The organism is Azospirillum humicireducens, assembly GCF_001639105.2.
Lineage (GTDB): Bacteria > Pseudomonadota > Alphaproteobacteria > Azospirillales > Azospirillaceae > Azospirillum > Azospirillum humicireducens.
This window is the reverse complement of the sequence record NZ_CP028906.1, coordinates 168,954-225,127: the sequence shown is the minus strand read 5'-3', so window position 1 is coordinate 225,127 and position 56,174 is coordinate 168,954. Positions and strand designations below refer to the sequence as shown.

The 56,174-nt window shown below is 68.5% G+C and carries 49 protein-coding genes and 3 pseudogenes (1 of these 52 only partly in view); 35 read left to right on the top strand and 17 right to left on the bottom strand.

Translation table 11 applies throughout. From position 1 onward, the window contains the following. Positions 1 to 543: 543 nt before the first annotated feature. The gene (locus A6A40_RS25460; protein ID WP_174718548.1) at positions 544 to 1,788 is read left to right on the top strand and encodes an MFS transporter; all 1,245 of its coding nucleotides are present in this window, start codon (positions 544 to 546) and stop codon (positions 1,786 to 1,788) included. An 18-nt stretch (positions 1,789 to 1,806) separates the two neighbouring features. Here the strand turns inward: A6A40_RS25460 and A6A40_RS25455 are convergent, their stop codons facing one another. Then, on the bottom strand, positions 1,807 to 3,672 hold the full coding sequence (locus A6A40_RS25455; protein WP_108548657.1) for an FHA domain-containing protein: 1,866 nt from the start codon (positions 3,670 to 3,672) through the stop codon (positions 1,807 to 1,809). A gap of 124 nt (positions 3,673 to 3,796) precedes the next feature. Between A6A40_RS25455 and A6A40_RS25450 the strand changes: the two genes are divergently transcribed. From A6A40_RS25450 to A6A40_RS25435, 4 genes are all read left to right on the top strand, one after another. Further along, positions 3,797 to 5,251, top strand: a complete 1,455-nt coding sequence (locus tag A6A40_RS25450; RefSeq protein WP_108548656.1) for a D-alanyl-D-alanine carboxypeptidase/D-alanyl-D-alanine-endopeptidase — start codon at positions 3,797 to 3,799, stop codon at positions 5,249 to 5,251. Between the two features lie 145 nt (positions 5,252 to 5,396). Next, entirely contained in the window at positions 5,397 to 6,047 is a 651-nt protein-coding gene (locus A6A40_RS25445; RefSeq protein ID WP_108548655.1) for a chemotaxis protein, read from the top strand. A 52-nt stretch (positions 6,048 to 6,099) separates the two neighbouring features. Next, entirely contained in the window at positions 6,100 to 7,071 is a 972-nt protein-coding gene (locus A6A40_RS25440) for an endonuclease/exonuclease/phosphatase family protein (protein WP_108548654.1), read from the top strand. Between the two features lie 99 nt (positions 7,072 to 7,170). After that, complete coding sequence (locus tag A6A40_RS25435; RefSeq protein WP_108548653.1) at positions 7,171 to 7,539, top strand: hypothetical protein; 369 nt, start codon at positions 7,171 to 7,173, stop codon at positions 7,537 to 7,539. A gap of 58 nt (positions 7,540 to 7,597) precedes the next feature. On the opposite strand, the gene ahpF is transcribed toward A6A40_RS25435, so the two are convergent. Together ahpF and ahpC are read right to left on the bottom strand one after the other, a co-directional pair. Next, entirely contained in the window at positions 7,598 to 9,193 is a 1,596-nt protein-coding gene (gene ahpF, locus A6A40_RS25430; protein ID WP_108548652.1) for an alkyl hydroperoxide reductase subunit F, read from the bottom strand. Between the two features lie 412 nt (positions 9,194 to 9,605). Further along, positions 9,606 to 10,169, bottom strand: coding sequence for an alkyl hydroperoxide reductase subunit C (ahpC, locus tag A6A40_RS25425; protein ID WP_108548651.1), 564 nt, complete (start codon positions 10,167 to 10,169; stop codon positions 9,606 to 9,608). Positions 10,170 to 10,418: 249 nt separating this feature from the next. Here ahpC and A6A40_RS25420 point away from each other — a divergent pair, with 249 nt between their 5' ends. Beyond that, the gene (locus A6A40_RS25420) at positions 10,419 to 11,330 is read left to right on the top strand and encodes a hydrogen peroxide-inducible genes activator (protein ID WP_108548650.1); all 912 of its coding nucleotides are present in this window, start codon (positions 10,419 to 10,421) and stop codon (positions 11,328 to 11,330) included. Positions 11,331 to 11,442: 112 nt separating this feature from the next. Next, a pseudogene (locus A6A40_RS25415) lies at positions 11,443 to 12,332 on the top strand (prephenate/arogenate dehydrogenase family protein); the annotation flags it as partial. A gap of 397 nt (positions 12,333 to 12,729) precedes the next feature. On the opposite strand, the gene A6A40_RS25410 reads toward A6A40_RS25415, so the two are convergent. From A6A40_RS25410 to aceA, 3 genes are all read right to left on the bottom strand, one after another. Beyond that, a partial coding sequence (locus A6A40_RS25410) for an MCP four helix bundle domain-containing protein (RefSeq protein WP_236784086.1) occupies positions 12,730 to 13,913 on the bottom strand: 1,184 nt, incomplete at its 3' end. Between the two features lie 324 nt (positions 13,914 to 14,237). Beyond that, positions 14,238 to 14,801 (bottom strand): DJ-1/PfpI family protein, encoded by a 564-nt coding sequence (locus A6A40_RS25405; protein WP_042697580.1) that lies wholly within the window; start codon positions 14,799 to 14,801, stop codon positions 14,238 to 14,240. A gap of 572 nt (positions 14,802 to 15,373) precedes the next feature. After that, positions 15,374 to 16,651: an isocitrate lyase gene (gene aceA, locus A6A40_RS25400; RefSeq protein ID WP_108548649.1), complete on the bottom strand. Its 1,278-nt coding sequence runs from the start codon at positions 16,649 to 16,651 to the stop codon at positions 15,374 to 15,376. Positions 16,652 to 16,952: 301 nt separating this feature from the next. On the opposite strand from aceA, the gene A6A40_RS25395 reads away from it, so the two are divergent. The 5 genes and pseudogenes from A6A40_RS25395 to A6A40_RS25375 all read left to right on the top strand — a co-directional run. Further along, positions 16,953 to 18,395: a helix-turn-helix domain-containing protein gene (locus A6A40_RS25395; protein WP_108548648.1), complete on the top strand. Its 1,443-nt coding sequence runs from the start codon at positions 16,953 to 16,955 to the stop codon at positions 18,393 to 18,395. 236 nt (positions 18,396 to 18,631) lie between these two features. Beyond that, positions 18,632 to 19,401: pseudogene (locus A6A40_RS25390) on the top strand (ferredoxin--NADP reductase); the annotation flags it as partial. 260 nt (positions 19,402 to 19,661) lie between these two features. Then, positions 19,662 to 21,443: a glycoside hydrolase family 17 protein gene (locus tag A6A40_RS25385; RefSeq protein WP_108548647.1), complete on the top strand. Its 1,782-nt coding sequence runs from the start codon at positions 19,662 to 19,664 to the stop codon at positions 21,441 to 21,443. Between the two features lie 78 nt (positions 21,444 to 21,521). Further along, positions 21,522 to 22,148 carry a LysE family translocator gene (locus A6A40_RS25380; protein ID WP_108548646.1) on the top strand — a complete coding sequence of 209 codons (627 nt, stop codon included), beginning with the start codon at positions 21,522 to 21,524 and terminating at the stop codon, positions 22,146 to 22,148. A 452-nt stretch (positions 22,149 to 22,600) separates the two neighbouring features. Further along, positions 22,601 to 23,755 (top strand): HD-GYP domain-containing protein (locus A6A40_RS25375; protein WP_236784030.1); only part of this gene is annotated, 1,155 nt, incomplete at its 5' end. A gap of 113 nt (positions 23,756 to 23,868) precedes the next feature. Here the strand turns inward: A6A40_RS25375 and dapB are convergent. Further along, positions 23,869 to 24,666: a 4-hydroxy-tetrahydrodipicolinate reductase gene (gene dapB / locus A6A40_RS25370; RefSeq protein ID WP_108548969.1), complete on the bottom strand. Its 798-nt coding sequence runs from the start codon at positions 24,664 to 24,666 to the stop codon at positions 23,869 to 23,871. 76 nt (positions 24,667 to 24,742) lie between these two features. Then, positions 24,743 to 25,717 (bottom strand): zinc ABC transporter substrate-binding protein ZnuA, encoded by a 975-nt coding sequence (gene znuA / locus A6A40_RS25365; protein WP_108548645.1) that lies wholly within the window; start codon positions 25,715 to 25,717, stop codon positions 24,743 to 24,745. An 89-nt stretch (positions 25,718 to 25,806) separates the two neighbouring features. On the opposite strand from znuA, the gene znuC reads away from it, so the two are divergent. Together znuC and znuB are read left to right on the top strand one after the other, a co-directional pair. Then, positions 25,807 to 26,607: a zinc ABC transporter ATP-binding protein ZnuC gene (gene znuC / locus A6A40_RS25360; protein ID WP_236784029.1), complete on the top strand. Its 801-nt coding sequence runs from the start codon at positions 25,807 to 25,809 to the stop codon at positions 26,605 to 26,607. After that, on the top strand, positions 26,600 to 27,385 hold the full coding sequence (gene znuB / locus A6A40_RS25355; RefSeq protein ID WP_108548644.1) for a zinc ABC transporter permease subunit ZnuB: 786 nt from the start codon (positions 26,600 to 26,602) through the stop codon (positions 27,383 to 27,385). The genes znuC and znuB overlap by 8 nt, the downstream gene beginning before the upstream one ends. A 329-nt stretch (positions 27,386 to 27,714) precedes the next feature. Here the strand turns inward: znuB and A6A40_RS25350 are convergent, their stop codons facing one another. The 3 genes from A6A40_RS25350 to A6A40_RS25340 form a co-directional block, all read right to left on the bottom strand. Beyond that, positions 27,715 to 28,080 (bottom strand): DNA translocase FtsK, encoded by a 366-nt coding sequence (locus A6A40_RS25350; RefSeq protein ID WP_418208635.1) that lies wholly within the window; start codon positions 28,078 to 28,080, stop codon positions 27,715 to 27,717. Between the two features lie 99 nt (positions 28,081 to 28,179). Next, a partial coding sequence (locus A6A40_RS25345) for a DNA translocase FtsK (RefSeq protein ID WP_174718556.1) occupies positions 28,180 to 29,715 on the bottom strand: 1,536 nt, incomplete at its 3' end. Positions 29,716 to 29,784: 69 nt separating this feature from the next. After that, entirely contained in the window at positions 29,785 to 31,041 is a 1,257-nt protein-coding gene (locus tag A6A40_RS25340; RefSeq protein WP_108548643.1) for an aminotransferase class I/II-fold pyridoxal phosphate-dependent enzyme, read from the bottom strand. Positions 31,042 to 31,287: 246 nt separating this feature from the next. Here A6A40_RS25340 and A6A40_RS25335 point away from each other — a divergent pair, with 246 nt between their 5' ends. Further along, positions 31,288 to 31,851 carry a DUF2239 family protein gene (locus A6A40_RS25335; RefSeq protein ID WP_108548642.1) on the top strand — a complete coding sequence of 188 codons (564 nt, stop codon included), beginning with the start codon at positions 31,288 to 31,290 and terminating at the stop codon, positions 31,849 to 31,851. A 61-nt stretch (positions 31,852 to 31,912) separates the two neighbouring features. Here the strand turns inward: A6A40_RS25335 and glnK are convergent, their stop codons facing one another. Continuing rightward, a complete protein-coding gene (gene glnK, locus A6A40_RS25330; protein WP_014189833.1) occupies positions 31,913 to 32,251 on the bottom strand; it encodes a P-II family nitrogen regulator in 339 nt (112 codons plus the stop codon). A 398-nt stretch (positions 32,252 to 32,649) separates the two neighbouring features. On the opposite strand from glnK, the gene A6A40_RS25325 reads away from it, so the two are divergent. From A6A40_RS25325 to A6A40_RS25315, 3 genes are all read left to right on the top strand, one after another. Then, entirely contained in the window at positions 32,650 to 33,924 is a 1,275-nt protein-coding gene (locus tag A6A40_RS25325) for a UbiH/UbiF/VisC/COQ6 family ubiquinone biosynthesis hydroxylase (RefSeq protein ID WP_108548641.1), read from the top strand. Positions 33,925 to 34,040: 116 nt separating this feature from the next. Next, complete coding sequence (locus A6A40_RS25320) at positions 34,041 to 34,730, top strand: LolA family protein (RefSeq protein ID WP_108548640.1); 690 nt, start codon at positions 34,041 to 34,043, stop codon at positions 34,728 to 34,730. A gap of 152 nt (positions 34,731 to 34,882) precedes the next feature. Then, positions 34,883 to 35,539, top strand: a complete 657-nt coding sequence (locus A6A40_RS25315; RefSeq protein WP_108548639.1) for a DedA family protein — start codon at positions 34,883 to 34,885, stop codon at positions 35,537 to 35,539. A gap of 19 nt (positions 35,540 to 35,558) precedes the next feature. Here A6A40_RS25315 and A6A40_RS25310 read toward each other — a convergent pair whose 3' ends face one another. Next, complete coding sequence (locus A6A40_RS25310) at positions 35,559 to 36,206, bottom strand: LysE family translocator (protein ID WP_108548638.1); 648 nt, start codon at positions 36,204 to 36,206, stop codon at positions 35,559 to 35,561. Between the two features lie 249 nt (positions 36,207 to 36,455). Here A6A40_RS25310 and A6A40_RS25305 point away from each other — a divergent pair, with 249 nt between their 5' ends. Beyond that, positions 36,456 to 37,442, top strand: a complete 987-nt coding sequence (locus A6A40_RS25305) for a BMP family lipoprotein (protein WP_108548637.1) — start codon at positions 36,456 to 36,458, stop codon at positions 37,440 to 37,442. 26 nt (positions 37,443 to 37,468) lie between these two features. Further along, positions 37,469 to 39,016 carry an ABC transporter ATP-binding protein gene (locus tag A6A40_RS25300; protein WP_108548636.1) on the top strand — a complete coding sequence of 516 codons (1,548 nt, stop codon included), beginning with the start codon at positions 37,469 to 37,471 and terminating at the stop codon, positions 39,014 to 39,016. A 24-nt stretch (positions 39,017 to 39,040) separates the two neighbouring features. On the opposite strand, the gene A6A40_RS25295 is transcribed toward A6A40_RS25300, so the two are convergent. After that, a complete protein-coding gene (locus A6A40_RS25295; protein ID WP_012973951.1) occupies positions 39,041 to 39,289 on the bottom strand; it encodes a DUF2312 domain-containing protein in 249 nt (82 codons plus the stop codon). Between the two features lie 385 nt (positions 39,290 to 39,674). Here A6A40_RS25295 and A6A40_RS25290 point away from each other — a divergent pair, with 385 nt between their 5' ends. From A6A40_RS25290 to A6A40_RS31775, 11 genes and pseudogenes are all read left to right on the top strand, one after another. After that, positions 39,675 to 40,838 carry a Re/Si-specific NAD(P)(+) transhydrogenase subunit alpha gene (locus tag A6A40_RS25290; RefSeq protein WP_108548635.1) on the top strand — a complete coding sequence of 388 codons (1,164 nt, stop codon included), beginning with the start codon at positions 39,675 to 39,677 and terminating at the stop codon, positions 40,836 to 40,838. Between the two features lie 26 nt (positions 40,839 to 40,864). Next, a complete protein-coding gene (locus A6A40_RS25285; protein ID WP_108548634.1) occupies positions 40,865 to 41,284 on the top strand; it encodes an NAD(P) transhydrogenase subunit alpha part 2 in 420 nt (139 codons plus the stop codon). Between the two features lie 4 nt (positions 41,285 to 41,288). Next, complete coding sequence (locus A6A40_RS25280) at positions 41,289 to 42,683, top strand: NAD(P)(+) transhydrogenase (Re/Si-specific) subunit beta (protein WP_108548633.1); 1,395 nt, start codon at positions 41,289 to 41,291, stop codon at positions 42,681 to 42,683. 98 nt (positions 42,684 to 42,781) lie between these two features. Continuing rightward, positions 42,782 to 43,069 (top strand): DUF1330 domain-containing protein, encoded by a 288-nt coding sequence (locus tag A6A40_RS25275; RefSeq protein ID WP_108548632.1) that lies wholly within the window; start codon positions 42,782 to 42,784, stop codon positions 43,067 to 43,069. A 144-nt stretch (positions 43,070 to 43,213) separates the two neighbouring features. Further along, positions 43,214 to 43,342 carry a hypothetical protein gene (locus A6A40_RS32160; RefSeq protein WP_257792308.1) on the top strand — a complete coding sequence of 43 codons (129 nt, stop codon included), beginning with the start codon at positions 43,214 to 43,216 and terminating at the stop codon, positions 43,340 to 43,342. A 182-nt stretch (positions 43,343 to 43,524) separates the two neighbouring features. After that, positions 43,525 to 44,565, top strand: coding sequence for an ABC transporter substrate-binding protein (locus A6A40_RS25265; protein WP_108548630.1), 1,041 nt, complete (start codon positions 43,525 to 43,527; stop codon positions 44,563 to 44,565). 30 nt (positions 44,566 to 44,595) lie between these two features. After that, positions 44,596 to 45,348, top strand: a complete 753-nt coding sequence (locus A6A40_RS25260) for an ABC transporter permease (RefSeq protein WP_108548629.1) — start codon at positions 44,596 to 44,598, stop codon at positions 45,346 to 45,348. Continuing rightward, positions 45,336 to 46,103, top strand: a complete 768-nt coding sequence (locus A6A40_RS25255) for an ABC transporter ATP-binding protein (protein WP_108548628.1) — start codon at positions 45,336 to 45,338, stop codon at positions 46,101 to 46,103. Before A6A40_RS25260 ends, A6A40_RS25255 begins: the two co-directional genes overlap by 13 nt. 461 nt (positions 46,104 to 46,564) lie before the next feature. Next, positions 46,565 to 47,560, top strand: coding sequence for an AraC-like transcriptional regulator QhpR (gene qhpR, locus A6A40_RS25250; protein WP_108548627.1), 996 nt, complete (start codon positions 46,565 to 46,567; stop codon positions 47,558 to 47,560). 316 nt (positions 47,561 to 47,876) lie between these two features. Then, positions 47,877 to 49,045, top strand: a pseudogene (locus A6A40_RS25245) (cache domain-containing protein); the annotation flags it as partial. 15 nt (positions 49,046 to 49,060) lie between these two features. Further along, the gene (locus tag A6A40_RS31775) at positions 49,061 to 49,459 is read left to right on the top strand and encodes a methyl-accepting chemotaxis protein (protein WP_269467691.1); all 399 of its coding nucleotides are present in this window, start codon (positions 49,061 to 49,063) and stop codon (positions 49,457 to 49,459) included. Positions 49,460 to 49,497: 38 nt separating this feature from the next. On the opposite strand, the gene A6A40_RS25240 is transcribed toward A6A40_RS31775, so the two are convergent. Beyond that, positions 49,498 to 49,854 (bottom strand): Lin0512 family protein, encoded by a 357-nt coding sequence (locus tag A6A40_RS25240; RefSeq protein WP_108548626.1) that lies wholly within the window; start codon positions 49,852 to 49,854, stop codon positions 49,498 to 49,500. A gap of 124 nt (positions 49,855 to 49,978) precedes the next feature. Next, positions 49,979 to 51,178 (bottom strand): 4-hydroxybenzoate 3-monooxygenase, encoded by a 1,200-nt coding sequence (pobA, locus tag A6A40_RS25235; RefSeq protein ID WP_108548625.1) that lies wholly within the window; start codon positions 51,176 to 51,178, stop codon positions 49,979 to 49,981. Positions 51,179 to 51,339: 161 nt separating this feature from the next. Between pobA and A6A40_RS25230 the strand changes: the two genes are divergently transcribed. From A6A40_RS25230 to A6A40_RS25220, 3 genes are all read left to right on the top strand, one after another. Continuing rightward, positions 51,340 to 52,335, top strand: a complete 996-nt coding sequence (locus A6A40_RS25230) for a helix-turn-helix domain-containing protein (protein WP_108548624.1) — start codon at positions 51,340 to 51,342, stop codon at positions 52,333 to 52,335. A gap of 55 nt (positions 52,336 to 52,390) precedes the next feature. Continuing rightward, complete coding sequence (cysE, locus tag A6A40_RS25225) at positions 52,391 to 53,233, top strand: serine O-acetyltransferase (RefSeq protein WP_014189812.1); 843 nt, start codon at positions 52,391 to 52,393, stop codon at positions 53,231 to 53,233. A 125-nt stretch (positions 53,234 to 53,358) separates the two neighbouring features. Continuing rightward, positions 53,359 to 54,123: a DUF3750 domain-containing protein gene (locus tag A6A40_RS25220; RefSeq protein ID WP_335645203.1), complete on the top strand. Its 765-nt coding sequence runs from the start codon at positions 53,359 to 53,361 to the stop codon at positions 54,121 to 54,123. Positions 54,124 to 54,685: 562 nt separating this feature from the next. Here the strand turns inward: A6A40_RS25220 and nikR are convergent. After that, complete coding sequence (gene nikR / locus A6A40_RS25210) at positions 54,686 to 55,126, bottom strand: nickel-responsive transcriptional regulator NikR (RefSeq protein WP_108548622.1); 441 nt, start codon at positions 55,124 to 55,126, stop codon at positions 54,686 to 54,688. A 216-nt stretch (positions 55,127 to 55,342) separates the two neighbouring features. Between nikR and nikA the strand changes: the two genes are divergently transcribed. After that, positions 55,343 to 56,174: the 5' portion of a nickel ABC transporter substrate-binding protein gene (gene nikA, locus A6A40_RS25205; protein WP_162363847.1), read on the top strand. The gene runs 749 nt beyond the window's last position; only the first 832 of its 1,581 coding nucleotides appear in the window; the start codon lies at positions 55,343 to 55,345; the stop codon falls past the right edge of the window.

Below are 56,174 nucleotides of genomic sequence, written 5' to 3'. Positions count from 1 at the left end.
TGGCGGAGGCGGCGCCGGAGATTGCCGCCGTGCCGGAGCCGGCGGCCGAGCTGCCCATGCCGATGCCGGCACCGGACCTGCCGGTGGAGCAGGCCGCCAAGGCCGAGGACACGCCGAAGCGGAAGTCCGCCCCGCGCAAGCAGGGCAAGGCCCCGAAAGCGCCGGAAATGCCGCTGTTCAAGGACCTGCTGTAGGCAACTGTTTCGGTAGCCGACGCTTGATCTCTGCGACCGTCATCCCCGCGAAGGCGGGGATCCAGAAACCTCCGCATTTAAGTCACTGAACCGGCTGGATTCCCGCCTTCGCGGGACTGACGGCCGTGATTGAAAAGGCCGGCTCCGGCGGATCATGGGCCTCAATCCGCGCGCTCCATCGGCCGAGCCATGCCCGTCGCTCATCTCGCATCTGCGGAATTGGCGGCCTGCGGCGGATTGCCTCAGTGGGGGTGCGGCAAATATCCTGACCGTGTCCCGGTCGTTTTCCGTCCCCTGACCGCCGGGGTCCCGAATTCCTTCCTCAAGCGGCGACAGCGGAGAAACGACCATGGCTTCAGCCGGCCATCACGGCGACATGCGTGCGGAGGCACAGGTGGCCTCCGCCCATCCCGGACTGGTGCTTCTGGCGCTCGCCATGGGCGGTTTCGCCATCGGAACGACCGAGTTCGCGACGATGAGCCTGCTGCCCTATTTCGCCCAGGGACTCGGCATCGACGAACCGACCGCCGGGCACGTCATCAGCGCCTATGCGCTGGGCGTGGTGGTGGGTGCGCCGGTGATCGCGGTGCTGGCGGCGCGGCTGTCGCGGCGGACGCTGCTGATCGGGTTGATGGCGGTCTTCGCCGCCGCCAACGTGGCCAGCGCCTTCTCCCCCTCCTATGGCTGGATGCTGGTCTTCCGTTTCCTGAGCGGCCTGCCGCATGGCGCCTATTTCGGCGTGGCCGCCCTGGTCGCGGCCTCGCTGGTGCCGCCGCAGCGCCGGGCGCAGGCGGTGGCGCGCACCATGCTGGGGCTGACGGTGGCGACCATCGTCGGCGTGCCGATGGCAAACTGGATCGGCCAGGCGATGGGCTGGCGCTGGGGCTTCGGCGTCGTCGGGCTGCTGGCCCTGCTGACCGTGCTGCTGGTCTGGATCTACGCACCCAAGGACCGGCCGCATCCGAATGCCAGCCCGCTGCGCGAGTTGGGCGCGCTGAAGCGGCGGCAGGTCTGGCTGACGCTGGGCATCGGCGCCATCGGCTTCGGCGGCATGTTCGCCGTCTACACCTATGTCGCCTCGACGCTGATGGAGGTGACGCAGGTCTCGCCTTCGGCGGTGCCGGTGGTGCTGGCGGTGTTCGGTGCCGGCATGACCGTCGGCACGCTGGTCAGCGCCTGGGCGGCCGACCGCGCCCTGATGCCGACCGTCGCCTTCATCCTGCTGTGGAGCGCCGGCTCGCTGGCGCTCTATCCCTTCGCCGCCGGCAATGTCTGGCTGGTGTCGGTCGTGGTGTTCATGATCGGTTGCGGCGGTGGGCTCGGCACCCCCTTGCAGGCCCGGCTGATGGATGTGGCGGAGGATGCGCAGACGCTGGCCGCGGCGCTGAACCACAGCGCCTTCAATGCCGCCAACGCGCTCGGTCCCTGGCTGGGCGGCATGGCGATCGCCGCCGGCTGGGGCTGGACCTCGACCGGCTGGGTCGGTTCGGCGTTGGCGCTGGGCGGTCTGGCGGTCTGGGCGGTGGCGATGCTGGAAGACCGCGCCAGCCGCGCCGCCGACGCCCGGCTGGCCGAGGCCTGCGCCGGCGACTGAGCCGTCAACGCCCCGACCCTAGCGTCCCGATACATCCCAGGCGATCCGCGCCGGATGTTCGCCGAGGTCGAGGGAGCCGATGACGATCTCCCCCCGGCCGGACAGCGGCACCACGTCGCCCATCTTCAGCAGGCGCTGTTCGCCGGTCTGCCGCACCAGCCGGGTGCCGTTGCGGCTGAGATCCTCCAGCGTGAAGGTGCCGTCGCGCAACCGCACCACCGCATGGCGGCGCGAGGCGGAGGCATGGTCGAGCACGATGCCGCATTCGGCGGCGCGGCCGATCACGACATCGCCGCCGAAATCGGGCAGGGCGACCTTGCGGCCCTGGAAGCTCAGCGTCAGGCGCGGCGCCGGCGGCGCCTGCATGTCGACCGTCATCGTCTCCGCTGCCGGAGACGCGATGCGCATTCCGGCAAGGACGCCGCTGCCGGTCACCGACAGCCGCTGGTCGTCGGGGATGGCGGCGATCTTGGCGATCAGTCCGTCGGCCAGGACGCGGGGAATGCCGGCGGCCCGCAGCCGGCGGCCCAGCCCCTCGCGCACCTCCTGGAGGGAGGCGCCGGGGGCGGCAAGCTCGGCGGCCGATTTCACCCGGTTGAACTCGTCGGCGACACGCTGGATGACGGTGCTGATCTTGCGGTGGCCATAGGCGCTGGTGCCGAGATCCAGCAGATAGCCCAGCCGCCCGGCCGCCGTGCCGAAGCGCCCGACCAGCCGTGTCATCGTCTCCTCGAAGGGCAGGTCGCTGCCGCCGGCCGCCCACACCGTCTTCCCGCGGCGGGTCAGCGATTCCGCCATGGCAGGACCGCCCATGAAGCCGTCGAAGGCGATCATCCCGTCGACGATGGCACCGAAGGCGCGGGCGTCGCTGGCGGCTCCGGTGCGGGTCAGCGGCGTCAGCCCGTCCAGTCCGCCGCGGATGCGGTTGAGCAGGGCCTCCCGCGTCCGGGGAAAGCCGGTTGCCGGTCCCTCGGACCCCAGCACGTTCGACAGCGCCAGCAGCGGTTCGGTGTGGGGCAGGCGGTCGTCCAGGTCGCCGCGCAGGGTGGCCAGCAGCGCCAGGATGGCCGATCCCAGGTCGGGCGCGTAGCCGATCAGCGCGCGGATCGGTTCCCGCCCGTCGACGATCTCCGCCGTGAACTCGTCCACCAGCCGGCTGTTCTCGCCGTCGCCCTCCCGGTGCAGGCGCAGCACCGCGGACAGCTTGGCCCCCCATTCGCGGTGCGGTTCCAGCAGCGTGCCGAAGGCGTGGGTGACGATGCGGTCGCGCTCCTCCACCGGGCGGTCGACGGCGGCCAGCAGCAGCCCGGATATGCCGCCGCGCATCAGCGCCTGATCGTAGGAGGCCAGCGTGCCGGACGCCTGGGCGAGTTCCTTCAGCCCGGCGAACAGGCGGATGATCTGGTCGTAGCGCTCATGCGGCTTCAGCCCGAGCATCGGCGCCTGGATGGCGGCAAGCCGGCTGACCGCCGGATTGAACAGCAGCGCCTCCCGTTCGAAATAGCGCAGCGGATAGTAGCGGTGAAGCTGTTCCGCCGGAATGACGCCCTGGTCGTCCCAATAACCGCGCAGCAGCCGCAGCAGGGTCATCCGGCTGTCGAAGGAGAAGACCTGCTGCACGCTCGTGCAGAGGCTGGCCTCCTCGATCGGGGAAATGGTGGTCAGCTTGGTTCCGCCGGAGGAGGATTTCTGGAAGATCGTCTCTTCCCGCCCGGTGCCGGTGACCTTCACCACCCGCACCACCGGGAACTTGGCAAGGCGCAGCAGGAAGTTGGCGCGTTCCGTCGCCGACTTCTCGTCATCGAAGACGCCGTCGATGTTCGGTTTGCCGCCCTGTTCGACCACCACCTCGAAGCGCGCCTCGCGCCGCTTGGACATCGCCATACCGTCCCCCTTCGGCCTGCCCCTGTCGGACTGCTGCCCGGCTACGTCCCTGTTCGCGATTTCCAGCGATTTTTCCCTAAAATACTTTATGAAAGCCTGTATCAGAAGCGGAAAGACCCGACCCGTGACCGTCCTTCCCGATTTGAGGCGCCGCCGGCCCGCGATGCCGCTCGGCCGCCGTCCGTTCCTCGGCCTGCTCGGTTCCCTCGCTCTGTCTGCAGTGGCGCGGCCTTCATATTCTGCAACCAGGAATTTTGAAGGGGAGGGGCCGGAAGGCACCGCGGTCGGCTATATCCTGTTCGATCCCGACGGCGGCCCGGCTCTGGAGTCGTGGTTGGCCGACAGCCCCTTCATCCCGGCATCGGTGGCGAAACTGCCGACCGCTTCGGCGGCGCTGGCCCTGCTGGGACCGGACCACCGGTTCACCACCCGGCTGCTGGGAGGCGGCGTTTCCGGCGATCCGTCTGCCGACGGGGTGCTGCGCGGCGATCTGATCCTGCAGGGCGGCGGCGATCCGGCCCTGGCGACGGAGGGATTGCAGCAATTGCTCGACCGGGCGCGCGCCGCCGGACTTCGCCGGGTGGAGGGGCGCTTCCTCTACGACGCCTCGCTGCTGCCCGAACTGGCGGAGATCGATTCGGGCCAGCCCTGGGCCGCTCCCTACAACACGGGCGTCGGGGCGCTGTCGCTGAACTACAACCGCGCGCTGCTGAGTTGGGGCCGGGGCGGGCCGGAGGCGCTGACCGTCGCCGACGCCGGACGGCTGCCGTTGGAGAGCGTCTCCGTCCTGCCGATGGCGGCGGGCGGCCGCTTTCCGCTGCTGCCGGACGGGGCGGACCGCTGGCGCATGATGCCGCCCGCGGCGGGGGCGGCGGGGGCGGCCTGGGTGCCGGTGGCCCGGCCGGCATTGGCCGCCGCCACGCTGTTCCGCCGGCTGGCCGCCGAGGCCGGCATCGCCCTGCCGCCGCCCCTGCCGGGACGGGCGCCGGCGGCTGCGACGGCGATCGCGACCCTGGACAGCCTGCCGCTGGCGGAACTGGTCCGCGGGCTTCTGCGCCATTCCAACAACCTGTCGGCCGAGATGATCGGGCTGGCCGCCGCGCGGCGGCTGGATCCGGCCGTCGCGACGCTCGGGCGTTCCGCCGCGCTGCTGCAGGGCCGGCTGGCGCGGCAGCCGCTGGACGGGGCCGGCTGGAACGGGTTGCTGCTGGCCAACCATTCGGGGCTGGGCACCGGGTCGCGCGCCACGCCGCGGCAGATGGCGGCGCTGCTGCGGGCCGGCGGGCCGGCGCTGTGGGACCTGCTGCCGGGGGAGGAGGACGGCAAGGCGCTGCCCTCCGGCGTCCGGGCCAAGTCCGGAACCCTGGCCTATGTCAAGGGGTTGGCCGGGCTGCTGACGGCAACCAGCGGCCGGCGTCTGGGCTTCGTCCTGTTCATCGCCGATCCCGCGCGCCGGGCGGCGATGGACGCCGCGCTGGACCGCCGGGTGACCGCCATCCCGGCCGACGCGCGCAGCTGGGCCGGCGAGGCCCGCAGGCTGCAGGCCGGAATTCCGGATCGTTGGGCCCTTGCCTATTGACTGACATAGGTCATAGGGCCGACGGTGCGGCGTCCGTTAAAATGCAAGCCAAAGTCGAACTGATACAAAACCGTCGCAGTTGCATTGACCGCCTGTCCAGCCGAACCATATCGGTCCGCATTCCGCAGCGAGGGCTCCTGATCCGATGATGACAGATCGTTCCGGCACTTCTACCGCGTGCAGCGTCCTTCGCCGCCGGCTGGAACGTCAGGATACCGCCGCCAACCGCTATCACGACCGGCGGCTGGGGGCGGAGGTCGTCAACATCGTCGTCGGCGGCTGCGTCGTCACCGACGATCCCAATGTCGTGATCACCACCACGCTGGGCTCCTGCGTCGCCGCCTGCCTGTATGACCCCATCGAGGAGATCGGCGGCATGAACCATTTCCTGCTGCCCGACGCCGGAACGGACGAGCTGTCGCTGTCGTCGCGCTACGGCGCCACGGCAATGGAGCATCTGATCAACCGGCTGCTGACCGTCACCGGCCGGCGCGACCGTCTGCGGGCCAAGGTGTTCGGCGGTGCCAACGTCAATCTGACCACGCTGCGGACCGCCAACATCGGGCAGCGCAACGTCGAATTCGTGATGAAGTATCTGGCGACCGAAGGCATCCCCACCGTCAGCTGGGACGTCGGCGGCGCCAGCCCGCGCGCCGTGCGCTTCTTCCCCACCAGCGGGCGCAGCCAGCGCCGGCTGATCGGCGACGAGACGCTGCACGACATCACACGAAACGAGTCGTCCTACATGGAGCATCTGGGCCGGACGCGGATCGAAGGCGAGGTCGAGCTGTTCTGATAAGCCCGACCGGCGCATTGCCGATACCCGCCGTTCCTCCGCGGAGCCCGTCATGGCCGACACGCTGTTCCGGATCGCCACCTTCAACCTGGAAAACCTGGACGACGATGCCGACGAGCCGCCCTTCGAGGCGCGGATCGCCACCCTGCGCCCGCAGCTGGAACGGCTGGAGGCCGATATCCTCTGTCTGCAGGAGGTCGATGCCCAGCACCCGGTCAAGAGCGAGCCGCGGATCCTGCGCGCGCTCACCCGGCTGCTGGCGGGCACGCGCTATGCGGAGTATCACGTCACCGCAGGCGACGCCCCGTCGCCGGCCGACCGCCACAACCCGGTGATCGTCAGCCGCTGGCCGATCAGGGCGGCGCGGCTGCTGCGCCACCATCTGGTGCCGCCGGCCCGCGTGCGGCTCGCCACCGCAGATCCGGCCTCCGATACCGAGACCGAGGTCGGCTGGGACCGGCCGGTGCTGCATGCCGAGGTGGAGCTGCCGGGCGGCAGCATCCTGCATGTCTTCGACCTGCATCTGCGCGCGCCCATCGCCGCCCCGGTGCCGGGGCAGAAGGCGGGCGCCCAGACCTGGAAGACGGCGGCCGGCTGGGCGGAAGGCTTCTATCTCGCCTCGATCAAGCGGACGGGGCAGGCGCTGGAGACGCGCATGGCGGTCGACCGGCTGTTCGACGCCGATCCCGACGCGCTGATCGTGGTTGCCGGCGACTGCAACGCCGACCTGGAGCAGACCGCCGTCCGCATCATCCGCGCCGCCCCGGACTTCACCGGCAACCCGGAGCTGGCGAACCGCGTGCTGGAGCCGCTTGAGCAGGCGATCCCGGACGAGCGGCGCTACACCGTCCTGCATGCCGGCACCCCGGTGCTGCTGGACCATTTGATGACCTCGCCCCGGCTGACCGGGCGGCTGCGGGAGGTCGCCATCCACAACGAGGGCTTGACCGACGAGGTCGATCACGCCGACGAGCCCTCGCCCGTCAGCTACCACGCGCCGGTGGTGGCGAGTTTCGCGCTGTAGGGCTGGATTTGCCGGGGCAACTGGTGGAAAACATCGCCGTCGGAATTTTTGCGGCGCTCCGGTCCGGTTGAGAGGGCCAGCGCCAATTGGGGAGACAGCATGTTCACTGCCGCCAGCTTCCGCGTCGGCGACCGCGTGACGATCCGCAGCGGCCAGTCCATTCCGCAATCCACCGCCACGGTGGAACGCTACACCGAAGGGGGGCGCTGCATGGTTCTGTCCGACGGCAGCGAATGGCGCGCCGACGGGCGCCGCCAGTGGGGCTTCCGCGGCAGCTACTACAAGGGGCCGGTTGTCGAGCCGTTCGAGCCGGGCGACGACGAGTTCATCGCGCGGCGCCGCGCCATCGGCGCGTTGCGCAAGTTCGGCGACGGGCTGACGATGGACTCTCCGCTGAGCACCGAGGCGCTGCAGCGGATTCTCGATGTCGTCGACAAGGAAAAGGCGGCGGCGAAGAAAGAGGGATAATCGTGAAGGAAGCCGGCGGCCCCTCGTGGGGCCGCCGGCTTCCTTCATCTCAGCGCGCTCACTCCGCCGCGATGGTGGCCGGGGCGGCTTCCTCGGCCGGCACCGTGCGGATCAGGTGGTCGAAGGCGGCCAGCGCGGCCTTGGCGCCTTCGCCCATGGCGATGATGATCTGCTTGAACGGCACCGTCGTCGCATCACCGGCGGCGAAGACGCCGGGCAGCGAGGTCTGGCCGCGGTTGTCCACCTCGATCTCGCCGCGCGGGGTCAGCGCCAGCGTGCCCTTCAGCCATTCGGTGTTCGGCACCAGGCCGATCTGCACGAAGATGCCTTCCAGATCGATCCGCTTCAGCTCGCCACCGTTGCGGTCCTTGTAGGACAGCCCGACGACCTTGCTGCCGTCGCCATGAACCTCGGTGGTCTGGGCCGAGACGATGACGGTGACATTCGGCAGGCTGTGCAGCTTGCGCTGCAGCACCGCGTCGGCGCGCAGCTGGCTGTCGAACTCGATCAGCGTGACGTGCGAGACGATGCCGGCGAGGTCGATGGCCGCTTCCACACCGGAGTTGCCGCCGCCGATCACCGCCACGCGCTTGCCCTTGAACAGCGGGCCGTCGCAGTGCGGGCAGTAGGCCACACCCTTGTTGCGGTATTCCGCCTCGCCCGGAACATTCATCGAGCGCCAGCGGGCGCCGGTCGACAGCACCACCGTGCGGGACTTCAGCGAGGCGCCGCTGGCCAGCTTCACCTCGATCAGCCCGCCTTCCTGCGACGCCGGCACCAGGGCGGTGGCGGTCTGCAGGTTCATCACGTCGACCTCATAGTCCTTGACGTGCTGTTCCAGCGCCGCGGCCAGCTTCGGCCCTTCGGTGTGCGAGACCGAGATGAAGTTCTCGATCGCCATGGTGTCGAGCACCTGACCGCCGAACCGCTCGGCCGCCACGCCGGTGCGGATGCCCTTGCGGGCGGCGTAGATGGCGGCCGCGGCGCCGGCGGGGCCGCCGCCGATCACCAGCACCTCGAACGGGGCCTTGGTCTTGATCTTCTCGGCGGCGCGGGCGACGGCGCCGGTGTCCAGCTTCGCGACGATCTGCGCCACGTCCATCCGGCCCTGGGCGAAGGGCTCGCCATTGAGGAAGACGGTGGGCACGGCCATCACCTGCCGCTGCTCGACCTCCTGCTGGAACAGCGCGCCGTCGATGGCGACATGCTTGATCCGCGGGTTCAGCGCGCTCATCAGGTTCAGGGCCTGGACGACGTCCGGGCAGTTCTGGCAGGTCAGAGAGAAATAGGTCTCGAAGCGGAAGTCGCCGTCGAGGTTGCGGATCTGCTCCAGCAGCTCCTCGGATTCCTTCGACGGGTGGCCGCCGACCTGGAGCAGCGCCAGCACCAGCGAATTGAACTCATGCCCCATCGGCAGACCGGCGAAGGTGACGCCGTAATCGCTGCCGACCCGGTTGATCGCGAAGGACGGCTTGCGGCTGTCATGTCCGTTCAGGTCCAGCGAAATCCTGTCGGACAGCGAGGCGATGTCCTCCAGCAGACCCCGCATCTCCTGCGACTTGGCGCCGTCGTCCAGCGAGGCGACCAGGACGATGGGGTGGGTGATGCGCTCCAGATAGGCCTTCAACTGCGTCTTCAGATTGGCGTCCAGCATGGCTTTCGTTCCCAACGTCTCGTGTCCGGGGCGGATCGCCTGCGTGGCTTCGCGGCGGTCCGGGCGGAAAATGGTGGCCCGAGCAGAAAGAGCCGGTCGGGCGGGCGGTCTGGTTTTGAAACAGCGATGAGATCGGAGCGTCATCGTCCTCCCCGCGCAGGCGGGGATCCAGGCTTGGAGAAGGCTGCGACAAAAAGCGCCTGGGTGCCCGCCTTCGCGGGGATGGGGAAACCGATGACGGGTCCTGATACTGCGGAACCTGACAGCGGGGAGGCTTTGAAAGCCGGCCCGCAGGAAGCTGCCTTGCGGCACGGTCGGCCTGTGCAAGGGCACTGCAACAGCTGCCCGCCGGAGCGGGGTGGGGGCCGGCCGGAACCGGCCCCCGATCCGAGAGTTTCCTGGAGGGGAAACCTTAGATCTTGCCGACGAGGTCGAGCGACGGGGCGAGGGTCTTCTCGCCTTCCTGCCACTTGGCCGGGCAGACCTCGCCCGGGTGGGCGGCGACATACTGGGCGGCCTTGACCTTGCGCAGCAGCTCCTTGGCGTCGCGGCCGACGCCGCCGGCGGTGATCTCGACGATCTGGATCTTGCCGTCCGGATCGACGACGAAGGTGCCGCGGTCGGCCAGGCCGGCTTCCTCGATCAGGACCTCGAAGTTGCGGCTGATCGCCAGCGTCGGATCGGCCAGCATGGTGTAGTTGATCTTGCCGATGGCCGGCGAGGTGTCGTGCCAGGCCTTGTGGCAGAAGTGGGTGTCGGTCGAGACGCTGTAGATCTCGACGCCCAGCTTCTGGAACTCGGCGTAGTTGTCGGCCAGGTCTTCCAGCTCCGTCGGGCAGACGAAGGTGAAGTCGGCCGGGTAGAAGAACACGACCGACCACTTGCCCTTCAGGTCGGCGTCGGTCACGTCGATGAACTTGCCATTCTTGTAGGCCTTGGCGGCGAAGGGCTTAATCTCGCTGTTGATCAAAGACATTTGTGCTCTCCGATGGAGTCCGATGGTTGGTTGGCGCCCCAATCCCTGGACGCTGGCCCCGGCTGCTGGCCGTGACATGCCCGACTTAGTGCGGCGCACCGGGTCGAACAAGGGGCCTTTCCTGTGGCTGGGGGGCGGGGCGTTGTTCCGTTGTCCCGTTGACGAATGGAGGAATACGGGAATTCTGTGATCAAGAGAAGTAGAAAATACCAATTGATCTGATCGATAAAAGCGATTAGCTATCGCGGCATGAAGCCGCTCCCCACCCTGCGCCAGCTCCGCTATCTCGTCGCCGTCGTCGACCGCTGCCATTTCGGGCAGGCGGCGGAGGCCTGCCTCGTCAGCCAATCCACGCTCAGCGCCGGCCTGCAGGAACTGGAAGACCTGCTGGGCGCCACGCTGGTGGAGCGCACGCGCCGTTCTGTGCTGCCGACCCCGCTCGGCCGCGAAATCGCGGAACGGGCGCGCCAGCTGCTGAAGGGGGCGGAGGAGCTGGTGGAGATCACCCGCTCCGCCGCCGACCCGATGTCCGGGGCGCTCCATCTGGGGGTGATCCCCACCATCGGCCCCTTCCTGATCCCCCGCGTGATGCCGGCCCTGCGCGAGGCCTTCCCGCGCCTGCGCCTCTACCTGCGCGAGGACCAGACGGCACGCCTGCTCGGCCAGCTGAATGCCGGCAAGCTCGATGCGGCCTTGCTGGCCTTGCCCTATCCGATGGGCGACCTGGAGACGGAGGACATCGCGGAGGACCGCTTCTCCTTCGTCTGCCCCGCCGGCCACCGGCTGGACGGCAGCGACCCGACACAGGCCGTGACGGTGCCGTCCGAGGATCTGCTGCTGCTTGAGGACGGGCATTGCCTGCGCGACCACGCCATGGCCGCCTGCGCGCTGGACGCCACGCCGCACAACACCGCCTTCCAGGGCACCAGTCTGCACACGCTGGTTCAGATGGTCGCGAACGGGCTGGGGGTGACGCTGCTGCCGCAGATGGCGGTCGATTCGGGCATCCTGCGCGGGCTCGATCTGGCGGTGCATCCGCTGGCCGGCGACCGCCCCGGCCGCCGAATCGCTCTGGCCTGGCGCCGCACCTCCGGCCGGAAGGAGACCTTCCAGCGGCTGGCCGAAGCGCTGCGGGCGGAGATGACGCGCAACGACGGCTGAGCGGCGATGCCGCAAAGAAACGCTTGGTCCGGCGGGTGCGAGGTGGTTTAAACGGGGCGGTTTCTCGCTCGTCCGATCCGCCTTCCAACCCGCTTCCGGGACACCCCGCGTCATGGCCACCACCGACACCGCCCCTCTGTTCGACCGCGTCGCCATCGTCGGCATCGGTCTGATCGGTTCCTCCCTGGCGCGGGCGCTCACGGAATATGCGATCGCGCGGCAGGTCGTCTGCGCCGACCGCGATCCGGCGGCCTGCGCCAAGGCGCTGGAACTGGGCATCGTGGCGGAGGCCACCACCGATCTGGCGGCGGCGCTGGCCGGGGCCGATCTGGTGGTGCTGGCGACCCCGGTCGGCAGCTTCGCGACGGTGGGCGAGGCCATCGGGCCGCTCTTGCAGCGCGGGGCCATCGTCACCGATGTCGGCTCGGTCAAGCAGGCGACTCTGCGCGACATCGGGCCGCATCTGCCGGACGGCGTCCATCTGATCCCCGGCCATCCGGTGGCGGGCACCGAGCATTCCGGCCCCGAGGCCGGCTTCGCCACCCTGTTCCAGGGCCGCTGGTGCATTCTGACCCCGGCGACCGGCGCCGACCGCCATGCGCTGGCGCGGGTGACGGAGATGTGGCGCCGCGTCGGCTCGACCGTGGAGATCATGGAGGCCAGCCACCACGACCGCGTGCTGGCCATCACCTCGCACCTGCCGCACCTGATCGCCTACACCATCGTCGGCACCGCGTCCGACCTGGAGGAGGACACCAAGTCCGAGGTCATCAAGTTCTCGGCCGGCGGTTTCCGCGACTTCACCCGCATCGCCGCCAGCGATCCGGTGATGTGGCGCGACATCTTCCTCAACAACCGCGAAGCGGTGCTGGAGATTCTGCAGCGCTTCACCGAGGATCTGACGGCGCTGCAGCGCTCCATCCGCTGGGGCGAGGGCGAACAGTTGCAGGACCACTTCACGAAGACGCGTGCGGTGCGCCGGGGGATCATCGACGCCAAGCANGGGGGAGGGATGGGGAGGGGGCCAACAACACCCGCTACGACGCCCGCAACGCCCCCAGGAACCCGTCCACCTCCTGCCGCATCCGTCCGGCATCGTCCTGCACCGTATCGACCGAGCGCACCATCACCCCGCTCGCCTGTTCGGCCGACGCGGCGGCGGCAGTGACGGCGGCGATGTTGTCGGAGACGCTGCGGGTGCCGTCGGCGGCGTCCTGGATGTTGGCGGCGATCTCACCCACGGCGGCGGACTGCTGTTCCACCGCGGCGGCGACCTCGCTGGAGATCTCGTTCAGCCGGGCGATGGTGCGCGTCACCGCGCCGATGGTGTCGACCGCGGTGCCGGACGCGCTCTGGATCTCGGCGATGCGCGCCTGGATCTCGGCGGTCGCCTTCGCCNAGCGCCAGCAGGTTGGTCTGGCCGGCGATGCCGGAAATCATGTCCACCACTTTGCCGATCTCCTCCGCCGCCTCGGCGAGGCTGCCCATCACCGCGGTGCTGCGTTCGGCGTCGCGGGTGGCGTCGGCGGCGATGCCGGCGGAATCGGCGACCAGACGGGCGATGCCGGCGAAGCTGGCAGACAGCTCGGCGGTGGCGGCGGCGACGCTGTCGACATTGGCCGAGGCGCGGCCGGCGGCCGACGACACCGCGTCGGAATGGCGCGCGGTCTCCGCGGCTCCCTCGGCCATCGCGGTGGAGGCGGCGGCCATCTCGGCGGTGGAGGCCGACAGCGCTTCGACCAGCCGCTTCACCGTCGCCTCGAAGCCGTCGGCCAGGGTGCGCAGTTCGCGGCGGCGCTCCTCGGCGGCGGCGGTCTTCAGCCGCTCCTGCTCCTGCTGGAGGCGTTCGGTGTCGATCATGGTGTCGCGGAAGACGCGGGCGGCGGTCGCCATGCGGCCGATCTCGTCGCGGCGGCCCTCCCCAAGACCGGCCTCGAAACTGGCGGAGAAATCGCGGGCGGCCAGCCGCTCCAGGGCGCTCGCCACGTCGAGGATCGGGCGCGAAATGCCGCGCACCAGCACGGCGCCGAACCCGAGCGCCAGCAGGGTGCAGAGCGTCACCCCGCCCAGAACCATGACGTGGGCGCTGTTGTAGACCTCCGCCCCCTGGTCGGCGACGGCGCCGGCATCGGCCATCGTGCCGTCGACCAGCGCGTCCAGAGCTTCCTGCACGCGGGCAAAGGCGACGGCGCTGGGGCGCTTGAAGACGCTGACGGCGGACTGGGCGTTGCCGTCGCGGGCCTGGGCGCGCACCCGGTCGGCGGCGGCGGCATAGGCGGTCCAGGCCTCGTCGAACGCCGCCAGCCGCGCCGCTCCTTCGCCGGCGGCAAAGCGGGTGCCGGCGTCCTGCCGGCGGGCCGTGACCTCGGCCACGGCTTCGGTCCAGCCCTTTTCCGCCTGGTTCACCTGCATCTCGTTGGTGGCGAGCGCATAGGCGGCTTCCGCGATGCGATGACTCTGCGCGGCGGAGGTCAGTTGAGCGGCCAACTGGGTCGCCGGCAGCGACCGGCTGCGCATGGTTTCGGCAGCATTGTTTAGAATTTCCAGCCGGCTGAGCGTGAACAGGCCGAAGGCGCCGGCCATCACCACGGTGCCCAGCACGGCGACGATGATCTTGGCGCGGATGGTGAGACGCCCGAATGCACGAATTTTAGCCATGTTGCCTGCATCCCCGCCAAGACATCGGCAAGAGAAAGTCTACACCGATGGAATTATCAGACCCTCAATCTTACTAATCCGAATGTTTAAAATTATCAACGCGGAAGGTGAGCGGATCGGTCGGAGAATTGCCGGGGGACGGAAGTTGTCACCGCCCTGATGGGAGCGGGAGAACGCGGACCCGAAAACGAAACGGCCGCCGCACCCGGTCGGTGCGGCGGCCGTTTCGGGACCGGCTGAGGATGGAGATCAGGCGGCCTTGCGAACGGAACCCAGCTCGGTGAACAGCTTCACCACGGCTTCGACGAACTCGTTCAGCTGGTCCTGGCCCAGCGCCGAGACCGTGATGTCGTCGACGACCAGAGCCTCGTCGCTGATCCGGCCGCCGGCGGCGGTCAGGTCGGCGCGGTAGGCCTCCGGAGCGGCCAGCAGGCGGCCGCGCAGCTTGCCGGGGATGGCGAGCAGCTGAATGCCCTGGTCGATGGCGGCGATCGGCTTGCCGGCATCCAGGAAATGGCCGACGATGCGGCGGGTGTGGGCCGACTGCTGCAGCTTCGCGACGCTGCGCTCACCGCCCGGCAGCAGCAGCATGTCGAAGTCGGCGCCCAGCGCCTCGCTCAGATGCTTGTCCACCGGGAAGTAATGGCCCCAGGACTTGCCGTGCCAGCCGTTGACCAGACCCGTCTCGGTGGAGATGGTGCGCAGGGTGGCGCCGGTCTTGATCAGCGCGCGTTGCGGCTCGGTCATCTCCGCTTCTTCGAAGCCGTTGGAGACGAGGATGGCGATGGACTTTCCTGCGAGCGATTGATCCATACTGTCTTGTCCTTTCATCGTTTCACCAAAAACGCCGGGCCGTCTCCGATGGCAAGTCGACCAGGGGAGAACCCGCCGGAGCAGGGGGGCGGTCGGGAAACGGTCATCGCCGCGCAAGGGGCTGCGCGGCGGCCAGTTCCGCCCGCCGGGACCCCGAGGTCGGGTGCCGGCGTGTGGGACCTTTACGTCCCGGATCGGTTTGTTTTCAGCATGCGGACTTACTTGGTCCCGATGCGGTGCCAAGTCAACAACGGATTCCGCGGCGCACCCAAGACTGCGGCCTCGCGGATCCGCGCGACGGCAAGGGATTTGCGGGCAATTTCCAGCCCCGTTCAAGACTTTCGGTCCAGCCGGCCCGTACCACCGGTTGATGCGGTGCAGGGCTGCCATACCATGGGGGCGTGGCTTCCCCGAAGGATTATTCCGAATGACCCTGCGTCCGGCGGCGATGACGCAAAAAAAACGGCCGGGGGGAAGGCCCCCGGCCGTTGGCAAGTCAAAGCATCAGCCGTTCGAAAAGATCCGGCTCGCACACCGGATCACGGACCAATCCCGTTGATCGGAACCTGCGATCAATGGAACTGGTCAGCCTCGGTGGAGTCCTTGTACGCGGTGGTCGAGGAGGTGCCGCCGGAGATCGCCGTGGCGACCGCGTCGAAGTAGCCGGTGCCGACTTCGCGCTGGTGCTTGGTGGCGGTGTAACCGTCCTTCTCGGCCGCGAACTCGGCCTGCTGCAGTTCGGAGTAGGCGGCCATGCCGCGCTCGGCGTAGCCCTTGGCGAGGGTGAAGGCCGAGTAGTTCAGGCTGTGGAAGCCGGCCAGCGTGACGAACTGGAACTTGTAGCCCATGGCGCCCAGCTCGCGCTGGTACTTGGCGATGGTCGCCTCGTCCAGGTTGGCGCGCCAGTTGAAGGAGGGCGAGCAGTTGTAGGCCAGCATCTTGCCCGGGAACTGCTTGTGCACGGCCTCGGCGAAGCGGCGGGCTTCGTCCAGGTTCGGCTTGGAGGTCTCCCACCACATCAGGTCCGAGTAGGGCGCGTAGGACAGGCCGCGGGCGATGCAATGTTCGACGCCAACGCCCTTCTTCAGGCGGAAGAAGCCTTCCGACGTACGGCCGGCGTCGAAGTCGATGAAGGGATGGTCGCGCTCATCGACATCCGAGGTGATGAGCTGCGCCGACTCGGCGTCGGTGCGGGCGATCACCAGGGTCGAGGTGCCGCAGACGTCGGCGGCCAGACGGGCGGCGTTCAGCGTGCGGATGTGCTGCTGCGTCGGGATCAGAACCTTGCCGCCGAGATGGCCGCACTTCTTTTCCGAAGCCAGCTGGTCTTCCCAGTGCACGCCGGCGGCACCGGCCTTGATCATCGACTTCATCAGCTCGAAGGCGTTCAGCGGGCCGCCGAAGCCGGCCTCGGCATCCGCGATGATCGGCGCGAACCAGTAGGTGTCGCCCTTGCCCTCGGAGGTCTGGATCTCGTCGGCGCGCTTGAAGGCGTTGTTGATGCGCTCGACCACCGCCGGGACCGAGTTGACCGGATACAGGCTCTGGTCCGGATACATCTGGCCGGCCGTGTTGGCGTCGCCGGCGACCTGCCAGCCCGACAGGTAGATGGCCTTCAGGCCGGCCTTGACCGCCTGCATCGCCTGGTTGCCGGTCAGCGCGCCCAGCGTGTTGATGTAGGGCTCGGTGTTCAGCAGTTCCCACATCCGGCGCGCGCCCAGCTCGGCCAGCGTGTACTCGATCTTGACCGAGCCGCTCAGACGCTTGACGTCGTCCATGGTGTAGTCGCGGCGGATGCCCTCGTAGCGGGCGGCGTGGATGGCGGCCTTGGTCTTTTCGTCGAGCGACATGGGTCAGGTTCCTTGTTGTCCGGTGCGCCCGGTCGATCGGGGCGGAACTGGGGTCTCGGGGCGGGCCTTTTGTCGGTCCCGGAACCGGTTGTGTGCAGTGGCGTTTCCTCCCGCCCTTGCTCTGCCTCCGGTGTCTTCGGGGCCGCTTGCGCTTTACAGCGCGGCCGTGAACCAAGACTTAAACCTGGCCCGAGTGCGTTGCAATAAGCCCTTGTTTGTAAAAAGGTCCGTTTGTAAACTGCCGTTTTCACAATCCTGTAAATCGGTAAATCTTGTAAAGTGGAGAGGCGCGGTGGCGACCATGGAAAAGAAGGCGATGCTGGGTCCGAAGGTCCGCCGCCTGCGCCGCGACCACGGCCTGACCCAGGCCCAGATGGCGGAGCAGCTGGGCATCTCCCCCAGCTATCTGAACCTGATCGAGCACAACCAGCGTCCCGTCACCGTGCCGCTGCTGCTGAAGCTGGGCCACCAGTTCGGTGTCGATCTGCAGGCCTTCGCCGAGGATGAGGAAAGCCGGCTGGTGGCCGGCCTGCGCGAGGTGTTCGCCGATCCGCTGTTCAACGGCTCCGACATCAAGAACCAGGATTTCCGCGAACTGGCGGCGGTGGCGCCGACGCTGGGGCAGGCGGTGGTGGCGCTCTATCGCGGCTTCCGCGGGGCGCGCGACGATCTCCAGGCGCTGGCGGAGCGGGTGGCCGACCGCGAGAAGCTGCATCTGGTGCAGAGCGCCGGCTTTCCGCAGGACGAGGTGCGCGACCTGTTCCAGGCCCATTCCAACCATTTCCCCGACCTGGAGGCGGCGGCCGAAAGCCTGTGGCAGGACGGCAAGCTGGAGCGCGGCGACCTCTATCGCGGGCTGGTCGACTGGCTGAACACCCAGCACAGCGTGCGCGTCCGCCTGCTGCCGTCGGAGGTGATGGGCTATGCCGTGCGCCGCTTCGACCGCCACAGCCGGCGCATCCTGCTGTCGGAGATGCTGGCCCCCTCGGGCCGCACCTTCCAGCTGGCCTGCCAGATCGCGCTGCTGCGCCACCGCGACCTGCTGAACGGCATCGTCGAGTCCGCCAACCTGTCGGGCGACGAGGCGCGGCGGCTGGCCCGCATCGGGCTGGCCAATTACTTCGCCGCGGCGGTGCTGATGCCCTATGCCCGCTTCCACGAGGCGGCGACCCAGCTGCGCTACGACATCGAAATCCTGCGGCGGCGCTTCGATGCGTCCTTCGAGCAGGTCTGCCACCGGCTGACCACCCTGCACCGGTCGGGGGCCAAGGGCGTGCCCTTCTTCTTCATGCGGGTGGACAGCGCCGGCAACGTGTCCAAGCGCTTTTCGGGGGCCGGCTTCCATTTCGCCCGCTTCGGCGGCGGCTGCCCGCGCTGGATCGTCTACGAGGCCTTCCGCACGCCGGGCAAGATCCACAGCCAGATGGCGGAGATGCCGGACGGCACCGCCTATTTCTCCATCGCCCGCACGGTGGTGAAGGCCGGCGGCGGCCACCGCAGCCCGCCGCAGCAATTCGCCGTGGCGCTGGGCTGTGATGTCCAGCATGCGGCTCAAGTCACCTATGCGGATGGGTTCGACCTGTCCAACACCGACGCGGCGACGCCGATCGGGGTGAATTGCCGGCTCTGCCCGCGTCTCGACTGCTCGCAGCGGGCGTTTCCGCCGCTGAATCATCGGCTTATCGTCGACGAGAACCTGCGCGGCCTGTCGCCCTACCTGTTCGCCCCGCCCAGCGCGGAGTAAGTCGGGAATTGACCGGGATCAATGTTGTACGGCGCAGATTGTGTTGTTTGCCGGAAAGCCCGTCATTTGACTGGTATAAATCCGTGGCCTTCGACCGGGTTTGTTGATAGGTTTCGGCCGTTGCGTCGCGGCAGCTCCGCTTGCGTGTTTGCGCACCGGCCACCTGATGCAGCGTCCCGGACAATGGCTAGAACAGTGCCAACGGAGTTGGCCTCGACAGGTTTTGGAACGCCCCCATGAGCAATCTGATCAAAGAGCGCGTGCTGACCGTTCACCACTGGACCGACACGCTGTTCAGCTTCACCACCACGCGCGATCCGTCCTTCCGCTTCCTGCCGGGGCAGTTCACCATGATCGGGCTGGAGGTCGAAGGCCGACCCCTGCTGCGCGCCTACAGCCTCGTCAGCGCGCATTACGAGGAAACGCTGGAGTTCTTCAGCATCAAGGTGCAGGACGGCCCGCTGACCTCGCGCCTGCAGCATCTGAAGGAAGGCGACACGCTGCTGGTGAACCGCAAGGCGACCGGCACGCTGATCACCGACAACCTGCTTCCCGGGCGGAACCTGTATCTGCTGAGCACCGGCACCGGCCTGGCGCCGTTCCTCAGCATCATCAAGGACCCGGAGATGTACGAGAAGTTCGACCGGGTGATCCTGACCCACGGCACCCGCACCGTGGCGGAGCTGGCCTATGACGACCTGATCCATCACAGCCTGCCGGAGAACGAGTTCTTCGGCGAGCAGGTGAAGGAGAAGCTGCTGTATTACCCGACCGTGACGCGCGAGCCCTTCCGTAACCAGGGCCGCCTGACCACGCTGATGGAAACCGGCAAGCTGTACAGCGACCTCGGCCTGCCGGAACTGGACGCCGAGAAGGACCGCGTGATGATCTGCGGCAGCCCGGCGATGCTGACCGAGACCACCACGATGATGGAGAAGCGCGGCTTCGTCATGGGCACCAACGGCGAGCCGGGCGGCTTCGTCATCGAGAAGGCGTTCGTCGAACGNTTCGAAGAGGGGGAGGGATGGGGAGGGGGCCGAGAACGTCCCCACAAAGTCACACCTCCCGCCGGAATAATCTCCCTCTCCCGCACGTTTACAATTCCGTGACGAAGGCACGTCACTCAATCCTTGACCGACTGGGCGCGCTTCCTTTTGGGGGTGCGCCCATTTTCTGTCCGGATCCGGTGAATAAAATCGCCGTCCGGCCTGTTGGTGCGACGGTCCCCGTTCAAACCGTCAAGCCTTTGGTGTAGACATCCCGCCCATGCGCCTGATCCTCATCCTCGCCGCGATCCTGGTCGCCGGCCTCGCGAATCTCGCCGTCTGGTCCCTGCCGAACCGCCCGGTGCCGCTCGATCCGCCGCCGGGCGGCAAGCTGCGCAGCGTGTCCTTCGCCCCCTTCCGCGACGGCCAGAGCCCGCTGACCCAGGTCTTTCCGACCAACGCCCAGATCGAGGAGGACCTTGCGGCCTTGGCGCCGCAGGTGGCGGGCATCCGCACCTACACCTCGCTGGAGGGGCTGCAGGTGGTGCCGGAGATGGCGCGCCGGCATGGGCTGCAGGTCACCATGGGGGCGTGGCTGTCCTCCAAGACCGAGAAGAACGAGGCGGAGATCGCGTCGCTGATCGACCTCGCCAACCGCTATCCCGACGTCATCACCCGCGTCATCGTCGGCAACGAGGTGCTGCTGCGTCGCGAGCTGACGCCGGAGCAGGTGACCGGCTACATCGACCGGGTCAAGGCGGCGGTGAAGCAGCCGGTGTCCTATGCCGATGTGTGGGAATGGTGGCTGAAATACCCGCAGATCGCGGATCATGTCGATTACCTGACCATCCACCTGCTGCCCTATTGGGAGGACGTGCCGGCCGGCGTGGAGGGCGCCACCGAGCGCATCCGCCAGAGCTACCGCAGCATCGCGCAGCGTTTTCCCGGCAAGCCGATCCTGGTCGGGGAGACCGGCTGGCCGACGCAAGGCCGCTCGCGCGGGGCCGCCGTGCCGGGGCTGGTCAACAAGGCGAAGTTCGTCAACGCCTTCGTCCGCATGGCAGAGCAGGAGGGCTTCGACTACAACGTGATCGAGGCCTTCGACCAGGAATGGAAGGCAAAGCTGGAAGGCACCGTCGGCGGCCATTGGGGCCTTTACAACGCCGACCGCACGCCGAAATTCTCGCTGGCCGGGCCGGTGATAGGCAACGTCGCCTGGCCCTGGCTGTTCGCGGCGTCGAGCGGGCTGGCGCTGGTGCTGCTGGGCGGGCTGTCGCTGCTGCGCCGCCATCTGCCGGGCACCGGCTGGGTCGTGCTGATCCTGCTGGCGCAGGCGCTGTCCACCCTCTATGTCCGCGCCGGTTTCGTGGCGGCGCATGGCAAGCATTACTGGCAGGACACCACGCTGGCCGTGGCGATGCTGGCGCTGACCGCCGCGCTGGTGCTGGCGGTGCTGCTGACCGCCCACCGCACGCTGGCGAGCGGCGGTCTGGCGCGCGAGCCGCTGGTCGGTCTGCGCCACGCCCGCCCGGCCCTGACCCGCACCGAGCGGGTGGGGCGGTGGAGCGCGGTGGCGCTGGGCGTCGCGGGGCTGGTCTGGTCGCTGCTGATCGTCTACGACGGCCGCTATCGCGATTTCCCCAACCCCTATCTGCTGATCCCGGCAGTGGCGCTGCCGGCGCTGGGGCTGATCCGCGCCGTCCGCCGCCCGGTGGGAACGGAAACGCGCGACGCGCTGGGCATCGCCAGCCTGTTCCGCCCGGCGGTCCCCGCGGACGATGGCGAGCCGCGCGGGCTGTGCGGCGCCGTCCGCCGCATGCCGGTGGAGTCGCTGCTGGGCTTCGGGCTGCTGCTGGGTGCGCTGCTGACCGTGGTGGCCGAGGGTTTCGTCCCGCTCGAATCGCTGATCTACGGCCAGCTTCCCTTCATGGAGGCCCTGCACGAAGTCGATTGGACCCTGCCGAACTGGGAGGCGCTGGGCTGGGCCGCCCTGCAGGTCGTGCTGGCACTGCCCTTCCTGGCCGGGGTGTGGAGCGCCCGGCGTCCGCTGCGGCGGATCTGAGTCGCAGTGACCCATTGCGCGGGCCGCAGTGCTGTGGATTGATTGACGGGTTCCTGGCCTTAACCGGAGACCCGTCCGATGTCCCCCGACCTGTGGCTCGCCTTCGCCGCCGCCTCCGCCGTCATGCTGATGATCCCGGGGCCGACGGTGCTGATCGTCGTCTCCTACGCGCTGGGCCACGGACGGAAGTCGGCCATGGCGACCGTGGCGGGGGTGGCGCTGGGCGACTTCACCGCGATGACCGCCTCGATGCTGGGGCTGGGGGTGCTGCTGTCGACCTCGGCGGCGCTGTTCACCCTGCTGAAATGGGCAGGCGCCGCCTATCTGGTCTATCTCGGCATCAAACTGTGGCGGGCGCCGGTCAGGACCGCCGAGACGGTGGCCGACGAGTCGGCGGTGCGGCCCTGGCGCATGATGCTGCACACCTATGCCGTCACCGCGCTGAATCCCAAGAGCATCGTCTTCTTCGTCGCCTTCCTGCCGCAGTTCCTCGATCCCGGCCGGCCCTTGGCCGAGCAGATGGTGGTGATGGAGGCGACCTTCCTGGTGCTGGCGACGCTGAACGCCGCCGCTTATGCCCTGCTGGCCTCGGCGGCGCGGCGCGCGGTGCGCACGCCGTCGGTGCAGCGTACGGTCAACCGGGTCGGCGGGTCGCTGCTGATGGGGGCCGGACTGCTGACCGTCGCCTGGAAGCGGACGGCCTGAGACGACAGCCGGCTCAGGCGATGGGCACGGGGATCGCGCGACACACGCGCACAGTCGGCGATTTGTTGACAAAACAAGATAACTTCACGGAAAATTGTCGGCAATCAGGGGGATGCACGCGTCGGTAACCTTCATGGATCCGGCGGAAGCGAATCGATCCGCGGGGGCGGTGATGGCCGACGGCTGCGACAGGGGCGAGATGGCGGAACAGGACCGGCGGCAGCCCGCCGGGGACGTGCTGGAGTTCGCCGCCGAGACCGCCGATGCGGCCGGCGGCCGGCAGAATCCGCCCTGGCAGATCCTGATCGTCGACGACGACCACGAGGTGCACGCCATCACCCGCGTCGTCCTGGGCGAAATGACGTTCGAGGAGCGGCCTGTCCGCTTCCTCTCCGCCTACACCGCGCGGCAGGCGCGGTCACTGCTGGCCGAAAATCCGGGGATCGCCGCCNCGCAAGGTGATCGCCGCCTACGATATCAACGACTACAAGGCCAAGAGCGAGCTGACGGCGCAGAAGCTCTACACCGCCGCCGTCGCGGCTCTGCGCTCCTACCAGCACATCGCGACCATCGAACGCGGCCGGCAGGGGTTGGAGCGGGTGATGGAGGCGGCCGTCCATCTGGCCGGCCTGCGCTCGCGGCCCCAGTTCCTTGCCGGTCTGGTGGGACGGGCGTCCGCCCTGGTGAGCGACGCCACCGCCGCCCTGCTGTGCGGGGCCGGCGAGGAGGGGGGCGTCGCCGTCCTCGCCGAGGCCGGGCTGCCGACCGATCTGCCGGCGGAGGCCGTGGCCGACATCGCCGCCGCATTGACCGACGGGCAGGTGCGCTGGGGAGTGCGGCACGGCGTGGCCGTCCTGCGCGGCCGCGATGTGGCGCCGTTGGCGCTTTGCCTGCTCGGCGGTCCGTTTGCCGAGGGCGACCGGCCGTTGCTGGAGCTGCTCTGCACCAAGGCGGCGGTGGGGCTGGACAATCTGCGGCTCTACGAGCGGCTGAACGAGGCGCAGGTCGCCACCGTCCATGCGCTCGGCAAGCTGGCCGAATACAAGGACGAGGTCACCGGCGACCATGTGAAGCGGCTCGGCCGCTGGGCGACGGCGATCGCGCGCGAACTGCACGCCCGCGGCGAATTTCCCCACGAGCTGGACAGCTGGTTCTGCGACACCATCGGGCTGGCCAGCGTGCTGCATGACGTGGGCAAGGTCGCCATCCCGGATGCCATCCTGCGCAAGCCCGGACGGCTGGACGAGGCGGAGATGACGGTGATGCGCGAGCACGCGTCCATCGGCGGCAGCATCCTGCGCGACGCCTGCGGCGGCGACCGCCGCGGCTGCCTGTCGATGGGTGCGGAGATCGCCGAAAGCCATCACGAGAAGTTCGACGGCAGCGGCTATCCGCGCGGGCTGGCGGGCGACGCCATTCCGCTCGCCGGCCGCATCGTCGCCGTCGCCGACGTCTTCGATGCGCTGCTGCACCGCCGCCCCTACAAGAAGGCGTGGGACATTGCCGAAGTGCTGGATCTGCTGCGTGCCGAGTCGGGCAGCCATTTCGACCCGCGCGTCGTCGACGCCTTCCTGGCGGTGCTGACGCGGGAAGGGGCGGGGGTGTAGGACCGGCGCCCGTACCCCCCAAGGTGTTCGAANGGCGGCGCTGGCCCCTGGTTCCCCGCCTTCGCGGGGATGACGGCTGAACGAGGTGGTCTCAGCCGCCGCCCCTTCAACCTTCAGAGACCCAGCACGTCCCGCATGCTGTAGAGGCCCGGTGTCTTGTCCTGCGCCCACAGGGCGGCGCGGACGGCGCCCTTGGCGTAGATCTGGCGGCCCGACGCCTTGTGGGTCAGCTCGATCCGCTCGCCCTCGCCGGCGAACATCACGGTGTGGTCGCCGATGACGTCGCCGCCGCGCAGGGTGGCGAAGCCGATCTCGCCGCGCGGCCGGGCGCCGGTGTGGCCGTCGCGGACCTTCTGCCAGACATCCTCCAGCTTGACCCCGCGCCCGGCCGCCGCGGCATGGCCGAGACCCAGCGCGGTGCCCGACGGCGCGTCCACCTTGCGGCGGTGGTGCATCTCCAGGATGTCGATGTCGAAATCGTCGCCCAGCGTGTGGGCGACCTGCTCCACCAAAGCCAGCAGCAGGTTGACGCCCAGCGACATGTTCGGCGACTGGACGATGGCCGTGTGGGTGGCCGCGGTAGCGATGGCCGCCTGCTGCGACGGGTTCAGGCCGGTGGTGCCGACGACCAGCACCGTTTCCGACTGGGCGGCCAGCGCGGCGTGCCGCTCCGTCGATTCCGGGCTGGTGAAGTCGATCACCGCGTCGGCCTCCGCGAACAGCGCGACCGGATCGTCGATTGCGGTCACGCCCAGCGGGTCGAGCCCGGCCAGCACGCCCAGATCCTTGCCCAGAGCCGGGCCGCCCACCCGTTCGGTCCCGCCGGCCAGCGTGCAGCCCGCGGTCGCCGCGATCTCGCGCACCAGCATCTGCCCCATGCGCCCCGCGCACCCGACGACACCGATCTTCATGACGCCCATCCTCTGTTCAGCTCTGCCGGCCGGCCTTCCCGCCCTTCCAGCGGTTTAGCACAGGCCCGGCCGGGGCTTAAGCGCCAAGGCAGCCGCGCAGCGATGCGGCGAGGTTGCGCAGCAGGGTGGGGTAGAGCGCCTCGCCCTCCGGCAACCCGGCACCCTCGGGGTCGAGCACGCCGGTCCTGGCCTTGGTGCCCTCCACCACCGTCTGGACCAGGGCCGGTTCGAACTGCGGTTCGGCGAAGACGCAGGCGGCACCCAGCCCGCCGATCTTGGCGCGGATCGCCGACAGCCGCTTGGCCGACGGGCGGCGGTCCGGGCTGACGGTGATGGAGCCGACCGCCGACAGGTCGTAGCGCGCCTCGAAATACTGGTAGGCGTCGTGGAAGACGACGAAGGGCTTGTCCTTCACCGGCGCCAGCGTGGCCTTCAGCTCCGCATCCAGCGCGTCGAGCTGCTGCAGGGTGCGCTCGGCGTTGGTGCGGAAGGCCTCCGCATCGGCCGGATCCTTGGCGGCAAGCGCCTCCGCCACGGCCTTGACGATGGCGCGGGCGTTGGCGGGATCGAGCCAGATGTGGCTGTTCAGCTCCTCATGCTCCTCGGCATGATCGTGGCCTTTATGCTCGTGCTTATGGTCATGGCCCTTGTGGCCCGCTTCATGACCGTGGTCGTGCGCCTCCCAGGCGCCGCCTTCGCGGGTTTCCAGCAGGGTCAGGCCCTTCAGCTCCATCAGGGTCAGCCGCGTCGCCTTGGGCGCGTTGGCCTTCAGCGGCTTTTCCAGGAAGCTCTCCAACTCCGGCCCGACCCAGACCACCAGATCGGCGGCCGACAGCGCCTTCGCGTCCGACGGCTTCATCGTGTAGCTGTGCGGCGATGCGCCGCCGCGCACCAGCAGGGCCGGGTCGCCCACCCCATGCATGACCGAGGCGACCAGGGAATGGATCGGCTTGATCGACACCACCACCTTCGGCACCTCGGCCTGGGCCGGCAGCGCGGTTGCGGCGGCGAGGGCGGCGGTCAGGATGGCGGACAGCGCGAATCGGCGCATGGGAGGGATCCTCTCGACTTGCTGGACAGGCTGCTGGTTTCAGCGCATAGGGAAGCCAGTTTCACTTTGGTGTCACGTTATAACGTAACATGTCAACACCCCACACACGCCGTGATGCCTCCGCGCTCTTTGCCGGCCCGCTCGCCTGGACCGAGGATCTGACCGTCCGCTTCGGCCGCCGCACCGTGCTGGACCGCGTCAACGTCGCCGTCCAGCCGGGGGAGGTGGTGACGCTGATCGGCCCCAACGGCGCCGGCAAGACGACGCTGGTGCGTGCCGTTCTGGGGCTGGTGGCGCCCGACGGCGGGCGGGTGCTGCGGCGCCCGAACCTGCGCATCGGCTACATGCCGCAGAAGCTGTCGGTGGATCAGACGCTGCCGCTGACGGTCCGCCGGTTCCTGAAGCTCTGGCGGCCGGTGGCCGCCGACCGGGTGGAGGCGGCGTTGGAGGAGGCCGGGGTGGCGCGGTTGGCCGACTCGGCGATACAGACGATTTCCGGCGGCGAGATGCAGCGGGTGCTGCTGGCCCGCGCCCTGCTGGGCGAACCGGACCTGCTGGTGCTCGACGAGCCCGATCAGGCGGTGGACGTGCATGGACAGGCGGAGCTGTTCAACCGCATCGCCCAGGTGCGCCAGCGGCGCGGCTGCGGCGTGCTGCTGGTCAGTCACGACCTGCACACGGTGATGGCGCGCACCGACCGGGTGATCTGCCTGAACGCCCATGTCTGCTGTTCCGGTCGGCCGGAGGATGTCAGCCGGCACCCGGAATACCATGCCCTGTTCGGCGGCCACGCCCGCGACCTCGCCGTTTATGTCCATCACCACGACCATGCCCATGCCGAGGACGGCAAGGTCGTGCCCGACCATGACGGGGGCTGCTGCCATGGATGAGTTCGTGATCCGCGCCCTGCTGGCCGGCGGTGGCATCGCCCTGCTGGCCGGGCCGCTGGGCTCCTTCGTGGTGTGGCGGCGCATGGCCTATTTCGGCGACACGCTGTCCCATTCCGCCCTGCTGGGGGTGACGCTGGGCTTCCTGCTGGGCGTCAACCCGATGATCGGCGTGATGGTGGTCTGCGTGACGCTGGCCCTGGCTCTGGTGGCCTTGCAGCGGCGGCGCCATCTCGCGGCCGACACGCTGCTGGGCATCCTGTCGCATGGCTCGCTGTCGCTGGGGCTGGTGGCCCTGGCCTTTCTGGAGACCTTGCGCGTCGATCTGATGGCCTATCTGTTCGGCGACATCCTGTCGGTGACCGACGGCGACCTGATGGCGATCTATGGCGGTGGCGCGGTGGCGCTGACCGGGCTGGCGCTGCTGTGGCGCCGGCTGCTGGCGGTGACGGTGGACGAGGATCTGGCGCGGGTGGAGGGCATGCCGGTCGATGCGCTGCGGCTGGCCTTCATGCTGCTGATCGCGCTGGTGATCGCCATCGCCATGAAGATCGTCGGCATCCTGCTGATCACCTCGCTGCTGATCATTCCTGCCGCCGCTGCCCGCCGCTTCGCCCGCACACCGGAAGGCATGGCGGCGTTGGCCTCGGTCCTGGGTGTGGTGGCGGTGGTCGCCGGGCTGCTGGCGTCGCTGAACTGGGATCTGCCGGGTGGGCCGAGCGTGGTGGTGGCCGCCGCCGCGCTGTTCCTGCTGGGATCGCTGGTGCCAGTGCGGCGCTGACGCGAAGCATCATGCCGGCAGCGCTGCCTGCAATCAGCAAAAGAACACGCTTGCGTGTGTTTCCCGTTTGCGGACGCAACTGCCTGCGCCATAGTCCCCCAGCGGACGCAGTGGCGGGCTGGCCGCCACTGCCGCCGTACCAAGGGAGGGCTGGAGGATGGAGAAGATCCTCACTCTCCTGATCCTGGTGCTGGAGATCGTCAAGCGGCTGCTTGACCTTCTGACGCACTAAGATCGGGCGGGCGGGCCGGGGAATTGCAGTCCCCGGCCCGCCTACCCCCGATATTGGTGCTGCACCCGCCCGCTGTCAACGGCCAGCCCGAAAACACTCATTCGTCGATGTTACGGGCCAGAACTTCGCGCTTGCCGGAGTGGTTGGGCTTGCTGACCACCCCTTCGGTCTCCATCCGCTCGATCAGGCGGGCGGCGGAGTTGTAGCCGATGCGCAGCTGGCGCTGGATGAAGCTGGTCGAGGCCTTGCGCTCGCGGCAGACCACCGCCACCGCCTTGTCATAGAGGTCGTCGCCGGACCCGCCGCCGGTGCCGGGCAGGGCGCCGTCGTCGAAGGACTCCTCGCCCTCCTCATCCTCCAGGATGGCGTCGACATAGTTGGGCTCGCCCTGCGCCTTGAGGAACCGGACGATCTGTTCGACCTCGTGGTCGGAGACGAAGGGACCGTGGACGCGGGTGATCATGACCGTGGTCGTGCGCCTCCCAGGCGCCGCCTTCGCGGGTTTCCAGCAGGGTCAGGCCCTTCAGCTCCATCAGGGTCAGCCGCGTCGCCTTGGGCGCGNGTCGGCCACCACCGGCTGGCCGCCGATGTCCTTGCCGAGCGCCAGCGCCAGCTTGCCGCCATGCTTGTCGAAGCCTTCCGCCGCCATCAACTCGCGCAGCAGCACGGTCTCGCGCCTGGCGTTGGGCAGTTCGACGCCGATGACGTTGCGGCCGGGGACCACGGCGACGCGGACCGACACCGCGCTCATCGAGCGGGCGATGTCGTCGGCCAGCCCGATGACGCGCGACGACTTCGTGCCGGGGGCCGGTTCCAGCTCGTAAAGGGTGACGACCGGGCCGGGATGGACCTTCTGGATCTCGCCGCGCACGCCGAAATCGCCCAGCACGCCTTCCAGCTGTTCGGCGTTGCGCTGGAGCGCCGCCTCGTCCAGCTGCTCGCCGCGGATGCCGGTGGGCGGCATCTGCAGCAGGTCGAGCGGCGGCAGTTCGTAGCCCGTCGGACCCTCCTCCTCGCCCAGCGGCAGGCGGGTCTGGCGCGGGTCGGCCTTGGCGGCGTCGCGCTCCGAGGCGGCGGACTTGGGCGGGGTGACGATGGGGACCGGACGCAGCGGCCTGTCGGCGGCGGCCGGCGCGGCCGGCACCGGCACCGGACCGGCGTCCAACCCGGCGGGGGGAAGCGGATCGACGCGCACGGCATCGTCGAAGCGCGGGCCCTTCCGCTTGGGAGTCCCGTCGCCGCGCAGGGCGTCGTCCACGGCGATGGAGGCGGTCTGCACCGCGGCCTGCGCCGCGTTGCGGCCATGGCGGCGCAATGCGTCGGCGCCGCTGCGGGCGCCATGGCGGATCAGATGGACCCCGTTCACGGTACCGCGGCCGAGCGCGCGGAAGCTGGCGATCCATTCGCCGATCGTCAGGCCGGCCGCCAGGAACAGCACCAGCCCGCCGCCGACCGCGGCGACCGTCGCCACCATCGGCTCGGCCCCGAACAGGTTGCCGACGCCGTGCAGCAGGATCTGGCCGATGCTGCCGCCGGGCAGCGGGGCGAGCGGATCGCTGGAGGCGTCGGTCAGGCTGGCCAGCGCCATCGACACCAGGATCACGCCCCACAGGGCCAGAACGGTGCGGAACAGCGGGTTGCCCAGCTTGCGCTGCGCGCCCAGCCGCCAGCCCCAGAACATCGGCACCAGCGCGATGACGAAGGCGGACCAGCCGATATACTGGATCAGCAGGTCTGCGACATAGGCGCCGGGCGGGCCGAACAGGTTGTGGGTCTCGCCCGCCGCGGCGGGGACCGAGTTCAGCGAGGCGTCGCGCGGGTCGTAGCTGCCCAGCAGCACCATCAGCAGCAGCCCGAACAGCCCCAGCACGAAGCCCATCGCCTCGCGCGCGCGGGCGACGACGAAGGCGCGCATGGCCGGGGAGAAGAAGGGCGGCTTTTCCGGCCGGCTGCGGCCTGCGCGCAGGCGGTCCTTCCCCGGATCCTTGGATCCCAGCTCCTTCGCGCCGTCGCGGGGCGCCCCCTTGCGCGGGCCGGGGGCGGTCCGTCCCAGGCTGGGCCGGGGGCGCGCGGAGGTGGGGCCGGCGGGTCGGGCCATGGGGCGGAAACCTCGTGCTGTAGAAACCGAAAAGACGGGCTGGCCGGGGTCGGGACGGGCCGGAACCGGTCAGCCGAGAATGCGGACGATGGACGCGCAGGCCTGGGCGACGGTGTCGGTGTCCTGCACCAGGGCGACGCGGATGAAGGCGTCGCCGGGGTTCGGCTCGCCGGGGTTGCTGCGCGACAGATAGGCGCCGGGCAGCACGCGGACGGCGCCCTCCGCCCACAGCCGCTTGGCCGCCTCCTCGCCGTTGCCGACCTCCAGCCACAGGAAGAAGCCGCCGGCCGGCCGCTGATAGCCGTAGCGCCCGCCCAGCTCCGCCTCCGCCGCCGCGAACTTGGCGCGGTAGGCGGCGCGGTTCTCCTCCACATGGGCTTCGTCGCGCCACAGCGCGGTGCTGGCCGCCAGGATCGGCAGCGGCATGCCGGCGCAGCCGTAGCTGCGCAGGCGGGAGAAGCGCCCGATCAGCGCCGGGTCGCCGGCGACGAAGCCGGAGCGCAGGCCGGCCGCGCTCGACCGCTTGGACAGCGAATGGAAGACCAGCAGGTTGGCCCAGGGCTTCCCGTCCTCATGCGGCAGGGAAGTCGCGACCTGCAGCGCACCGGCCGGCGGGGCGTCCAGCCAGATCTCGGCATAGCATTCGTCGACCGCCAGCACGAAGCCATAGTGCCGTGCCAGCCCGATGGCCTTGGCGAGATAGGCCGGCGAGGCGGCGGCGCCCTGCGGGTTGGCGGGAGTGCAGAGGTAGAAGAGGGCGGTGCGCTCCAGCAATTCCGGCGTCAGCGCGTCGAGGTCGGGCAGGAAGCCGGTCTCGCGGGTGGCTGACAGGAACACCGGCTCCGCCCCCGCCATCACCGCGGCCCCCTCATAGGGCGCATAGAAGGGGTTGGGCATCAGAACCGCCGGCTGGCGCCCGGCCTTGCGCGTCGGCACCGCCAGCAGGGCCAGCATGAACAGGGCCTCGCGCGTGCCGGACAGCGGCAGGACGGAGCTGTCGGCATGCAGCAGCCCGGCTGGCAGCTCGTAGCGGCGGGTCAGCCAGTCGCCGGCCGCGGCGCGGAACTCCGGCGTGCCGCCGACCGGCGGATACTTGTTCCAGCCGGCGCCGTTGGCGCGCAGCGTCTCTTCGATGATGGCGGGCGGGGTGTGCTGCGGCTCGCCCACCGTCAGCAGGATGGGGGCGACGTTGGCGCGCGGCGTGATCGGCGCCAGCAGGTTGGCCAGCCGGGTGAAGGGATAGTCGGTCAGCAGGTCGAGCCGGTCGTTGCCGATCGCCTCGGTGAAGACGGCACCGCTGTTCACGCTGAAATCGGCAGAGACCATGACGACCGCAACCCTCTTCCCACCCTGGGGCCGCACCCCGGCCAGGGGAGACGGCCACGCCTTACGAGCGACCGATCCTATCGGCGCCGCACAAGGGGCACAAGCGCCCAAAACCCTTGGGCGCGGCAGGTGGCCGAACGGTCACAGGGGGAGTGACTCTTTCCTGTTCCGGCATTATACCCGGATAATATTGACGTCCGCATTCCACCCGGATAAAATGCCGCCCGCACAACCGGAGTTCCGACCATGTCCGTCACCGCCGAGACCCTCTGCACTGCCTTTCGTGGCGAGTGCCGCCTTGCCGCCGGGGATGCGTTGAGCGTGGCGCGGGCGTTGCGGGCGGCATTGGACGCGGAACCCGATGGACCGCCGGTGCTGGTGTTCGACGATGCCACCGGAAAGCCGGTCGATCTCGACCTGCGGGGAAGCGATGCGGAGGTTGCGTGGCGTTTGTCTCCCCCGCCGCGGGGGCCGGGGCGGCCGAAGCTGGGGGTGGTGGCGCGGGAGGTCACGCTGCTGCCGCGCCATTGGGATTGGTTGAACGCCCAGCCGGGCGGGGCGTCGGTGGCGCTGCGCAAGCTGGTGGACGAAGCGCGCAAGGGGAGCGAAGGGAAGGACCGTGTGAGCCGGGCCCAGGAGGCCGCCTATCGCGTCATGCTGGAGCTGGCCGGCGACCGGCCGGGCTATGAGGAGGCGGTTCGGGCGCTCTATGCTGCGGACCGCGCGCGGTTCGACGCGCTGACGGCGGACTGGCCGGCCGACCTGCGCGGCTATGTCCGGACGCTGGCGGCGGATGCGTTTGCAGGCTGAAGAAGCGGACAGGCGCGCAGACGCGCGCCCGTCATGACCAGCAGCTTTGGGGCCGGCAGCCTTACAGCGCCTCGGAGTTGGTCTCGCCGGTACGGATGCGCACGGCCTGGGCGATCTCCAGCACGAAGATCTTGCCGTCGCCGATGCGGCCGGTGTTGGCGGCCTTCTGGATCGCCTCGACCACCTGTTCATACTGGTCGTCGGACACCGCGACCTCGACCTTCACCTTGGGCAGGAAGCTCACGGAATATTCGGCGCCGCGGTAGATTTCCGTCTGGCCCTTCTGGCGGCCGAAGCCCTTGACCTCGCTGACGGTCAGGCCCTGGATCCCGAGCGACGTCAGCGCCTCGCGCACTTCGTCGAGCTTGAACGGCTTGATGATGGCCATAACCAGTTTCATGTGGCTTCCCCTTAAAGCGTTGTTCCGGCCGCGGATAAAGGCTGTGGCCGCCTTGTTGCGGTTCCGGTCCGGCCCGTCAGCCGTTCCGTCCCTCCCGCCGATGGCCCAAGCCTGTTCGCGTCGACCGCAAAAAGCAACGATTACAAGAATCGTGCCGGTTGAAATGCGCTGCAACAGCGGGAATATGCCTGTTGATTGGGCGCTCAAAAGGGCGGCATCTGCCCAAAAAATGCTCAGCGGCAATCTGTCCGGTGCATGCCGACCGCCGGCCGGGGACAGGAGACTGGACAGGACGCCGCCGTGCGACAATTGTTTCACCGCGCGCGGCACCGGCAAGGTTCACGTCCGGCCGGTCGACCGCAGCGCAGGCGCAAGAAGGCGAGAGGGCAGCGAGCATCATGGCCGTACCGGGCACCGAATCGGGCAACGCGACCGTTCCGCCGCAGGGTGGCGACATCACCACCGAGGTCGTGGTGCTGGGCGGCGGTCTGGCCGGACTGACCATGGCGGCGGCGCTGGCCAGCGCCGGCGTGCCGGTGGTCTGCATCGACCGGGACAGCCCGGAACGGATGGGCGGCCAGGATTTCGACATCCGCACCACCGCCATCTCCTACGCCTCCAAGATGGTGCTGGACGCGGCGGGCGTGTGGCGCCACATGGCCGACCAGGCCGGCCCGATGCTGGACATCCGCATCGCCGACCAGTTCTCGCCCCTGTTCATCCATTACGACCACACCGAGCTGGCGATGGAGGGCAAGCACCAGCCCTTCGGCTGGATCCTGGACAACAAGGACATCCGCCGCGCCCTGTTCACCCGCGCGGCCGAACTGCCGGGGCTGGTCCATCTGGCGCCGGCCCAGGCGACCGCGGTGGAGCGCACCCGGTCCGGCGTGTCGGTGCGGCTTGCCGACGGGCGCACGGTGCGCGGCCGGCTGCTGGTCGGCGCCGACGGGCGGCGGTCGCTGGCGCGCGACAGCGCCGGGATCAAGGTGCGGCGCTGGTCCTACGACCAGAGCGCCATCATCTGCACCATCCGCCACACCGAGCCGAACAAGGGCGTCGCGGTCGAGCATTTCCTGCCCAACGGCCCCTTCGCCGTGCTGCCGATGACCGACAACCGCTGTTCCATCGTGTGGAGCGAGAAGACCTCGCTGGTCGACACCTATCTCAACCTGCCCGACGACCAGTTCATCGACGAGCTGCAGCGGCGTTCCGGCGGCTATCTCGGCGAGATCACGCTGCTGACCAAGCGCGAGGCCTGGCCGCTGTCGGTGCTGCTGGCCGACCGCTTCGTCGCTGACCGGCTGGCCCTGGTGGGGGAGGCGGCGCATGCCATCCATCCGATCGCCGGGCAGGGGCTGAACCTGGGCATGCGCGACGTCGCGGCATTGGCCGAGGTGGTGGTCGACGCCCACCGTCTCGGCCTCGACGTCGGCGGGCCGGAGGTGCTGGCCCGCTTCCAGCGCTGGCGCCGCTTCGACACCGTTCTGCTGGCGGCGGTGTGCGACGGGCTGGTCCACCTGTTCTCCAACAGCATTCCGCCCTTGAAGCTGGCGCGCACCCTGGGCATGGCGGCGATCAACCGCCTGCCGCCGGTCAAGCGCTTCTTCATGAAGCACGCCATGGGTGTGGTCGGCGACCTGCCGCGGATGATCCGGGGCCAGCCGCTTTGAGGAAGCCCCTTTGAAGCAGCCATTTTGCCGGCACCGCTAATCCTTGGCAGCGGCAGGCGGACGCCTTATGTCCGCCTCACTGCCCGATTAGGGATTCGGGATCCGAACGACCAAGGATGAAGACCGTGCTTCGCCGCCTCTCCCATTCTCTGTTTCCTGGCGCCCTGCTGTGCGCCGCCTTCCTGGCTCCGCTGCCGGTCGTGCTCGCTCCGTCCGCCGCCGTCGCCGCGCCGGCCACGCCCGTGTCGCTGTCGGCGCAGGACCAGGCCGTCGTCGCCAAGGTCGAGGAGTATCTGAACGGCATCGTCACCCTGCAGTCGAAGTTCCTGCAGGTGGCGCCCAACGGGCGGCAGGCGACCGGCACCTTCTATCTGTGGCGGCCCGGCCGGATGCGGCTGGAGTATGACCGGCCGCTGAAGGATTTCATCGTCGCCGACGGCAGCTTCGTCTTCTATTGGGACGGCGAGATGCGCCAGCAGTCGAGCGCTCCCATCGGATCGACGCTGGCCGACTTCATCCTGCGCAAGGATATCCGGCTGTCGGGCGACGTGACCGTCAACGAGGTGTTCCAGGCCCCCGGCGTGATCGAGGTCAGCCTGCTGGAGACCAAGGACCCCGGCAAGGGCACCCTGACCCTGGTGTTCGAGGACCGCCCCTTCCAGCTGCGCAAGTGGCGGGTGCTGGATGCCCAGGGCATGACCACCGAGGTCGCCCTGCTGAACCCGCGGACCGACGTCACCTTCGACCGCGAGATGTTCTATTTCAAGGAGCCGGCGCGCGGATCGGACTTCGGCCGCGGCGACTGAGCGGCCCGTCCGCCGAATGCCGTCCGCCGAATGCCGCCCTCTCTGCCCGGACGGCCCGATCCTCCTCTGTCGACGGAGGCGGGAACCGTCTGCCGCAGCCGGCCGTTCTCCCGTTGCGGGCCATGACGGCCGGTGGGGGAGGGCGGAACGGAATGGATGGCGGATTGACGGACTGGCTGGTGCAGACCATGCACCACCTCCACTATGTCGGGATCTTCCTGCTGGTGGCGCTCGCGCGGATCTTTCCGCCGCTGCCGGCCGAGTCGGTGATCCCGCTGGCCGGGATCGGGGCGGCGACCGGCGAGTTCACGCTGGTCGGGGTCGCCATCGCCGGCGGGCTCGGCTCGCTGGCCGGGCAACTGGTCTGGTTCCTGCCCAGCCGGATGATGGGCCGCGACCGGTTGGAGGCCTTTCTGAAGAAATACGGACCCTGGTTGACCATCGACCCGAAGAAGGTGCGGCGGAGCACCGACTGGTTCGCCAGGCGCGGCGGCATCGCCGTGCTGTTCTCGCAGCCGGTGCCGGGTGTGCGCACCCTGATTTCGATCCCGGCCGGGGCGTGCAGGATGCCGATCCTGAACTATTCGCTGGCCTCGGGTATCGGCTCGATCCTGTGGACGGCGCTGCTGGCCTGGACCGGCTACATGCTGTCGACCTGGCCCTTCGCCCACCGGCTGCTCGGCTATGTCACCGTCGGGCTGCTGGTGGGGCTGGTCGGGCTCTATCTGTGGCGGCTGGCCGGGCACCTGCATCTGCTGCGCAAGGGGGGCGGCGAGACGCCAACCGTCACGCCGACGGCCGGCTGCTGAAGGCCCGCTGATGACGGCCTCAGGCCATCCCGGCGAGGCCGGTGGCGGCCATGCCGAGCGCCCACAGGCCGAAAGCGCCGAGCGCCACGCCGGTGCAGTGGTTCAGCATGGTCAGGCCGCGGTCGGAGATGCGGTGGCGCACGGCGGCGACGCCCATCGACAGGGTCATCCACCACAGCGACGACCCGATGAAGACGCCCAGCACCAGGGTCGATGCCTCCAGCCGGCCCAGCGTGCCGCCCAGCCCGAAACCGGCGAAGATGGCGATGAAGGCCATGATGGTCGCCGGGTTGGTCAAGGTCAGCGACAGGCCGGTCATGAAGCCGGTGAACCAGGATTTGGTGTCGGGGGCGGACGCCGCCTCCCGCTCCTCGGCGTCGGGCTGCTGGCGGAAGGTGCGGACCGCCACCACCAGCAGGAAGATGCCGCCGATCAGCTGGAAGGCCGTCTCGTGCCCGCGCAGGAAGCTGAGCGCCGCCGACACGCCGAAGGCGGCGATGGCGCCATAGATGGTGTCGGCCACCGCGGCGCCGAATCCGGTGAAGAAGCCCATCAGGGGGCCGTGCTGCAGGGTGCGGCGGATGCACAGCAGACCGATCGGCCCGACGGGTGCGGCGATGGCGAATCCGAGAACGATTCCCTGCAAGAGCACCCAGACTTCGTCCACCGAGCGTCGCCCCCCGAACCCAATCGCCAATTTCCGCGGCCGAAGCCTGTGGCCGTTGCCGGCTTGCCGCTGCAAACCGGGACCGGTTCGATGCAACGACTATCGGCGGGGGTGATAAACGCCCCCGTTCCCGTCGTCAACCGGGGGCGCCGCGATTCGCTGCACCATCTCGCCCGCTTTCCCTGTTGTGCGGAATGATGGCGCGGTTATCCTTTGGGTCAAGTTTCGGCTATCCGGAGTGGGTGGGACATGAAGACGCGTATCCTTGCCGCCATGCTGGCGATGACGGCGGCCGTTGCGGTCGGGCCCCAGGCGCGGGCGCAGGACTTCTCGCCGGCCGTGGTGTTCGACCAGGGCGGCAAGTTCGACAAGTCCTTCAACGAAGCCGCCTACAACGGCGCCGAACGCTTCAAGAAGGAGACCGGCACCGCCTATCGCGAGTTCGAGGTCACCAACGAGGGGCAGCGCGAGCAGGCCCTGCGCACGCTGGTGCGCCGCGGCGCCTCGGTGATCGTCGCCGTCGGCTTCTCGCAGACCGCGGCGGTGGACAAGGTGGCGAAGGAATCGCCCAACACCAAATTCTGCCTGATCGACGACAAGCTGGAGGCTCCCAACGTCCAATCCGTCACCTTCAAGGAGGAGGAGGGCTCCTTCCTGGTCGGCATGGCGGCTGCGCTGGCGTCGAAGACCGGCAAGGTCGGCTTCATCGGCGGCATGGACATCCCGCTGATCCGCAACTTCCTGACCGGCTATGAGCAGGGCGTGAAGCATGTGACGCCGGGCGCCGAGGTGTTCGTCAACATGACCGGCACCACCCCGGCCGCCTGGAACGATCCCGGCCGCGGGGCGGAGCTGGCCAAGAGCCAGTTCGGCCGCGGCGCCGACGTGGTCTTCGCCGCGGCGGGCGCCACCGGCCTGGGCGTGATGCAGGCGGCGTCCGATGCCGGCAAGCTCGCCATCGGCGTCGACAGCAACCAGAACCACGTCCATCCCGGCAAGGTGCTGACCTCCATGGTCAAGCGGGTCGATGTCGTCGTCTATGACTGCATGAAGGCGGCGAAGGAGGGCAGCTGGAAGGCCGGCCACCGTGTCGTCGGGCTGAAGGAGGACGGTGTCGGCTATGCGCTGGACGAGCACAACCGCAAGCTGATCACGCCGGAGATGGAGGCCAAGCTGGAGGAGGCCGAGAAGCAGATCATCGCCGGATCGCTGGCGGTCAAGCCGTACAAGCCTTGATGCACTCTTTGGGGCCGGGTCAGTCGATGATGCAGGAAAGCCCGCCGCCCGCCCGTTCCGGCATCGCTCTGGAAACGGTGGCGATCAACAAGTGGTTCGGCACCAACCATGCCAACCGCGACGTGTCGCTGTCGGTGCCGGCCGGAACCATCCATGGGGTGATCGGCGAGAACGGCGCCGGCAAATCGACGATCATGAGCATCGTCTACGGCTATCTGCGCGCCGACGGCGGGGAGATCCGGGTGAACGGCAATCCTGCCGCCATCCGGACGCCGCGCGACGCGCTGGCCGCCGGCATCGGCATGGTCCACCAGCACTTCATGCTGGTCGATCCCTTCAGCGTGCTGGAGAATGTGCTGCTGGGGGCGGAAGGCGGGGTGACCCTGTCGGGCGGCCTCGCCCGCGCCCGGACCGAGCTGACGCGGCTGGCCCGCGACTATGGGCTGGAGGTCGATCTCGACAGCCCGGTCGGCGACCTGCCGGTCGGTGCCCAGCAGCGGGTGGAGATCCTGAAGGCGCTCTACCGCGGCGCCGACATCCTGATCCTCGACGAGCCGACCGGCGTGCTGACCCCGCAGGAGGCCGACCATCTGTTCCGCATCCTGCGGGCGCTGCGCCAGCAGGGCAAGACGGTCATCATCATCACCCACAAGCTCCGCGAGATCATGGAGCTGACCGACAACGTCACGGTGATGCGGCGTGGGCAGGTGGTAGCCAACGTCGCCACCCGCGACACCAGCCGGGAACAGCTGGCCGAGCTGATGGTCGGCCGCAAGGTCCTGCTGCGTGTCGACAAGACGCCGGCCAGGCCGGGGGCCGAGGTGCTGCGGGTCGAGGGGCTGCGGGTGCGCGATCCGTCGGGCGTGGAGCGGGTGAAGGGCGTCGGCCTGTCGGTGCGGGCCGGCGAGATCGTCGGCATCGCCGGGGTGTCCGGCAACGGCCAGTCCGAGCTGCTGGAGGCGCTGGCCGGCATGCGGCCGATCGCCGGCGGCTCCGTCCGGCTGCGGGGGGAGGAGCTGGCCGGGCAATCCGGCCGCTTCAACGCCCGTGCCCTGCGCGGGCTGGGCGTCGGCCATGTGCCGGAGGACCGGCAGAAGGTCGGCCTCGTCACCGGCTTCTCGGCGGAGGAATGCTCGATCCTGGGATTCCAGGACGATCCGGCCTGGAACGGGCGGGTGCTGCTCGACCGCGACGCCGTCGCAGCCAATTGCGCCCGCCAGATGGAGGATTACGACACCAGGCCGCGCGACGGCACGCTGGCGGCGGCCAATTTCTCCGGCGGCAACCAGCAGAAGATCGTGCTGGCGCGCGAGATCGAACGCAATCCCGACCTTCTCCTGGTCGGGCAACCGACCCGCGGCGTCGATATCGGCGCCATCGAGTTCATCCACCGCCGGCTCGTGGCCCTGCGCGACCAGGGCAAGGCCATCCTGCTGGTCTCGGTGGAACTGGACGAGATCCGCGCCCTGTCCGACCGCATCGTCGTGATGTTCGACGGCCACATCGTCGGCGAGGTTCTGCCGGACGAGGCGGACGAGAAGACGCTGGGGCTGATGATGGCCGGCTGCAACTGACCGGCCGTCACCTCTCCCGGCTCTTTACTCCACCATCCCCAGCGCTTCCTTGTACAGCTCCAGGATGGCTTCCTGCTCCTGGCGGTCGGCCTTGTCCATCTTCCGCAGGCGGATGATCTGACGGATGATCTTGGTGTCGAAACCGGTGCCCTTCGCCTCGGCGTAGACTTCCTTGATGTCTTCCTGCAGGCCGCGCTTTTCCTCTTCGAGACGCTCGATGCGCTCGACGAAGGACTTCAGGCGATCAGCCGCGATGCCGCCGACGTCGGACATGGCAAAACCTCAAACGATGGGGGTGTTCTTGAACGGGGCGGGACGATATCGGCGGGCGGGGGGAATGGCAAGCGGACGATGCGCGCCGGCCGGACGGGGCGGGGCTGCGCCTGCGTCATCGCGTCGCGGCTGTTCCTTCGTACATCCTGGGTCACCGCGCGGATTTGAACAGCCCGTGGCTGATTTGTCCTAATATCTGAAACAATCGTACGATGGACTCACGCAGCCATTCCCTTTGTTGCGATGCACTGTATAGGCTGGTATTACCATCAAGGGGTTCGGCTTCACAAAACCACAGGGATGCGGCATGTATGCCCGTCGTCTGGGCCGATGACCCATGGGGGATGCCGGGATCGGCGTATCTGAGGCAGGGGAGTCTTATCTAATGAAAGTCGCCATTCCAAAGGAGCGACGTGCGGGCGAACTTCGCGTGGCCGCCTCACCGGAAACGGTGAAGAAACTGAAGGGTTTGGGACTGGACGTGGTGGTGGAGAGCGGGGCCGGCCTCGGTTCCAGCATCACCGATTCGGCCTTTGAGGCGGCGGGGGCCGCCATCGCCGCCGATGCGGCCTCGGCGCTGGCCGATGCCGACATCGTGCTGAAGGTGCAGCGTCCGCTGATCGCCCAAGAAATTGAAAAGGGCGAAGGCGGTGAGGACGAGCTGGCGCTTATCCGCAAGGGCGCGCTGCTGTTCGCCATCCTCAACCCCTACAACAGCCGCGACCATGTGAAGGCCTATGCCGATGCCGGCGTGAACGCCTTCGCCATGGAGTTCATGCCGCGCATCACCCGCGCCCAGGTCATGGACGTGCTGTCCTCGCAGGCCAACCTCGCCGGCTACAAGGCCGTCGTCGATGCCGCCAGCGAGTATGGCCGCGCCTTCCCGATGATGATGACCGCCGCCGGCACCGTTCCGCCGGCGAGAGCCTTCATCATGGGCGTCGGCGTCGCCGGTCTCCAGGCCATCGCCACCGCCAAGCGGCTCGGTGCCATCGTCTCGGCGACCGACGTGCGCCCGGCGGTGAAGGAGCAGGTGCAGTCGCTGGGCGGCAGCTTCGTCGCCGTCGAGAACGAGGAGTTCAAACAGGCCGAGACCGCCGGCGGCTATGCCAAGGAGATGTCCGACGACTACAAGCGCCAGCAGGCGGCATTGGTCGCCGAGCACATCAAGAAGCAGGACATCGTCATCACCACCGCGCTGATCCCCGGCCGCAAGGCGCCGATCCTGGTGACGGCGGAGCATGTGGCGTCGATGAAGCCGGGCTCGGTCATCATCGATCTGGCGGTTGAGCAGGGCGGCAACGTCGAGGGCGCCAAGCTGGGCGAGGTGGTGACCACGGCCAACGGCGTGAAGATCGTCGGCCATGCCAACTACGCCAGCCGCATCGCCGAGAGCGCGTCGCTCTTGTACGCCAAGAACCTGCTGGCGCTGCTGACCTCGCTGCATGGCAAGGACACCGGTGTGGCCGTCAACTGGGACGACGAGATCGTCAAGGCCATCGCGCTGACCCGCGACGGCGCCGTCGTCCATCCCGCCTTCGCCGGCTGACCGGGCGCCTGAGGAGACTTACCGCAATGGACCAGACCCAACTGTCCGCCCGTATTGCCGAGCTCAAGGCGAACCTCGCGGCGCTGAGCCAGCAGGCCGACCAGCTGGCCTCCCAGGTCGCCCACGCGGCCCAGCCCGCCGCGGAGGCCGCCGGCGGCCACGGCGACTTCTTCGTCACCGGCCTGACGGTGCTCGTGCTGGCCTGCTTCGTCGGCTATTACGTCGTCTGGCGCGTCACCCCGGCCCTGCACTCGCCGCTGATGGCCGTCACCAACGCCGTGTCGTCGGTCATCATCGTCGGCGCGCTCGTCGCCGCCGGCCCTGCCGGGTTCGGCTTCTCCAAGGTCATGGGCTTCCTCGCCGTCATCCTGGCAAGCGTCAACATCTTCGGCGGCTTCCTCGTGACCCAGCGCATGCTCTCCATGTTCAAGAAGAAGGGCAAGTAAGACCATGGAAACCTTGTCGGCCCTTCTCTATCTCGTCGCGTCGGTCTGCTTCGTCATGGCGCTGCGCGGGCTGTCGAGCCCGGAGACCTCGCGCCAGGGCAACATCTACGGCATGGTCGGCATGACCATCGCCATCCTGACCACGCTGGCCTCGCCCATCGTCCAGTCCTATTGGATGATCGTGCTCGGCATCGCCATCGGCGGCGCCATCGGCTATGTCGTCGCCAAGAAGATCGAGATGACGGCGCTGCCGCAGCTGGTCGCCGCCTTCCACTCGCTGGTCGGTCTGGCCGCCGTCTTCGTGGCGCTCGCCGCCTTCTATTCGCCGGAGGCCTACGGCATCGGCATCCGCGGCGCCATCGCCAAGGGCTCGCTGGTCGAAATGGCGCTCGGCACCGCCATCGGCGCCATCACCTTCACCGGCTCGCTGGTCGCCTTCGCCAAGCTGCAGGGGCTGGTCACCGGCAAGCCGCTGGTCTTCCCGATGCAGCATCCGCTGAACGCGGCGCTCGGCGTGCTGACCGTCATCCTCATCATCTGGCTGGTGCAGTCGAACTCGTCGGCGGCGATGTGGCTGATCGTGCTGGTGGCGCTGGCTCTCGGCTTCCTGCTGATCCTGCCGATCGGCGGCGCCGACATGCCGGTCGTCATCTCGATGCTGAACAGCTATTCCGGTTGGGCGGCCTGCGGCATCGGCTTCACCCTGCAGAACAACCTGCTGATCATCACCGGCGCGCTGGTGGGATCCTCGGGCGCGATCCTGTCCTACATCATGTGCAAGGGCATGAACCGCTCGATCTTCAACGTCATCCTCGGCGGCTTCGGCGGCGAGGCTGCCGCTGCCGGCGGTGCCGCCAAGGGTCCGCAGGGCTCGGTCAAGGCCGGCTCGGCCGAGGACGCCGCCTACATCATGAAGAACGCCCAGTCGGTCATCATCGTCCCCGGCTACGGCATGGCCGTCGCCCAGGCCCAGCATGCCCTGCGCGAGATGGCCGACGTGCTGAAGCATGAAGGCGTGGATGTGAAGTACGCCATCCATCCGGTGGCGGGCCGCATGCCCGGTCACATGAACGTGCTGCTGGCCGAGGCCAATGTGCCCTACGACGAGGTGTTCGAGCTGGAGGACATCAACCGCGACTTCGGCACCGCGGACGTGGCCTTCGTCATCGGCGCCAACGACGTCACCAACCCGGCGGCCAAGACCGACCCGGCCAGCCCGATCTACGGCATGCCGATCCTGGATGTGGAGAAGGCCAAGACGGTGTTCTTCATCAAGCGCGGTATGGCCGCCGGTTATGCCGGCGTCGAGAACGAGCTGTTCTTCCGCCCCAACACCATGATGCTGTTCGGCGACGCCAAGAAGGTCACCGAAGAGGTGGTGAAGGCGATGGAAGCCTGATCGGCGTCCATCTGCAATTGACCGAAAAGGGCGCGGGGGCGAAGCTTCCCGCGCCCTTCTTCTTTGGGCCGAAAAAGACGAGAGAGGATGCGGAAACCATGGCCGCCTACATCATCGCCGACGTGCGCGTGACCGACCCGGTCGCCTATGAGGTCTACAAGTCGCTGACCCCCGATGCGATCGCCAGGAATGGCGGGCGCTTCCTCAGCCGCGGCGGCGAGACGGCGGTGCTGGAAGGCGACTGGCAGCCCAACCGCATCGTCATCCTGGAATTCCCGGATTTGGGCAGCGCCAAGGCCTTTTACGACAGCCCTGAATACATGAAGGCGCGCGAGGCCCGGCGCGATGCCGCCGACTTCAAGATGATCGTGGTGGAGGGGCTGTAACGCGCCGGGAGGTGCCGTTACCAACCGTTACACAAAGCCGTCCGCGGGACACATGGCGGCAACACGGCTCCGCTATCGCTTACCGTCACCGAGAGCCGGTGGGGTCCGCCCCGCCGGCTTCCCCACAGTGACGGAAGTCCGGATATGGACGACGACGACTTTGCCGAACCGCTCGATTCGCACATCGCGCTGTGGACCCGCATCGCGATGGCGATCCTGATGGTGGGCGCCTCGCTCTGCGGCGTCTCGCTCTACCTGTTGACGGAGATCTGAGTCCGGACCGCCCGCTCCGCGCCGGACCTCCAATTCCCGCCGTTTTCGGCTATTCCGGCCCCATAAATAACGCTTCATTTGTGTGTTATTGTGAATTCCCGTGCATGATCGTGTGAAAATCTCTCTTTCCCAAACGCGCAACCGTGCTAAATAGCGTCGGAACCCCAGTCGAGGATGATCCGATGCTCCGCCTGACCCGCCGCTCCACCCTTGCCGCCCTGGTCGCCCTCGCGTCGGCCGCCGCATCGGCCGTCGCCGTCATGCCCGGCGCCGCGCGCGCTGCCGACCCGGTGAAGCTGGAGATCGGCTATATCCCGATCCTGGCCGCCTCGCCGCTGTTCATCGTCGACGGGCAGGGCTGGGCCAAGGAGGCGGGGATCGAGCTGAAGCTGACCCGTTTCGAATCCGGCCCGCACGCCATCCAGGCGATGGCCGCCGGCCAGATCGACCTGCTCTATGCCGGCGTCGCCCCGGTGCTGGTCGCCCGCACCAAGGGCGCCGACATCTCGGTCATCGCCAACTCGGCGGTGGAGGAGATGGTGGTGGCCGCCCGCGGTCCCTTCGCCAAGGCGGTGGGCGCCAACCCGACCGCCGAGACCTTCCGGAAGTTCGCCGCCGACACCGGCCGCAAGCCGAAGATCGGCACCCAGCCGCCGGGCTCGGTTCCCGACACCGTGCTGAAGCACTGGCTGTTCAAGGTGGTGAAGGTCGATCCGGCCGATGTCGAGCTGGTGCCGATGGGCATCGAGAAGACGCAGCAGGCCCTGCTGGCCGGCGCGCTCGACGCCGCCACCATCCGCGAGCCGACGGTGACCGTCACCCAGCAGATGGACCGGAACGTCGTTCTCGTCGCCACCGGCGCCCAGATGTTCCCCGACCAGCCCGGCACCGTGGTGTCCGCCCGCGCGGAGGTGCTGAAGAAGAACCCCGACGCCATCAAGGCGCTGGTCAAGGCCCATATCCGCGCCGTCGACATGATCGCCAAGGATCCGGCCGCGTCGGCCAAGCTGGTGAACAATTATCTCGGCAAGGGCCTGATGGAGCCGGCGACGCTCGAGGCGGCCTTCAAGGGGCCGGGGTCCAAGTTCGTCGCCGATCCGCATTCGGTCGTGCCGGCGGTGGAGAAGATGATGGCCTTCACCAAGGAGATCGGGTCGGCCAGCGAGACCATCCCGGTGGCCGAGGCCTTCGATTTCAGCTTCTACGATGCCGCCGTCAAGTAAGCCGGTGCGCGCAGGGATATCGGATAGCCGATGAAGACCACCAACAAGATCGCCCTGTCGGCGCTGGGCGTCGTCGTCTTCCTGCTGGCGTGGGAAGCCTTGGCACGCAGCGGCATCGTGCCGGCACGGCTGCTGCCGTCGCCGAGCGCGGTGCCCGCCGCCTTCCTGACCGAGTTCAAGAGCGGCATCTGGCAGGCGATGGTGATGGCCAGCCTGTCGCACTATCTGGTCGGGCTGGCGTTGGGCACCTTCCTCGGCGTGTCCTTCGGCACGGCGGCGGCCCTGTGGGGCAAGTGGGACGCCTTCCAGGCCTGGGTCGTGCGCATGCTGCGCCCGATTCCGGCCATCGCCTGGATCCCCTTCGCCATCATCTGGTTCGGCGTCAGCGAGGCGGCGGCGTCCTTCCTGATCGCGCTGACGGTGTTCTGGATCAACTATTACGCCAGCTACGCCGCGGTGCGCGGGGTGGACAAGGACCTGATCGAACTGGGCTATGCCTTCGGCCAGGGCGGTCTGATCCCGCGCCTGTTCAAGATCATCCTGCCCGGCGCGCTTCCGGGCATCCTCTCGGGCCTGCGCGCCGGGCTGGGGCAGGGCTGGATGACGGTGGTCGCGGCCGAGCTGTTCGGCATCTCCGGCCTCGGCATGCGGATGATGGAGGCGTCGGGCCTGCTGGCGACCCACATCGTCGTGCTCTACATGGTCACCATCGCGCTGCTCTATGGCGTGTCGGATTTCCTGTTCATGCAAGTTCAGTCGCGGGTGCTCTCATGGCAGCGGTGACCCTCTCCAAAACCGCGGCGTCATCGGTCATCGACCTCGAGGACGTGTCCATCGGCTACGGCAGCGACGCGCCGCCGGTGCTGGTCGACGTCAACCTGTCGATCGAGCGTGGCAGCTTCGTCGCCATCGTCGGCCCGTCGGGCGTCGGCAAGTCCACGCTCCTGCGCGTCGTCGCCGGGCTGCACACCGCCCGCAGCGGCGGCGTCACCATCCACCAGGACAAACGTCCCGGCCACCGCCCGGTCGGGCTGGTCTTCCAGGATTCCCGCCTGCTGCCCTGGCGCCGGGTGATCCGCAATGTGGAGTTCGGGCTGGAGGGGTTGCCGGTCGGCCGCGACGAGCGGCGTCAACGGGCGGAGGCCGCGCTGAAGCTGGTCCGGCTCGACGGCTATGCCCGCCGCTGGCCCTACGAGCTGTCGGGCGGTCAGCGCCAGCGCGTCGGCATCGCCCGCGCCATGGCGGTGGATCCGGACATCCTGCTGATGGACGAACCCTTCGGCGCGCTGGACGCCATCACCCGCCACAACCTGCAGGACGAGTTGCGCCGCATCCACCAGGAGACCGGCAAGACCGTGCTGTTCGTCACCCATGACCTGGAAGAGGCGGTGCATCTGGCCGACCGCATCATCGTGCTGGGCGGCACCCCGGCACGGGTGGTGCGCGACGTGCGCAACAGCGCCGGCCGCGACGGCTCGGTGTTCCGCGATCAGGTGGAACAGCTGCGCTCGGAGATCGCGGACAACTACAGCATCTGATCGGAAAGGGCGGGACCAACGCCCCCCCCCCGTGGCCGGGCCGGGCTCCGGACACTGTGAAGTCTCTGGAACAAAAGGAACTTTGCGTCATCCCCGCGAAGGCGGGGATCCAGGCTTGCCCATTGGTTCTGCTTGGAAAACCCTGGATCCCCGCTTTCGCGGGGATGACGGTCGATAAGGGATGGGCTCGGCTTCGACAACAATTCGACCAGTAAGTTAGCGCCTATGCGCCTTCGCGGGAATGACGGCCGGGAAAGGCACGCCTTTTCCGGACCGCTCCCCGGCCTCACGATTATAAGCCCATCGTACAATTTCCTATACGAACGGTCTCTGGCAGCCTGAAGTCGGCATAATGTTTGCTGCGTTGCGGCAAACCGGCTGCGAGGGGCTGTGTCATGGGGCCGCACCGACCGTCTATTGGGCATAATGCCGGCCAGCTTGGCGGGGGCCGCACAGGATCTGTGCAGCACAACATTCTGGCCGCCGCGGCTTGCGGGGTGTCCGGCTTCATCGCCGCACAGGGCGGCTGCCCCGACCGGGTGTTCCACCGGGCGGGCGTGGAGGAGCGGGCGCTCGGCCAGCCGACGCTGGCGCTCGACCTCCGCGCCTATGTGGCGATGATGGAGGTGGCGGCGGCGGAGACCGGAAACGACAATTTCGGCCTGATGTTCGGGCGGCAGTTCCAGCCGGAGATGCTGGGGCTGATCGGCTCCATTGCGCTGGCCGCGCCGACGCTGGGTGCCGCGCTGGACCATCTGGCCCGGCTGTTCCCCTTCCACCAGCAGGCGACAGAGACCCGATTCGTCCGCGAGGGCGAGTTGCTGCGGCTGGAATACCGCATCCTCGACGGCTGCATCGTCGAGCGGCGGCAGGATGCCGAGCTGACCATGGGCATGTTCGCCAATGTGGTGCGCGCCTGTCTCGGCCCGCAGTGGATGCCGGAGGAGGTGCATTTCGAGCACCCGAAGCCGGAGGGCTGGCGCCAGCACGAGGCGCTGTTCGATGCGCCCGCCCATTTCGGCCAGCGCACCAACGCCATCCTGCTGCGCGACCGCCATCTCGACCGTCGCATGCCTGGCGGCGACATGGCGCGGCTGACCGGGCTGTGCGGCACGTTGATCGACATCGCCCGAGGCACCGGCACGCCGCCGCTGCTCGACCGTGTCAAGGCGGAGGTGCGGGCGCGGCTGCCGGAAGGCCCGCCCTATGTCGAGGACATCGCCGACCGGCTGGGCATCGCCCGCTGGACCCTGCAGCGCCGGCTGGCCGACGAGGGGCTCAGTTTCTCCGATCTGGTGGAGGGGGTGCGGCGCGATCTGGCCGCCATCTACATCCGCCAGCGCCATGTCCCCATCGCCGACATCGGCGCGCTGCTCGGCTATTCGGAGGTCAGTGCCTTCAGCCGGGCCTTCCGCCGCTGGTTCGGCCTGTCGCCGGCGCGGATGCGCGGAGCCTGAACGACGGGCAAATCGGCGGTCGGCTGCAGGAGGGGGCTTTCCTCATCACGGGCAGCGCGCTCTTGCGTGCTTTTCCAAGCCACCCGGCCGGCATGGCGGGCGACCATGCCGCCGCCGACTCGCCCCGGTTCCGAGAAGCGCGTGCTGCGAACTGATTCGGATATATTCCCGCTGGAAGCTGCGCATCTGCCATTGATGTATCGTATGGCGATTTTCCTTGAACATACGTTCAGCTATGCCAGAAGGACAGCATCATGCATCGGATGCAGCATAGCGCCGCGCTTCGCGAAGCGGCACATAGGGAGTTTCGTTTTTCATGTTGAACAATATCAGTATCACCAAAAAAATATTCGCGCTTGTGGGCTTGGCGCTATTTTGTTCATTTGCCATTGTGGCATATAATCTTAGTCATCTGAAAAGTTCCATGATTGAGGATCGCAAGCAGGCGATCCGGAATATTGTTGAGAATGCTGTCAGCATCGCCGAATATTACAATCGTGAGGCGGCCAGCGGTGCGCTTCCGCTCGATGAGGCCAAGGCACGCGCAAAGAACGTCATCCGCGCCCTACGCTACGGCAAGGGCGACTATTTCTTCGTCTACAATACCAATGGCGTCACCGAGGTCCATGGCACCCGCAAGGAGCTGGAAGGCCAGATGCGGCTGGAGGAAAAGGACGTCGACGGTTTCGCCTTTCTGCGGCACCAGATCGCCAATGCCCAGGCCGGCGGCGGATTCACCACCTACCGCTTCACCAAGCCGAACGGCGGCAGCGCGGTCTACGCAAAGATCTCCTACGATGCCCCCTTCATGCCATGGAATTGGGTGATCGCATCCGGCGTCTATGTCGATGACATCGACAACAGCTTTGCCGACAAACTTTATCAGGCATTTGCGGTGATTGCCGGCGTGATCGCGGTGATGCTGATCGCGTCCATCTATCTCGGCAGGGCGATCACCCGGCCCATCGCTGCGCTGGCGACCGCCATGCGCCAGTTGGCCGGCGGCGACCATGGCGTTTCCATTGCCGGAGCCGGGCGGCGGGACGAGATCGGCGCGATGGCCCAGGCCGTCCAGATCTTCAAGGACAATGGCATCGCCATGGCCGCCCTGCGCCGCGAAAGCGAACAGGCGGCCGAACAGGCTGCCGCCGACCGGCGCAAGGGCATGCTGGATCTGGCCAACGGCTTCGAAACCCAGATCAAAACGATCGTCGACAGCGTCGCCGAGCAGGCAGCCCAGCTCCGCTCCACCTCGGGCGTGCTGACCGACATCGCCCGGAATGCGGCCGAGCAGTCCGACCACACCTCGCGCGCCGCCTCCGAAGCCGGCAGCGGCGTGCAGATCGTCGCCGCGGCGGCCGAGCAGCTTGCCTCGTCGATCCAGGCGATCAGTGCCGAAGTCAGCCGGTCGACCAGCATGAGCCAGAAGGCGGTGGACGAAACCCAGCGGACGGCCGAGATCGTCGCCGGCCTTACCGCCGCCGCNGCAAGGGCTTCGCGGTGGTCGCCGGCGAGGTCAAGAGCCTCGCCAACCAGACGGCAAAGGCCACCGAAGAGATCAGCGCCCAGATCGGGACGATCCAGACCGCCACCCGTTCCGTCGTCACTGCCATCGACGACATCAGCAGCACCATCACCGGCATCAACGAGACCGCAACCACCATCGCTTCAGCCGTCGAGGAGCAGGGAGCGGCGACCCGCGAGATCGCCCGCAACGTGCAGCAGGCGGCCAGCGGGGCGCAGGAGGTGGTCAGCCGGGTGCAGGGCATGCAGAAGATGGCCGGCGAAACCGGCAAAGGCGCCAGTCAGGTCGAGGAGGCAGCCTCCGATCTGCTGATGCAGTCCGATGAATTGACCCGCCAGATGGACCGCTTCATCAGCGGCATCCGCGCCGGCTGAGTCGTGACGCGGAGCGTCGGCCGCGGCGGACGGGACGGTCAGAGACCGACCTCGACCGCCGCGTTGACGACGTAGATCTGCTCGTTGCGGTCGTTCTTGTCGGCCAGGAAGATCCCGCTCGGCGCCAGCATGCCGCCGCCGGTGACATGGACGGTGACGGCGCCATAGGGAAAGACGGCCTTCACCGCCTCGTGGTCGAGCCGGTCGGCATCGGCCGGCACGGCGAGATGGACGCGCACCTGCATCCTGCCGGTGTCGCCATCCACCAGGGCGCGCATGCCGGGCATCGAGTTGCGCTCTATGGCGTTGCGCACGGCGCGGATGGCGGCCTTGGTCACGTCCTGGCCATGCAGATCCACCCCCATGCCGAGTTCCACGAACATCACCTGCTTCATCGCGCCGCACTTTCCTGTCGGTGTCGGGTGAGGAGGAGGATGGCGTGCCGGCATGGGGAGGGCCAGGGGGTGGGGGTGGGATTTTCGGGGGGTGGAAGCGGCGGCTTTGCCCCCTCCCCAACCCTCACTCCATCGGCAGACCCACGTAATTCTCCGCCAACGCCGTCATGGCGGCGCGGGAGTGGACGACATAGTCCAGCTCGGCCAGATGCACGCGCTGCTCGAAGGGCGATTCGTGCTCGTTCCGGTGCAGCATCGTGGTCATGTACCAGGAGAAACGCTCCGCCTTCCAGATGCGGCGCAGGCAGGTGGCGCTGTAGCGCTCCAGCCCCTCGGTGCTGCCGGTCTTGTAATAGGCGGTCATGGCGCGGGACAGCACCAGCACGTCGGCGACCGCCAGGTTCAGCCCCTTGGCCCCGGTGGGCGGCACGATGTGGGCGGCGTCGCCGGCGATGAACAGGCGGCCGTGCTGCATGGGATCGCAGACGAAGCTGCGCATGGCGATGATGCCCTTCTGGAAGATCGGACCTTCCTTCAGGGTCCAGCCGCTCTCGTCCTCCAGCCGGCGGTGCAGTTCCGACCAGATGCGGTCGTCGGACCAGTTGGCGATGTCGTCCTTCGGATCGACCTGGATGTAGAGCCGCTGCACCTCCGGCGAGCGGGTGCTGAGCAGGGCGAAGCCGCGCTCGTGGTTGGCGTAGATCAGTTCGGGGTGCGACGGCGGCGCCTCCGTCAGGATGCCGAGCCAGCCGAAGGGATAGACGATCTGGTATTCGGTGCGGGTGGCGGCGGGGATCGCCTGCCGGCTCGGTCCGTGGAAGCCGTCGCAGCCGGCGACGAAATCGCAGCGCAGCTCCTCCACCGGGCCGTCCGGGCTGCGGCGGAACCGCACGCGCGGCGTCTTGCCGTCGAGGTCGTGGAACTGCACGTCGGACACGCCGAACAGGATGCTGCCGCCATCCTCCAGCCGGGCGGCGACGAGGTCGCGGATCACCTCGTGCTGGGCATAGACGGTGACGCGCTTGCCGCCGGTCAGCTCCGCCATGTCGATGTGGTGGCTCTGCCGATCGAAACGCAGGGTGATGCCGGAGTGGAAATGGCCCTCGCGCATCATGCGGTCGCCGAGGCCCATGTCGTTCATCAGGTCGACCACCCACTGTTCCAGCACGCCGGCGCGGATGGTGCCCTCGATCTCCTCGCGGCTGCGATGCTCCAGGATCACCGACTCGATGCCCTGGCGGTGCAGCAGATGGGACAGGAACAGGCCGGCCGGGCCGGCGCCGACGATGGCGACCTGTGTACGGGTCGAACGGGTGGTTTGCATGTCTCTCGCCCTCTTCGGGAAGCCGGATTCGGCGCTGCGGCGCCGATTGTTTCGTGCGCCGATGATTATTGGTCATGCTAGTCCTTGGTGCGGACGGGCGGACATAGACGAACCGGCGAAAGCCTTGTACTTTTCATCGCCAGACCGCCGGAGTCCGTTCGATGTCCGCCCAGTGTGCCCATGCAGCCGAACCCATTCCCCGCTACTGGCTCTACGGCGAACCGCCGGCCGTCCCGGAGCTGCGCTTCGTCCATATCGAGACGATTCCGGAGCGGATGCGCTTGTACAATTGGGAGGTCCGGCCCCACCGCCATGATGGGCTGAGCCATGCGCTGCTGGTCACCGGCGGCGGCGGGTGGCTGACCGCCGATGGGGTGGACACCGCCTTTCGTGCCCCCGCCCTCATCGTCGTCCCGGCGCATGTGGTGCACGGCTTCCGTTTCGATGCCGGCACCGACGGCCATGTTCTGACCATGTCGGAGGGCTTCCTGGCCGGCGTGCTTGCCGCCGCGCCGGAGGCGGACCTGCGCGACGCTCCACCCCTGCCGCTGGCCTGGGATTTGGAAGAGGAATCGGACGAGGCGGCGGCGCTGTCCGATGCCTTCGCCGCCATCCGGGGGGAGTTCCGCGCCCACCATGTCGGCCGCGCCAGCGCGATTTCGGCCCATGTGATGCTGCTGCTGGTCGCCGTGGCGCGGCTGAAGGCCGGCCGGCGCGATGGGGCGGGCCGCGACGGGCCGGGACAATCCCCCGATTTGCGGCTGCTCGCCCGGCTGCGGCCGATGATCGACGAGCGGTTCAGCCAGCACTGGCCGGTGGAGCGCTATGCCGCGGCGCTGGGCGTCACGCCGGGCCGGCTGAATGCCGCCTGCCGCCGCGTCACCGGCCTGTCGACCCTGCAGCTGGTCCATGCCCGGCTGATGCTGGAGGCCAAACGGTCGCTGATCTACACCAGCCACGGCATGGCGGAGATCGGCTATGCCCTGGGCTTCGAGGATCCGGCCTATTTCTCGCGCTTCTTCACCAAGCGCGAAGGGCGGTCGCCGCAGGCCTTCCGGCGGGCGCACGCCAGCGATGGGCAAGAGGCCAGCGGCGCAGCGGGAGGCAGCCTTGACGGCAACGGCCTTGACCGGACCGGGGGCGTCTCACCACAGTAGCATCCTTCGGATATGGCGAGCGGATATCGCGGGGCACGCCCCGCGGGAAGGGGTGATGGCGATGGACAGCCTGGACGTTGCAGTGCGGGAGGCGGCGGAGTCGGTCGAACAGTCGCTGTGGCGCCGCTTGCGCGCCGATGCCGCCCGCGTCGCGGAGGAGGAAAGCGGCCTCGCCCCCTTCCTGTATGACGCGGTGCTGGCACGCGACGGCTTCGGCCCGGCGCTGGCGGCGCTGCTGGTGCGCAAGCTGGCCGACCGCGCCATGCCGGAGGACCGGCTGGCCGCGGTGGTGCGCGACGCCATGGAGTCCGATCCGGCCATCGTCGATGCCGCCGCCGCCGACCTCGCCGCCATCCTGGCCCGCGACCCGGCCGCCGACGGCTGCCTGACGCCCTTCCTCTATTTCAAGGGCTTCCACGCCCTGCAATGGCACCGCGTCGCCAACTGGCTGTGGAAGCGTCAGCGCCACGACCTTGCCCATTTCCTGCAAAGCCGCGTGTCGGAGGCCTTCGCCGTCGACATCCATCCCGCGGTTCCGGTCGGGCGCGGTGTCTTCATCGACCACGGCACCGGCGTGGTGATCGGCGAAACCGCGGTGATCGGCAACGACGTCTCGATCCTGCAGAACGTCACGCTGGGCGGCACCGGCAAGGAGCATGGCGACCGCCACCCCAAGGTCCGCGACGGCGTGCTGCTGTCGGCCGGGGCCAAGGTGCTGGGCAACATCACCATCGGCGCCCACGCCAAGGTCGGCGCCGGCAGCGTCGTGCTGAAGGACGTCCCCGGCTGCGCCACCGTGGCCGGCGTGCCCGCCAAGGTCGTCGGCTGGTGCCGCGACGAGCCGGCCCCGGCATTGACCATGGACCAGAGCCTGCAGCAGGGCGATTACAGCATCTGACCGCCTTTCGGCCCGAACCGGCCATGTTCCTTGCGCTGTTTCCCCGCTGCCCCTCCGCTGTCACCGGAAATCCGTCGTCCGGGTGACTACATGGATGGCGGGCGTGGAGCGCGCGGGAGCAGGGCGTGAGGGTCGTGAAGGTGCTGCTGGCATTTCTGTTGACGCTGGTCCTGCTGCTCGCCGGGCCGGCCTTTCTCATCGCGTCCGGAGCCGTACCGACGGCCGTCGACTGGAGCCGCATCGACCGCAGCCCGGTGGGCCTCGCCCCCGATGCGGCGACGACGCCGGAGGCGGTGGTCCAGGTCTATGCCGCGCGCGTGCTGTCCTGGCGCGGCGCCTTCGGCGTGCATCCGTGGTTCGCGGTTAAACCGGCCGGCGCCCGCGGCTACACCGTCTATGAGGTGATCGGCTGGCGCGCCTACCGCGGCCTGCCGGTGGTGGCCGTCAGCAACCGCGACCCCGACGGACGCTGGTTCGGAGCCCAGCCCACGCTGCTGACGGAACTGCGCGGCCCGGCCGCCGAAGCCGCGATCCCCAAGATCGCCGCCGCCGCCGCCAGCTATCCCTTTGCCGGCGAGTACCGGGTCTGGCCCGGCCCCAACAGCAACACCTTCGCCGCCTGGATCGGCCGCGCCGTGCCGGACCTGCGGCTCGACCTGCCGTCCACCGCGCTGGGCAAGGATTATCTGGGCCGCAGCCTGCTCGCCCGTGCGCCGAGCGGCACCGGCTGGCAGATCAGCCTGTTCGGTGTCGCCGGCCTGCTGCTGGCGCTGGAGGAAGGGCTGGAGATCAACCTGCTGGGCCTGACCATCGGCATCGACCCGCTGGACCTTGCCGTGAAACTGCCGGGGCTTGGGCGCATCGGGTGGTTCGATTCGGGGTCGGCATAGGAGGACGCGGTGAATGGGCAGAAGATGGCGGACCTGCCGCGGTTGTCATCGACCCTGTCCTGCAGCATCCGGTCGTTCCGCCGGGCCGGACCGTGGAAAAAAGCCCAGAACCGCCACCATTTCAATGCGTCGGCCTTGCGGTACAGGGCAGCGTGCGCTGTCGCGCAGCCCGACCGCAGCCACCGCCAACGGCTGAAAAGGAAATGGGCGCCAGCAGGCGCCCAAGGTAGAGGGAGAATGTCCGAGACAACATCGGACAGCCTCAGCATCCGGCAATTGCCTTTCACATTCGTCACTCGCTCGATGAGGAGAAACCCCCATGTTCCCCACCCATTCGGCGCGGCGATCCCGCGCGCCCCCACCGAAACCATCCCTGACACCATCCTCCGCCGGGAAGGTCGGTCCCGCTTCATCGGGGAGCCCGGCTTTCCGGGCCCCAGGCGCTTCGCAGGGATCATGTCGATCTCGTCGCGGGACGGGCGCGCAGGCCGGACAGCAAGACCGGTGCGAAAACCACCCACCGCAACGATCCGGTGGTCGGGATACTGACCGCACTGCCGCTCTAGTGACCGTGGTGGTCATGCCCGCCGTCGGCGTCCCCGTCGCGCATCGGGATCACGACCGCACGGCCATGCCGTACACCGCGTTCGGCGATCACCCGTTCGGCCATGCCGCGCACCGCCGCCTCTTGCCCCTTCAGCACCGCCACTTCCATGCAGCTTCCATGGTCCAGATGGACATGAAGCGTTGTCAGCGTCAGTTCATGATGCTCATGGAAGGTGGTGGTCAGGCGCTTCGACAGTTCCCGTGCCGCATGGTCGTAGACATACACCAGCGCGGCCACGCAGGCGCCCGTCTCCCCCTCCGCCGAGGCGGCCTCGGCCAAGCCGCTGCGGGCGAGATCGCGGATCGCTTCCGATCGTCCCTGGTAGCCGCGCCGTTCGACCAGACGGTCGATGTCAGCCAGCAGATCGTCGTCCAACGTGACCGTAACCCGTTGCATGTCGCCTCCCCCCGTGCCGGCCGGGACAAGATGCCGCTGCGACAGAAGTATGATGAATCTTGATAGACATCATACCAAGCCGGCCGTATCGTCCCTGGCGTGACCATAGGGCCGGACGCTTTCACCGTCCATCCGCAACCGGCGGGTGGACGGGCAGGCAGGCGAGCCACGAACGTGGCCGGGGACCATGGCAGGCCGAGCGGAACGGGTGATGTGATGGCGCGATGGCGGAAGAGGCTGGCCGGAACGGTGGCGGCCGCCCTTTTTCTGGCGGCGGCGATGGCCGGAGAACAAGCGGCGGCGGCCGGTCCGCGAGGAACGCTGACCTACTCCTGGAGCGGCAATGCCGGGCCGCTCGACCCGCACCGTTACTCGCCCAACCAGATGTTCGCGCAGGCCATGGTCTACGAGCCGCTGGTGCATTACCGCGAAGGCGGCACCATCGAGCCATGGCTTGCCACCGCCTGGACGATCTCGCCCGACGGACGCACCTACGACTTCACCCTGCGCGAGGGCGTGGTCTTCTCCGATGGCACGCCGTTCGACGCGGCGGCGGTCAAGGCGAACTTCGACGCGGTTCTGTCGGAGCGGTCCAGGCATGACTGGCTGGAACTGATCGGGCAAATCCAATCGGTCGAGGTGCTGGACAGCCGAAGGATCCGTCTGGGCCTGAAGGACCCCTATTATCCGACGTTGCTGGAGCTGGCGCTGATCCGCCCGGTGCGCTTCGCCGCTCCGTCGGTGATCACCGCCGACGGCGTCCGCTCCCCGGTCGGCACCGGACCCTGGATGCTGACCGAGACGAAGAAGGGCGAATACGACGTCTTCACCCGCAATCCGTCCTACTGGGGGCCGAAGCCGGCCTATGAGCGCATCGTCGTCAAGGTCATCCCCGATCCGACATCCCGCGCCGTCGCCTTCGAAACCGGCGAGATCGACCTGATCTACGGCGGCACCGGGCAGATTTCGGCCGACAGCTTCACCCGCTTCAAGGCCCGCGGCACCGGCCGGACCGCCGTGTCGGCGCCGCTGGCCACCCGGACGATGG

Bases quoted from the DNA above. Each gene is read 5' to 3' on its own strand.
- A6A40_RS25460 (WP_174718548.1), top strand. From the start codon at position 544: ATGGCTTCAGCCGGCCATCACGGCGACATGCGTGCGGAGGCACAGGTG.
- A6A40_RS25455 (WP_108548657.1), bottom strand. From the start codon at position 3,672: ATGGCGATGTCCAAGCGGCGCGAGGCGCGCTTCGAGGTGGTGGTCGAA.
- A6A40_RS25445 (WP_108548655.1), top strand. From the start codon at position 5,397: ATGATGACAGATCGTTCCGGCACTTCTACCGCGTGCAGCGTCCTTCGC.
- A6A40_RS25440 (WP_108548654.1), top strand. From the start codon at position 6,100: ATGGCCGACACGCTGTTCCGGATCGCCACCTTCAACCTGGAAAACCTG.
- A6A40_RS25435 (WP_108548653.1), top strand. From the start codon at position 7,171: ATGTTCACTGCCGCCAGCTTCCGCGTCGGCGACCGCGTGACGATCCGC.
- ahpF (WP_108548652.1), bottom strand. From the start codon at position 9,193: ATGCTGGACGCCAATCTGAAGACGCAGTTGAAGGCCTATCTGGAGCGC.
- ahpC (WP_108548651.1), bottom strand. From the start codon at position 10,169: ATGTCTTTGATCAACAGCGAGATTAAGCCCTTCGCCGCCAAGGCCTAC.
- A6A40_RS25420 (WP_108548650.1), top strand. From the start codon at position 10,419: ATGAAGCCGCTCCCCACCCTGCGCCAGCTCCGCTATCTCGTCGCCGTC.
- A6A40_RS25405 (WP_042697580.1), bottom strand. From the start codon at position 14,801: ATGGATCAATCGCTCGCAGGAAAGTCCATCGCCATCCTCGTCTCCAAC.
- aceA (WP_108548649.1), bottom strand. From the start codon at position 16,651: ATGTCGCTCGACGAAAAGACCAAGGCCGCCATCCACGCCGCCCGCTAC.
- A6A40_RS25395 (WP_108548648.1), top strand. From the start codon at position 16,953: ATGGAAAAGAAGGCGATGCTGGGTCCGAAGGTCCGCCGCCTGCGCCGC.
- A6A40_RS25385 (WP_108548647.1), top strand. From the start codon at position 19,662: ATGCGCCTGATCCTCATCCTCGCCGCGATCCTGGTCGCCGGCCTCGCG.
- A6A40_RS25380 (WP_108548646.1), top strand. From the start codon at position 21,522: ATGTCCCCCGACCTGTGGCTCGCCTTCGCCGCCGCCTCCGCCGTCATG.
- dapB (WP_108548969.1), bottom strand. From the start codon at position 24,666: ATGAAGATCGGTGTCGTCGGGTGCGCGGGGCGCATGGGGCAGATGCTG.
- znuA (WP_108548645.1), bottom strand. From the start codon at position 25,717: ATGCGCCGATTCGCGCTGTCCGCCATCCTGACCGCCGCCCTCGCCGCC.
- znuC (WP_236784029.1), top strand. From the start codon at position 25,807: ATGTCAACACCCCACACACGCCGTGATGCCTCCGCGCTCTTTGCCGGC.
- znuB (WP_108548644.1), top strand. From the start codon at position 26,600: ATGGATGAGTTCGTGATCCGCGCCCTGCTGGCCGGCGGTGGCATCGCC.
- A6A40_RS25350 (WP_418208635.1), bottom strand. From the start codon at position 28,080: ATGATCACCCGCGTCCACGGTCCCTTCGTCTCCGACCACGAGGTCGAA.
- A6A40_RS25340 (WP_108548643.1), bottom strand. From the start codon at position 31,041: ATGGTCTCTGCCGATTTCAGCGTGAACAGCGGTGCCGTCTTCACCGAG.
- A6A40_RS25335 (WP_108548642.1), top strand. From the start codon at position 31,288: ATGTCCGTCACCGCCGAGACCCTCTGCACTGCCTTTCGTGGCGAGTGC.
- glnK (WP_014189833.1), bottom strand. From the start codon at position 32,251: ATGAAACTGGTTATGGCCATCATCAAGCCGTTCAAGCTCGACGAAGTG.
- A6A40_RS25325 (WP_108548641.1), top strand. From the start codon at position 32,650: ATGGCCGTACCGGGCACCGAATCGGGCAACGCGACCGTTCCGCCGCAG.
- A6A40_RS25320 (WP_108548640.1), top strand. From the start codon at position 34,041: ATGAAGACCGTGCTTCGCCGCCTCTCCCATTCTCTGTTTCCTGGCGCC.
- A6A40_RS25315 (WP_108548639.1), top strand. From the start codon at position 34,883: ATGGATGGCGGATTGACGGACTGGCTGGTGCAGACCATGCACCACCTC.
- A6A40_RS25305 (WP_108548637.1), top strand. From the start codon at position 36,456: ATGAAGACGCGTATCCTTGCCGCCATGCTGGCGATGACGGCGGCCGTT.
- A6A40_RS25300 (WP_108548636.1), top strand. From the start codon at position 37,469: ATGATGCAGGAAAGCCCGCCGCCCGCCCGTTCCGGCATCGCTCTGGAA.
- A6A40_RS25295 (WP_012973951.1), bottom strand. From the start codon at position 39,289: ATGTCCGACGTCGGCGGCATCGCGGCTGATCGCCTGAAGTCCTTCGTC.
- A6A40_RS25290 (WP_108548635.1), top strand. From the start codon at position 39,675: ATGAAAGTCGCCATTCCAAAGGAGCGACGTGCGGGCGAACTTCGCGTG.
- A6A40_RS25285 (WP_108548634.1), top strand. From the start codon at position 40,865: ATGGACCAGACCCAACTGTCCGCCCGTATTGCCGAGCTCAAGGCGAAC.
- A6A40_RS25280 (WP_108548633.1), top strand. From the start codon at position 41,289: ATGGAAACCTTGTCGGCCCTTCTCTATCTCGTCGCGTCGGTCTGCTTC.
- A6A40_RS25275 (WP_108548632.1), top strand. From the start codon at position 42,782: ATGGCCGCCTACATCATCGCCGACGTGCGCGTGACCGACCCGGTCGCC.
- A6A40_RS32160 (WP_257792308.1), top strand. From the start codon at position 43,214: ATGGACGACGACGACTTTGCCGAACCGCTCGATTCGCACATCGCGCTG.
- A6A40_RS25265 (WP_108548630.1), top strand. From the start codon at position 43,525: ATGCTCCGCCTGACCCGCCGCTCCACCCTTGCCGCCCTGGTCGCCCTC.
- A6A40_RS25260 (WP_108548629.1), top strand. From the start codon at position 44,596: ATGAAGACCACCAACAAGATCGCCCTGTCGGCGCTGGGCGTCGTCGTC.
- A6A40_RS25255 (WP_108548628.1), top strand. From the start codon at position 45,336: ATGGCAGCGGTGACCCTCTCCAAAACCGCGGCGTCATCGGTCATCGAC.
- A6A40_RS25240 (WP_108548626.1), bottom strand. From the start codon at position 49,854: ATGAAGCAGGTGATGTTCGTGGAACTCGGCATGGGGGTGGATCTGCAT.
- pobA (WP_108548625.1), bottom strand. From the start codon at position 51,178: ATGCAAACCACCCGTTCGACCCGTACACAGGTCGCCATCGTCGGCGCC.
- A6A40_RS25230 (WP_108548624.1), top strand. From the start codon at position 51,340: ATGTCCGCCCAGTGTGCCCATGCAGCCGAACCCATTCCCCGCTACTGG.
- cysE (WP_014189812.1), top strand. From the start codon at position 52,391: ATGGCGATGGACAGCCTGGACGTTGCAGTGCGGGAGGCGGCGGAGTCG.
- nikR (WP_108548622.1), bottom strand. From the start codon at position 55,126: ATGCAACGGGTTACGGTCACGTTGGACGACGATCTGCTGGCTGACATC.